Annotated in this window: 52 protein-coding genes (2 of these 52 cut by a window edge); 10 read left to right on the top strand and 42 right to left on the bottom strand. The window is 54.6% G+C overall.

Going from position 1 to position 57,671, the window contains the following annotated elements; translation table 11 throughout:
• The 3 genes in view from BUB55_RS02420 to BUB55_RS02410 are tightly spaced (at most 5 nt apart) and all read right to left on the bottom strand, a layout consistent with a single transcriptional unit that may run on beyond the window.
• Nucleotides 1-113: the 5' portion of an ABC transporter ATP-binding protein gene (locus tag BUB55_RS02420; protein WP_143152868.1), read on the bottom strand. 622 nt of this gene lie to the left of the window's left edge; 113 of the gene's 735 nt are visible here — the first part of the coding sequence; it begins with the start codon at nt 111-113; its stop codon lies off the left edge, out of view.
• Nucleotides 106-1,077: a FecCD family ABC transporter permease gene (locus BUB55_RS02415; protein ID WP_073187900.1), complete on the bottom strand. Its 972-nt coding sequence runs from the start codon at nt 1,075-1,077 to the stop codon at nt 106-108. Before BUB55_RS02415 ends, BUB55_RS02420 begins: the two co-directional genes overlap by 8 nt.
• A 5-nt stretch (nt 1,078-1,082) precedes the next feature.
• Complete coding sequence (locus tag BUB55_RS02410) at nt 1,083-1,754, bottom strand: hypothetical protein (RefSeq protein WP_143152867.1); 672 nt, start codon at nt 1,752-1,754, stop codon at nt 1,083-1,085.
• Between the two features lie 203 nt (nt 1,755-1,957).
• Between BUB55_RS02410 and nspC the strand changes: the two genes are divergently transcribed.
• Together nspC and tsaE are read left to right on the top strand one after the other, a co-directional pair.
• The gene (gene nspC / locus BUB55_RS02405; RefSeq protein WP_073187897.1) at nt 1,958-3,085 is read left to right on the top strand and encodes a carboxynorspermidine decarboxylase; all 1,128 of its coding nucleotides are present in this window, start codon (nt 1,958-1,960) and stop codon (nt 3,083-3,085) included.
• Nucleotides 3,086-3,127: 42 nt separating this feature from the next.
• Complete coding sequence (gene tsaE, locus BUB55_RS02400; RefSeq protein ID WP_073187896.1) at nt 3,128-3,526, top strand: tRNA (adenosine(37)-N6)-threonylcarbamoyltransferase complex ATPase subunit type 1 TsaE; 399 nt, start codon at nt 3,128-3,130, stop codon at nt 3,524-3,526.
• A gap of 48 nt (nt 3,527-3,574) precedes the next feature.
• Here tsaE and BUB55_RS02395 read toward each other — a convergent pair whose 3' ends face one another.
• From BUB55_RS02395 to BUB55_RS02385, 3 genes are all read right to left on the bottom strand, one after another.
• Nucleotides 3,575-4,135: a deoxycytidylate deaminase gene (locus BUB55_RS02395; RefSeq protein ID WP_073187990.1), complete on the bottom strand. Its 561-nt coding sequence runs from the start codon at nt 4,133-4,135 to the stop codon at nt 3,575-3,577.
• Between the two features lie 82 nt (nt 4,136-4,217).
• The gene (locus BUB55_RS02390) at nt 4,218-4,952 is read right to left on the bottom strand and encodes an SDR family NAD(P)-dependent oxidoreductase (RefSeq protein WP_073187894.1); all 735 of its coding nucleotides are present in this window, start codon (nt 4,950-4,952) and stop codon (nt 4,218-4,220) included.
• Between the two features lie 159 nt (nt 4,953-5,111).
• Nucleotides 5,112-5,876, bottom strand: a complete 765-nt coding sequence (locus tag BUB55_RS02385; protein ID WP_073187893.1) for an FISUMP domain-containing protein — start codon at nt 5,874-5,876, stop codon at nt 5,112-5,114.
• A 231-nt stretch (nt 5,877-6,107) separates the two neighbouring features.
• Here BUB55_RS02385 and BUB55_RS02380 point away from each other — a divergent pair, with 231 nt between their 5' ends.
• Nucleotides 6,108-8,654 (top strand): type IA DNA topoisomerase, encoded by a 2,547-nt coding sequence (locus BUB55_RS02380; protein ID WP_234971767.1) that lies wholly within the window; start codon nt 6,108-6,110, stop codon nt 8,652-8,654.
• Between the two features lie 16 nt (nt 8,655-8,670).
• Here the strand turns inward: BUB55_RS02380 and BUB55_RS02375 are convergent, their stop codons facing one another.
• Nucleotides 8,671-9,657 (bottom strand): histidine phosphatase family protein, encoded by a 987-nt coding sequence (locus tag BUB55_RS02375; RefSeq protein WP_143152866.1) that lies wholly within the window; start codon nt 9,655-9,657, stop codon nt 8,671-8,673.
• A 169-nt stretch (nt 9,658-9,826) separates the two neighbouring features.
• Here BUB55_RS02375 and sufB point away from each other — a divergent pair, with 169 nt between their 5' ends.
• Nucleotides 9,827-11,242 carry a Fe-S cluster assembly protein SufB gene (gene sufB, locus BUB55_RS02370; RefSeq protein WP_073187890.1) on the top strand — a complete coding sequence of 472 codons (1,416 nt, stop codon included), beginning with the start codon at nt 9,827-9,829 and terminating at the stop codon, nt 11,240-11,242.
• Nucleotides 11,243-11,256: 14 nt separating this feature from the next.
• The gene (locus tag BUB55_RS02365; RefSeq protein WP_073187888.1) at nt 11,257-12,693 is read left to right on the top strand and encodes an aldehyde dehydrogenase family protein; all 1,437 of its coding nucleotides are present in this window, start codon (nt 11,257-11,259) and stop codon (nt 12,691-12,693) included.
• Nucleotides 12,694-12,767: 74 nt separating this feature from the next.
• On the opposite strand, the gene BUB55_RS02360 is transcribed toward BUB55_RS02365, so the two are convergent.
• Together BUB55_RS02360 and BUB55_RS02355 are read right to left on the bottom strand one after the other, a co-directional pair.
• A complete protein-coding gene (locus BUB55_RS02360; protein ID WP_073187986.1) occupies nt 12,768-13,058 on the bottom strand; it encodes a GIY-YIG nuclease family protein in 291 nt (96 codons plus the stop codon).
• Nucleotides 13,059-13,169: 111 nt separating this feature from the next.
• Nucleotides 13,170-13,601, bottom strand: coding sequence for an acyl-CoA thioesterase (locus BUB55_RS02355; RefSeq protein WP_073187886.1), 432 nt, complete (start codon nt 13,599-13,601; stop codon nt 13,170-13,172).
• A 142-nt stretch (nt 13,602-13,743) separates the two neighbouring features.
• Here BUB55_RS02355 and glgB point away from each other — a divergent pair, with 142 nt between their 5' ends.
• Entirely contained in the window at nt 13,744-15,960 is a 2,217-nt protein-coding gene (gene glgB, locus BUB55_RS02350; protein WP_073187883.1) for a 1,4-alpha-glucan branching protein GlgB, read from the top strand.
• 133 nt (nt 15,961-16,093) lie between these two features.
• Here glgB and BUB55_RS13775 read toward each other — a convergent pair whose 3' ends face one another.
• The 6 genes from BUB55_RS13775 to BUB55_RS02320 form a co-directional block, all read right to left on the bottom strand.
• Nucleotides 16,094-17,944, bottom strand: coding sequence for an FISUMP domain-containing protein (locus BUB55_RS13775; RefSeq protein ID WP_083596828.1), 1,851 nt, complete (start codon nt 17,942-17,944; stop codon nt 16,094-16,096).
• Between the two features lie 97 nt (nt 17,945-18,041).
• The gene (locus tag BUB55_RS02340; RefSeq protein WP_073187880.1) at nt 18,042-21,230 is read right to left on the bottom strand and encodes a carbohydrate binding domain-containing protein; all 3,189 of its coding nucleotides are present in this window, start codon (nt 21,228-21,230) and stop codon (nt 18,042-18,044) included.
• A 102-nt stretch (nt 21,231-21,332) separates the two neighbouring features.
• A complete protein-coding gene (locus BUB55_RS02335; RefSeq protein WP_073187878.1) occupies nt 21,333-22,067 on the bottom strand; it encodes a DsbA family protein in 735 nt (244 codons plus the stop codon).
• Nucleotides 22,068-22,266: 199 nt separating this feature from the next.
• Entirely contained in the window at nt 22,267-23,832 is a 1,566-nt protein-coding gene (locus tag BUB55_RS02330) for a peptide chain release factor 3 (protein WP_073187876.1), read from the bottom strand.
• A gap of 20 nt (nt 23,833-23,852) precedes the next feature.
• On the bottom strand, nt 23,853-24,314 hold the full coding sequence (locus BUB55_RS02325) for a 23S rRNA (pseudouridine(1915)-N(3))-methyltransferase RlmH (protein ID WP_073187874.1): 462 nt from the start codon (nt 24,312-24,314) through the stop codon (nt 23,853-23,855).
• 32 nt (nt 24,315-24,346) lie between these two features.
• Nucleotides 24,347-25,075, bottom strand: coding sequence for a metallophosphoesterase family protein (locus BUB55_RS02320; protein WP_073187872.1), 729 nt, complete (start codon nt 25,073-25,075; stop codon nt 24,347-24,349).
• Between the two features lie 37 nt (nt 25,076-25,112).
• Here BUB55_RS02320 and BUB55_RS02315 point away from each other — a divergent pair, with 37 nt between their 5' ends.
• Together BUB55_RS02315 and rpiA are read left to right on the top strand one after the other, a co-directional pair.
• Nucleotides 25,113-25,745 carry an FKBP-type peptidyl-prolyl cis-trans isomerase gene (locus tag BUB55_RS02315; protein ID WP_073187984.1) on the top strand — a complete coding sequence of 211 codons (633 nt, stop codon included), beginning with the start codon at nt 25,113-25,115 and terminating at the stop codon, nt 25,743-25,745.
• Nucleotides 25,745-26,434: a ribose-5-phosphate isomerase RpiA gene (rpiA, locus tag BUB55_RS02310; protein ID WP_234971766.1), complete on the top strand. Its 690-nt coding sequence runs from the start codon at nt 25,745-25,747 to the stop codon at nt 26,432-26,434. Before BUB55_RS02315 ends, rpiA begins: the two co-directional genes overlap by 1 nt.
• Before the next feature lie 81 nt (nt 26,435-26,515).
• Here the strand turns inward: rpiA and BUB55_RS02305 are convergent, their stop codons facing one another.
• The 8 genes from BUB55_RS02305 to BUB55_RS02270 form a co-directional block, all read right to left on the bottom strand.
• Complete coding sequence (locus BUB55_RS02305; RefSeq protein WP_073187868.1) at nt 26,516-27,145, bottom strand: hypothetical protein; 630 nt, start codon at nt 27,143-27,145, stop codon at nt 26,516-26,518.
• Nucleotides 27,146-27,373: 228 nt separating this feature from the next.
• Nucleotides 27,374-28,477: a glycosyltransferase family 4 protein gene (locus tag BUB55_RS02300; RefSeq protein ID WP_073187866.1), complete on the bottom strand. Its 1,104-nt coding sequence runs from the start codon at nt 28,475-28,477 to the stop codon at nt 27,374-27,376.
• Nucleotides 28,478-28,524: 47 nt separating this feature from the next.
• Nucleotides 28,525-29,784: a pyridoxal phosphate-dependent aminotransferase gene (locus BUB55_RS02295; RefSeq protein WP_073187864.1), complete on the bottom strand. Its 1,260-nt coding sequence runs from the start codon at nt 29,782-29,784 to the stop codon at nt 28,525-28,527.
• Between the two features lie 6 nt (nt 29,785-29,790).
• Entirely contained in the window at nt 29,791-30,129 is a 339-nt protein-coding gene (locus tag BUB55_RS02290; RefSeq protein ID WP_073187862.1) for a hypothetical protein, read from the bottom strand.
• A 12-nt stretch (nt 30,130-30,141) separates the two neighbouring features.
• Nucleotides 30,142-31,713 carry a 2-isopropylmalate synthase LeuA2 gene (leuA2, locus tag BUB55_RS02285; protein WP_234971765.1) on the bottom strand — a complete coding sequence of 524 codons (1,572 nt, stop codon included), beginning with the start codon at nt 31,711-31,713 and terminating at the stop codon, nt 30,142-30,144.
• A 257-nt stretch (nt 31,714-31,970) separates the two neighbouring features.
• Complete coding sequence (locus BUB55_RS02280; RefSeq protein WP_073187859.1) at nt 31,971-32,177, bottom strand: type II toxin-antitoxin system Phd/YefM family antitoxin; 207 nt, start codon at nt 32,175-32,177, stop codon at nt 31,971-31,973.
• 3 nt (nt 32,178-32,180) lie between these two features.
• Nucleotides 32,181-33,359, bottom strand: coding sequence for an OmpA family protein (locus tag BUB55_RS02275; protein WP_073187857.1), 1,179 nt, complete (start codon nt 33,357-33,359; stop codon nt 32,181-32,183).
• Entirely contained in the window at nt 33,359-33,742 is a 384-nt protein-coding gene (locus tag BUB55_RS02270) for a hypothetical protein (protein ID WP_073187855.1), read from the bottom strand. Before BUB55_RS02270 ends, BUB55_RS02275 begins: the two co-directional genes overlap by 1 nt.
• A gap of 98 nt (nt 33,743-33,840) precedes the next feature.
• On the opposite strand from BUB55_RS02270, the gene xseA reads away from it, so the two are divergent.
• Complete coding sequence (gene xseA / locus BUB55_RS02265) at nt 33,841-35,139, top strand: exodeoxyribonuclease VII large subunit (RefSeq protein WP_073187982.1); 1,299 nt, start codon at nt 33,841-33,843, stop codon at nt 35,137-35,139.
• Between the two features lies 1 nt (nt 35,140).
• Here xseA and BUB55_RS02260 read toward each other — a convergent pair whose 3' ends face one another.
• On the bottom strand, nt 35,141-36,439 hold the full coding sequence (locus tag BUB55_RS02260; protein WP_073187980.1) for a bifunctional folylpolyglutamate synthase/dihydrofolate synthase: 1,299 nt from the start codon (nt 36,437-36,439) through the stop codon (nt 35,141-35,143).
• Nucleotides 36,440-36,456: 17 nt separating this feature from the next.
• Nucleotides 36,457-37,284, bottom strand: a complete 828-nt coding sequence (locus tag BUB55_RS02255; RefSeq protein WP_143152865.1) for a hypothetical protein — start codon at nt 37,282-37,284, stop codon at nt 36,457-36,459.
• A gap of 235 nt (nt 37,285-37,519) precedes the next feature.
• On the opposite strand from BUB55_RS02255, the gene BUB55_RS02250 reads away from it, so the two are divergent.
• Nucleotides 37,520-38,245 (top strand): endonuclease, encoded by a 726-nt coding sequence (locus BUB55_RS02250; protein ID WP_073187852.1) that lies wholly within the window; start codon nt 37,520-37,522, stop codon nt 38,243-38,245.
• 30 nt (nt 38,246-38,275) lie between these two features.
• Here BUB55_RS02250 and BUB55_RS02245 read toward each other — a convergent pair whose 3' ends face one another.
• The 17 genes from BUB55_RS02245 to BUB55_RS02165 all read right to left on the bottom strand — a co-directional run.
• The gene (locus BUB55_RS02245; RefSeq protein ID WP_073187850.1) at nt 38,276-39,376 is read right to left on the bottom strand and encodes a type IV pilus twitching motility protein PilT; all 1,101 of its coding nucleotides are present in this window, start codon (nt 39,374-39,376) and stop codon (nt 38,276-38,278) included.
• A complete protein-coding gene (locus BUB55_RS02240; RefSeq protein ID WP_073187848.1) occupies nt 39,369-41,762 on the bottom strand; it encodes a hypothetical protein in 2,394 nt (797 codons plus the stop codon). The genes BUB55_RS02245 and BUB55_RS02240 overlap by 8 nt, the downstream gene beginning before the upstream one ends.
• Nucleotides 41,763-42,020 (bottom strand): Trm112 family protein, encoded by a 258-nt coding sequence (locus BUB55_RS02235; RefSeq protein ID WP_073187846.1) that lies wholly within the window; start codon nt 42,018-42,020, stop codon nt 41,763-41,765. It abuts the gene before it with no gap.
• Nucleotides 42,021-42,118: 98 nt separating this feature from the next.
• On the bottom strand, nt 42,119-43,777 hold the full coding sequence (locus BUB55_RS02230; protein WP_073187844.1) for a glycosyltransferase family 2 protein: 1,659 nt from the start codon (nt 43,775-43,777) through the stop codon (nt 42,119-42,121).
• Nucleotides 43,777-44,490 carry a polyprenol monophosphomannose synthase gene (locus tag BUB55_RS02225; protein ID WP_073187978.1) on the bottom strand — a complete coding sequence of 238 codons (714 nt, stop codon included), beginning with the start codon at nt 44,488-44,490 and terminating at the stop codon, nt 43,777-43,779. Before BUB55_RS02225 ends, BUB55_RS02230 begins: the two co-directional genes overlap by 1 nt.
• A gap of 35 nt (nt 44,491-44,525) precedes the next feature.
• Nucleotides 44,526-45,449 (bottom strand): glycosyltransferase family 2 protein, encoded by a 924-nt coding sequence (locus BUB55_RS02220; RefSeq protein WP_073187842.1) that lies wholly within the window; start codon nt 45,447-45,449, stop codon nt 44,526-44,528.
• 9 nt (nt 45,450-45,458) lie between these two features.
• Nucleotides 45,459-48,569 (bottom strand): glycosyltransferase family 117 protein, encoded by a 3,111-nt coding sequence (locus tag BUB55_RS02215; protein ID WP_073187841.1) that lies wholly within the window; start codon nt 48,567-48,569, stop codon nt 45,459-45,461.
• Nucleotides 48,569-49,006 (bottom strand): transcription antitermination factor NusB, encoded by a 438-nt coding sequence (gene nusB, locus BUB55_RS02210; RefSeq protein WP_073187839.1) that lies wholly within the window; start codon nt 49,004-49,006, stop codon nt 48,569-48,571. The genes BUB55_RS02215 and nusB overlap by 1 nt, the downstream gene beginning before the upstream one ends.
• A 148-nt stretch (nt 49,007-49,154) precedes the next feature.
• Nucleotides 49,155-49,616, bottom strand: coding sequence for a 6,7-dimethyl-8-ribityllumazine synthase (gene ribH, locus BUB55_RS02205; protein ID WP_073187837.1), 462 nt, complete (start codon nt 49,614-49,616; stop codon nt 49,155-49,157).
• 1 nt (nt 49,617) lies between these two features.
• A complete protein-coding gene (locus BUB55_RS02200) occupies nt 49,618-50,865 on the bottom strand; it encodes a bifunctional 3,4-dihydroxy-2-butanone-4-phosphate synthase/GTP cyclohydrolase II (protein WP_073187835.1) in 1,248 nt (415 codons plus the stop codon).
• Complete coding sequence (locus BUB55_RS02195; protein WP_073187833.1) at nt 50,852-51,451, bottom strand: riboflavin synthase; 600 nt, start codon at nt 51,449-51,451, stop codon at nt 50,852-50,854. Before BUB55_RS02195 ends, BUB55_RS02200 begins: the two co-directional genes overlap by 14 nt.
• Before the next feature lie 58 nt (nt 51,452-51,509).
• Nucleotides 51,510-52,799, bottom strand: a complete 1,290-nt coding sequence (locus BUB55_RS02190; protein WP_143152863.1) for a fibrobacter succinogenes major paralogous domain-containing protein — start codon at nt 52,797-52,799, stop codon at nt 51,510-51,512.
• Between the two features lie 26 nt (nt 52,800-52,825).
• On the bottom strand, nt 52,826-54,082 hold the full coding sequence (locus BUB55_RS02185) for a bifunctional diaminohydroxyphosphoribosylaminopyrimidine deaminase/5-amino-6-(5-phosphoribosylamino)uracil reductase (protein WP_234971763.1): 1,257 nt from the start codon (nt 54,080-54,082) through the stop codon (nt 52,826-52,828).
• On the bottom strand, nt 54,082-54,537 hold the full coding sequence (locus BUB55_RS02180) for a rhodanese-like domain-containing protein (RefSeq protein WP_159431918.1): 456 nt from the start codon (nt 54,535-54,537) through the stop codon (nt 54,082-54,084). Before BUB55_RS02180 ends, BUB55_RS02185 begins: the two co-directional genes overlap by 1 nt.
• Before the next feature lie 21 nt (nt 54,538-54,558).
• Nucleotides 54,559-55,839 carry a PAS domain-containing protein gene (locus BUB55_RS02175; protein WP_073187828.1) on the bottom strand — a complete coding sequence of 427 codons (1,281 nt, stop codon included), beginning with the start codon at nt 55,837-55,839 and terminating at the stop codon, nt 54,559-54,561.
• 38 nt (nt 55,840-55,877) lie between these two features.
• Nucleotides 55,878-56,537: a hypothetical protein gene (locus tag BUB55_RS02170; protein ID WP_143152862.1), complete on the bottom strand. Its 660-nt coding sequence runs from the start codon at nt 56,535-56,537 to the stop codon at nt 55,878-55,880.
• A 19-nt stretch (nt 56,538-56,556) separates the two neighbouring features.
• On the bottom strand, nt 56,557-57,671 hold the 3' portion of the coding sequence (locus tag BUB55_RS02165; RefSeq protein WP_073187825.1) for a lamin tail domain-containing protein. Its footprint extends 298 nt past the window's final position; 1,115 of the gene's 1,413 nt are visible here — the last part of the coding sequence; its start codon lies off the right edge, out of view; the stop codon is at nt 56,557-56,559.

The following is a 57,671-nucleotide window of genomic DNA, read 5'->3' as shown; positions in this document are numbered from 1 at the left end:
ACCTCACCTGCGGACACTTCGAAATCGCAGGGGGTATCACAACACAGGGCGGCCCTACCACCGCGCCCCCCATAGCCAAAAAGCAATCCTGTGCACAAAAGCAACCTACTCATACTTCGCTCCGCGCACAATTACATACAAAATAACAGGAACGCCAACAAGGCTCAAGACCGCGTTCAATGGGATGCCCGCCGGGAACAGCCCAGCCACCATGGCAAGCACCGACCCGCACAAAAATGATGCAGGCAAAAGAACGCGATGGTTCGTGGTTTTAAAAAGCAAGTAAGCGAGGTGCGGCACCGCAATGCCAATAAAGGCGACCGGCCCACAAAAAGCGGTCGAAGCACCCGTCAAGACGCTCGCGCCCAAGAGGGACATGGCACGTGCCCGTTCAACGCGAACGCCCAAACCGCGGGCGAAGTCCTCGCCCATGCGGACCGTGTTCAGGTAACGCATAGAGCAAACCACCAGCACCAGTCCAACGCAAACCGCGAGTGCAAAAAGCCAAACATCGTCAAGCGTCAGGCGAGCAAAACTGCCCAAGCCCCAAGCCACGTAGACCCGCAAGCTCTCCGCCTCGGCACCCGCAATCAAAATGCTCACCAGGGCGTCAATGAAGTAGCCAATTAAAAGTCCCGCCACCAAGAGCACGGCGCTCTGCCTAAAGCGGTAGGCGATCCACATCACCACCGCCGTCACTGCGAGCGCCCCGAGCGAAGCCGCGCCAAGCACGCCAAAACGACCAAAGCTAAAACCTGCGAGCAGCGCCAACGCCACACCCAGGCTCGCACCGCTGCTAATGCCCAGCACAAACGGTCCGCACAGCGGGTTGCGGAACACCGACTGCAAGGTGAGGCCCGAAACCGCAAGCGCTCCGCCCGCAAGCAGAGCAGCGACCAAACGCGGGATTCTCAAATCCCACACAATGCGGTGAGCGACGTCCTCGCCCCAAGGTTCGGCCAACGACCGACACACGTCAGCAAAAGAAAGACCCACCGGTCCAAGCAACAACGTCAAAAAGACCAGCAGCAAAACAGCCGTCGCAAGGATGGTAAAATAAACCGCCATGCGGTTCATGTCACCTACTTCTTTTTGGATTTAGAGTTCTGGAACTCTTTGTTCATCTCTTCGGAAGCAGCCTTGTCGCGGATGTAGATTTCCGGCGGCACGTTTTCGAAGCCCTGGAGAGCGTTGAGCCAGTTATCGTTCAGGTCGCGGAATTCCAGCTTTTTCAGGTTGTGCCTAAGGGAATCGCCACGAATGCGGAAAGTCACGTAGTCCCAACGAATCACTTCGCGGTCGCGGAACACTTCGCGCGTCACGAGGGAAGAATCGTTGTCAAAGCGGTAGCGGGCCTTGTAGGTATACTCGCCGGTCATTTGGTAACGGCCGGAATCGGAGTACGTGCGGGTCACGCCGTAAAGGGTGTCGTTCATGCCAAAGCGGAGTTCCGCATCGCGGAAGGCATGGCCGTGCGAAACAATCGGGGTACGCCACACACCAAAGACCTCGCCCTTCATGGACTTCTGGAAAACAGTATCAACCTTCCAGTGGTCAAAGTTGCTCTTGTCGTACTTGGCGCGCTTAACGTACTTGCCCTCCTGGATCATGCGGCGGATGCTGTCGGCCTTCGCCTTGGCAAGGCTGTCGGAATTGACCTTCGCCTTGACGGGGCTGGCATGAGACCGGTCCATCGAGTCCAGTTTGGCCTGGATCATGTCGTCGAGAGTTGTAGAGGCTCCACGGGGAGCCACAACGTCTGACTGGGGGGCAGGCGGATTAGATTGCGCGAAACACACCCCTGCCAAAGCAAGGGATAAAATAGAAGCGAAAATACACTTAGAATAAGACAAAATCATCACTACTAAATTTAGTTAAAGCTTTTTTTAAAAGGCAAAAAAAACAATAAATTGCCCCTTTTGAGGGGGTAAAATGGGCAATAAGCTATATTTGGGGCATGCTCGATTACTCGCAAGTGAAAACTCCTTGTTACGTTCTGGACGAAAACCGCCTTCGCCGGAACATGGACATCCTCTCCGACATCCAAAAAAGGACCGGAGTCAAGATTATTTGCGCCCTCAAGGGGTACAGTTTTTGGCGAAGTTTCCCCATTATCGGCGAATACCTGCCGGGGGCGACAGCCAGCAGCCTGAACGAAGCCAGGCTCGCCAAGGAGGAAATGGGCAAAGAGGTACACGTGTTCGCCCCCGCTTACGAGGACGACGAAATCGACCAGATACTAGCCCTTGCCGACCACATCACCTTCAACAGTTTTAGCCAGTGGGCCCGCTTCAAGGACCGCGCCCTCAAGGCGGGCGTGAGCTGCGGCATCCGCGTGAACCCGCAATACTCCACCGTGGAGACCGACCTGTACAACCCCTGCGGCAAGTTCAGCCGCCTGGGCGTGACCGAGGCCGAGTTCAAACCCGAACTGCTGGACGGCATCGAGGGGCTGCACTTCCATGCCCTGTGCGAGCAGGACGCCGATGCGCTGGAAGGAGTCCTCGCGGCATTTGAACAACACTTTGGCAAATACCTCGACCGCATGAAGTGGGTCAACTTTGGCGGCGGGCACCACATTACCCGCAAAGACTACCACAGGGAACAGCTGGTGGAACTGCTGAACAACTTCAAGGCGCACCACCCGCACCTGCAGGTCATCATGGAACCGGGCGAAGCCATTGGCTGGCAAACCGGCGAACTAGTGACGAACGTCGCCGACATTGTACACAACGAAATGGACATCGCCATTTTGAACGTGAGCGTGAGCGCCCACATGCCCGACTGCCTCGAGATGCCATACCGCCCCGCCGTGACCGGGGCCGACCTCCCCGGCGTCAAGAAATTTACATACAAATTAACCGGAAATACCTGCCTTGCCGGCGACCAGCTCGGGGACTTCTCGTTTGACAAGCCGCTCCAAACAGGCGACCAGATTATCTTTGAAGACATGATTCACTACACCATGGTAAAGACGACCTTCTTTAACGGCGTGCGCCACCCGAATATCGGCATGTTCGATAAAGAGGGCAAGTTCCACCTGCTGCACGAGTTCACCTACGAGCAGTTCAAAGAGAAACTGTAATGAGGTGTGAAGTGTGAGGTGTGAAATGAAATGCGGACGAATATGATTTTTTATAGCGAAGAAGAGACATACAACTGGGCAAAGGAATTCGCCAGCACACTAAAGCCGGGTGACATGGTCGCTATGTACGGGAACCTGGGCGCAGGCAAGACCGTCATTAGCCGCGGGATTTGCGCCGGCCTCGGCTTCTCGGGAACGGTATGCTCCCCCACCTACACCATTTTGCACGAATACCCAAACGACCCGCCCATTTTCCACTTTGACCTTTACCGCCTCGAGGGCGGCGCCGACCTAGGCGAAGTCGGGATGGACCCGGACTACCTGGCGAAAGGCATCAGCCTCATCGAGTGGCCCGAACGCATGGACGACACCAGCGGGATTACGCACACCATCCGCATCCAGATTCTCTCTGAAACGGAACGCGAGATTACGGTGGAATAAAAAAGCCTTGGCGACAAGCCAAGGTTTTTTACAAATAGAATCCGGACTTTACTTCGCCGTCTTGGAGACCACCGGACGGATGCGCTTGCCGCAAAGCGTCACCACAATGCCCGCCTGCGCGAACATGTAATAGGCGGTATCGCGGCTGTTGTTCAAAGTGGACTTCGGGTCGTAATCATCCTTGGTCACAAACACTTCGGCCACGCCAGAAAGGCTCACATCCAAAGCGCAGCGTTCACACGGGAAACCGATTACATAGAGCTTGGATCCGGGAGGCACCTTGCCGCGGGCATAGTGCAGCGCATTGATTTCGGCATGCACCATGAAGGGGTACTTGTTCGCCTCGAACTCGTGGTGGCTCAAAAGCTCGCCGGAGTCAGCGTCGAGCAGGTCGTAGGCCAGCAGTTGCTTTTCGCGGGTGTACGGCACTGTTTCGTCATCAAAACCCGCCGGGGCACCATTGTAGCCCGTGCTAATGACACGGCCGTCGGCACTTACGAGCACGGCGCCCATCTGGGTATTTTGGTCTTTGCTGAGGCGTGCCTGCGCACACATCATTTGGGTATAGACTTCGTCACGAAGCTTGGAGCGAGTGGAATTGTGGTTCATAAAAAAAAATATATAAAAAACCGGCGAGAAAATCTCGCCGGCCCCGTACACCAATGTAGGTGAATTTATTGAGAATCGTCCTTTACTCGACGTTTTTGCCCTTTTCGAGGGCGGCTTCGAGAGTCATGCCCGTGAATTCCTGGGCGCTGAACCAGCGGCCGCTCTTCTTGTCGTCAAGCAGCACAGAGACCATCGACCCCGGAATCACGCTTTCGGGGGCGTTGGGGGCGTTGGGACCGCCAAGGTCCGTGCGGAGCCAACCCGGGTCCATTACGTTCATCATCACGTCGGTGCCGTTGAGCTTGCAGGCGAAATCCTTCACGAACTTGGTGAGGGCAGCCTTCGCGGCGGCATAGGCCGAGAGCTCCGGTTCGTTGGCGATGCCGCTCGTGGTGAGCTGCATGCGGCCAAAACCGCGCTTGATCATGCCCGGCAAAAAGTGGTACACAATCTTGATGGGGGCAAAAAAGTTCACCGCCATGGCCTGGTGAAAGTCTTCCATCGTGTTGGTGGTGTAATCGGCAAAGTAGTGGCTCATGAGACCTGCGTTGTTGAACACGAGGTCCACCTGGACACCCCAGCTGTCGATCTCGGCGAGGGCGGCATCGATTTCGGCCTCGTTCTCAAGGTTGCAACCCACGGCACGCACTTCAACGCCAAACGGCTTGATTTCGGCAATCACCTTTTCGGCATGGCTCTTGTCGCGGCCCTGCAAAATAATATTGGCACCGAGTTTCGCCATTTCAATAGCGGTAAGGCGGCCGACTCCGCGGCACCCACCCGTAACAAGACACCATTTGCCCTTGACATCAATCATTTTCAATCCCTTTGCGCCATGCGCTTTTTGAAATCCCCGGGCAAAGCCCTGCAGAAGTGCTTATAAAATAGACAATCGAGCCCCCAAAAAGGGAGCCCGAGGCATAAAAAGTGTATACAGGCGTAAAACCCCTGTATACGGCGAAATGAGTCAAAAAAGCTATTTTACGCAGCGGAGGGAAAGCCCGTCGGCCTTGTTGCTGTTGCCAAAGCCCATCGCATCGATCATGCCCGAAAGGGAGCGAATGAGGCTATGGCGGACGGGATCGCCAAGCTCGGGAGTGTTATCCTCTTCGGATGTCCAGAAATACGCCTTGAAGCCCAGGTCCGCAAAGTTGTTCATGTAATAACGGCCCGAACCGTAGGCAGCGAAACCGAAGTCGTCCGAGCCTGGAGTAGACATCGAACTCGTCCAGGAGTCCACGCTGCGAAGGGAGTTGTTGTCGCTCCCCGTGGCGGACGCGGCGAATTCGCCAAGAGCATCCCATTCGTCGGTGGTGGGCACATGGAATCCCTCAGGGCAAATTCCCTGGGCCGGGATGGCGGGATTTGCCTCCGTGGCATTGAAACTCGAAGAAAGCCCCATGGCGCTGCTCCAGGTGTAGAGTCGTCCATACTTGTCGCAGTTCGCCTGGTTGTTGTCGTAGCACCAGGAGCCGGACGTACAATAATCCAGGTTCTGGGCGAGCCAAATTTGGGTGCCGATGGTTACCGTCTTATAAATTTTGCCATCGCGGGCGTCGCAAATGGTGTTCGGCTCCAACACATCGGGGCACGGCACTATCGACACCTGGCAAGATGCTCCGGCAGAATCGCCACCCGCCCCCTCACCATTGGACGATGTCCCGGAATCGCTCCCGCAGGCAGTCAAGCCGAAACCCGCCATGACCGCAATAAAACCAATTCCCCACTTTAAACTCTTCATGGTAACCCCCATTTGTAAAAGACAAACTAAATGTATATAATACGGGAAAAAAAAGAAGTCCCTGCCGGGGTGACAGGGACTTATTCGCAAGCGATCGACCCATGGTCCTCCCGCTTACATGAATAAAGATAGCAGTATTTTTAGCAAAAAGATTGTAAAATCGCACTTTACAATATTTTTTGTTCTCTTGACGTTCACTTCCACGTCGCGACTCTTTTACTACCTTTGGGAATGATGATCCTCCTTGTCGCCGAAAAACCATCCGTTGCCAACCAGCATTACCGACCAATGCTGGAGCGCATTGAAGGTGAAAAATTCACTCAAGGGGATGGTTGCCTTATCGGCAAAAACCACTGCATCACCTGGTGCGTGGGCCACCTTATCACGCTCGCCCCGCTGGACGCCTACCCCGGTTACGAGGGAGGCTGGCGGCTTTCGAACCTGCCACTTTTGCCCGAAAAGTTCCGCCTCATGGAAATCGAGAGCACCAAAAAGCAGTTGAACGTGGTGCGCGCCATGATGGAAAAGGCAGACGTGCTGGTGAACGGCGCGGATGCCGGCCGAGAAGGAAACCTGATTTTCGACCTGATCCTGGACTTCACCCCGGACTTCCGCAAAAAACAGGTGAAGCGCCTGTGGGTAAACAGCTACGTGGCGAAGGATTTGGACAAGGCGTGGAAAAACCTGGAAGACGCCACGCAGCGCGTGAACCTGAGCTATGCCGCACGACTCCGCCAGCGCGCCGACTGGATGGTGGGCCTCAACGCGACACGTGCCTACACGCTCACAGCGGGCCGCGGGAAGATGATTTCGGTTGGGCGCGTGCAAACCCCGACCTTGAACCTGGTCGTAGAGCGCGATACTATCGTGGAGCAGTTCAAGGAACTGTACTACTACAGCGTCGTGGGCACGTGGAAAAACTTCCAGTCGCAGCTGTTGCGACCCGACGAAAAAGCCAAGGGAGACGAAAAAAGCGCCGCCCTCAAGGTCGCCGTGTTCGAGAAGGAGGCGGAGGCGAAAGCGGTCGTGGAGCGTTGCAAGCCCCCTGCCAAAGCGACCATCGCAAAAATAGAGATTGCCCAAAAGAAGCAGTTCCCGCAAAAGCCGTTCGACCTCACAGAACTGCAAAAAGAAGGCAACAAACGGTTCAAATTCAGCGCCCAGCAGGTTCTGGACTGCGCGCAGAACCTCTACGAAAAGAAGCTACTCACCTACCCGCGTACCGACTCGCAATACCTGCCCGACACCATGAAACAGGAGGCATACGCCCTCGCGTCGAGACTCGCTAGCGACAAGGAACGCCCCCTAATGCGCCCGCAGGGCGAGAACTTCATTTTCATCAACTCGAGCAAGGTGACGGACCATTTTGCCATCATCCCCACAGGCGAAGTCCCGCAGAACCTGCCCGAGATGGAGCAAAAGATTTACGACCTCGCCCGCGAACGCTTTGTACACGCCTGGCTCAAGCCCTACGTGTGGAGCGAGATGGACGTCATCCTGAGCGGCGAAGCCGCGATATACAAGACTAGGGGCTTTAGCCCCTTAGTCGCGTTAGGTTCGAAGGAGCAGGATCCAGACCTGTTTAGATTAAAGCTGAAGCGCAACGAGGACATGGGGTTCCGCGCGATTGTCAAGGAAGAGAAGAAGAAGAAGGCCAAGGGCAAACGCGGTGACAACGCCGATGCCACAAGCGCCGATGCAGAAGGCGGCAACACCGACGAAATCACGAACCTGGTTGAAGCCTTCCCGGAATGGAACGTGGGCGACACCTCCCCCTTCGACAGCGTGGAACTGCAGAAGAAAAAGAAGAGCAAGCCCAAGTACTACACCGAGGCCACTCTCCTTGCCGCCATGAAGACGGCGGGCAAGCAGGTGGAGAACGAGGAACTCGCCGAAGCCATGAAAGAACGTGGTCTCGGCACGCCGGCTACGCAAGCGGGCATCATCGAGACCCTCAAAAAACGCGGCTTTATCGAGATGCAAAAGAACTACATCGTGAGCACCGCCCGCGGGCGCGAAGTCATTTCGCTGGTGGACGACAAAATCAAGTCGCCCGAAATGACCGGCGAATGGGAATTCAAGCTCTCCCAGGTTGAAAAAGGCAAACTCGAGCCTGTCGAATTCCGCGACGGCATCGTGAACTACGTCAAGGATCTCTTTGAACACTTGCACCAAAAGTACGGGGCGCAGTTCGAACGCGAAACCGTGACTGAGGCCATTCTCTGCCCCAAATGCAAGTCCCCACTGGAAATCGCCCCGTGGGGCTACGTGTGCCACGGCGAGAGTTGCGGGCTCAAGTTCGGACACACCATTGCCGGACGCACGCTCACCCACGCCGAAATGAAGCAACTCCTCGAAACGCGGGCGACCCAGGTCCTCGACGGCTTTGTGAGCAAAAAGGGCACGACTTTCAGCGCCATCGTCAAACTCGACGACGAATACAAAACCGTGTTCGAGTTCCCCAAGAAGGCGTTCCCGAAGCGCGACCTCCCCTGCCCTTGCTGCGGCGACCAGCTCCGGTTCCGCAAGGGAACCGGCACCAACGGCGAGAACCTCTCGGCGTTCGTGTGCATGAACCCGCAATGCCGCTACGGGATCCCGCAGGTGTTCTACCAGCGCGAATTCAGCGACGAAGAAGTGGAAGGGCTCCTCAAGACCAAGAGCACGCCCGTGCTGGAACCATTCAAAAAGAACGGCACGGTGTTCCGTGCCGCCCTCGAAATTCGCGAAGGCGGAAAACTCGCCTTCAATAAGCTGACTGTAGAAGTCATCCCGTAGGGATCACCCCGCCTTTTTACCAGTCCATGCCCTCCACCGGCACGTACTTGCGGCTGCCATCGGCAGCAATGATGATGCCGATGCCGCTCAGGTAATGGAGCCAGGTGTTGCTGTCGTAGAAGCCCATGGTCTTGTTGGTGCAGTAGGCAATAAGCGGCACCAAGAGCTGGTCATGCGAAATGAACACGGCAAAGTTGTACGCCGCCGGCACACTCGGGATCACCTTGTCCACAAGCAGTTCCACGCTCCTCTCGGCAAGGTTGTAGACTGCATCGGCATACTTGTCTTCGTACACCCAGGCGGCAATGTACTCGTAAGAGCTGACGCCGACGCTGCTGCTTGTAAATTCCGTTTCGTAGGCGGAGTACGCCTCGCTGTCCTTCACGTACCAGCCACCGTTCAAGGCAGAGAGATTGATGCTGTTCGCCTCGCTCAAGGTTTCGCCGCGGCCCTCGGCAATGTAAGTAGCCGACTCCTTGGCACGGGTGTAGTCGGAAAATCCGTAGAAGAACGGGTCAGTTCCCGCGACCTTCGCGCCCACGCCCTTGGCCTCTTCCACACCGGCTTCGGTCAAGTGCGCTTCCAGGCCAGAATCGTCCTTGTTGCGGCGACCGTGACGCAAGATCAAAATGCGCTTTTCGCCAGCAGCAAGACCCTGATAGAACGTCTTGATGTCAATGAAAGTGTTCGTCGCCGAAGCCAGCACATACGGCTGGTCCTTGGCGACTTCGGTAGCCAGGTCAAACGGCACCGGCGTAATCTGCCCCGCATCGGCAGAGGATTCGGGAGTCGGGGGGACCGTCGCACTAGAGAGCGTGGCAGGCTCACCCGAGTCGGACGAAGCCGGGAGGGCCGCCTCCGAGGAGAGGTTCGTGTCGGGATAGACTACCGCCGAAGAAGCCGGAGCCTGCTGTTCAGGTTCCGTTCCCGTAGAACTATCGTCGCCGCAGGCCACCAACGCCATTGCTGAAAGAAACAAGGCCGATGCAAAAATTTTCTTCATTTGAAATCCTCCGTGACAAAAAAAATCACTTCAAAAAAATTACTGGATATATGATATATTTTTCAAGGTTCCATTACCACCCCCCAAGGGAAAATTTTTATTAACCAACACTGCCAATTGGACCGGGTACACCCCGAATATTTGTATATTTGACGCGTAAAAGGTCAATATGAGCGAAAACTACAAATACGGTTTTGTCACAGATATCGAGAACGAGGCTTTTGAGAAAGGCCTGAACGAAGATATCATCCGCAGGGCTTCCAAGCTCCGCGGTGAACCGCAGTTCATGCTCGATTTCCGACTGAAAGCGTATGAAAAGCTCAAAACCATGGAACAGCCGAACTGGGGCGAGCTGAGTTTTGCGCCGGTCGATTTGCAGGACATTGTCTACTACTCCGCCCCGAAGACCAAGAAGAGCCACGAAAAAATCGAAGACGTGGACCCGGAACTCCTGGCCACCTTCGAAAAATTGGGCATCCCGCTGGACGAACAGAAGCGACTCGCCAACGTGGCCGTGGACGCAGTCTTTGATTCGGTGAGCATTTACACCAGCCATAAGAGAAAGCTCATGGAGATGGGCATCCTGTTCTGCTCCATCAGCGACGCCATCAAGGAATACCCCGAGCTCATCGAGGAATACCTGGGCTCGGTCGTGCCCGCGGGCGACAACTACTTCGCGGCCTTGAACAGTGCCGTCTTTGGCGACGGGAGTTTCGTCTACATCCCGCCTGGAGTCAAGTGTCCGATGGACCTTTCCACCTACTTCCGCATCAACAACAAGGAAGCGGGCCAGTTCGAACGCACTTTGATTATCGCCGACGAAGGGGCCAGCGTGAGCTACCTGGAAGGTTGCACCGCGCCGGAATATTCCAGCAAGCAGTTGCACAGCGCCATCGTGGAACTTGTGGCGAAGGACAACGCCAGCATTAAATATTCGACCGTGCAGAACTGGTACGCGGGCGACCGCGAAACGGGCGCCGGCGGCGTGTACAATTTCGTCACGAAGCGCGGAAAGTGTGCCGGCAAGAACAGCCGCATCAGCTGGACGCAGGTCGAGACGGGTTCCGCGATTACGTGGAAGTACCCGAGCTGCGTGCTTCTGGGCGACAACTCCGTCGGTGAATTCTACAGCGTGGCCCTCACCAACGGGCACATGCAGGCAGACACCGGCACCAAGATGATCCACATCGGCAAGAACACCAAGAGCACGATTATCAGCAAGGGCATTAGCGCCGACTACTCGAGCAACGCTTACCGCGGCGAAGTGAGCATCCGCAAGTCCGCCACTGGCGCCCGGAACTACACCCAGTGCGACAGCATGCTCGTGGGCACAAAGAGTGCGGCTCACACGTTCCCCTACATCACGGTAGCAAATGCAAGTTCCACCACGGAACACGAAGCGACGACCAGCCGCATCAGCGAAGACCAGCTCTTCTACTTCGAGAGTCGCGGTATCAAGCGCGAAGACGCAATACAAGCGATGGTGGGCGGTTTCTGCAAGGACGTGTTCAAGGAACTCCCGGGCGAATTCGCGACGGAAGCAAGGCAGTTGCTGACGCTCAAGCTCGAACATTCCGTCGGGTAAGCGGCTACGCAGCAATGAACGTCGAAGAATTGAACAGCCTTTTCGAGGCACAGGGCTCACAGCGTTGGGCGGTCGCGAACACGACCGCAAAAGAACGCATCGCGAAGTTGAAGGCTCTCCGTAAGGCGATTGTAGACCGCCAACAGGAATTCTACGATGCCGTGTGGGCCGATTTTCACAAGCCGAAGACAGAAGCCTGGCTGACCGAAGTCTTCCCCGCCCTCGAAGAGATCGACTACGCCATCAAGCACCTCCGCAAATGGATGAAGGACAAGCCCGGCAAATGGAGCTGGCTTTTCCCCTTGAACAAGAGCATAAGTCATTTTGAACCGAAGGGACGCGTGCTCATCATGGCGCCGTGGAACTATCCCTTTTTGCTGTTCGTCTCGCCCATAGTCGCGGCCATTGCCGCAGGAAACGTCGTCATCGCGAAACCGAGCCACAAGACTCCGCACGTCGCCGCATTCCTCGAATCGCTTATCGCAGGCGTTTTCGAACAGGATGAAGTCGCCGTCGTGCTGGGAGCCGGAGCGGAAGTCGGCGACAAACTGCTCGCCCTCCCATTCGACCACGTGTTCTTTACGGGTAGCCCGAAGGTCGGCGCGCACGTCGCGGAATGCGCCGCGAAAGTCCATGCCGGCGTCACGCTCGAACTCGGCGGAAAATCCCCGACGATCGTCCTTGAAGATGTGAATGTTGCGGATGCCGCCAAGAAAATCGCCTGGGGCAAGAGCCTCAACGCGGGCCAGACTTGCATCGCGCCGGACTACGTGCTTTGCCCGCACAGACTCGTGCAACCGCTTGCCGAAGCCGTTGCAGACAACATAAAGAAGATGTACGGAGGCACAGAAGATACCCGCAAGGATTGCGAGAACTTCGTGCACATCGTCGAGAGCAGGGCCGTCGAACGCCACAAGGCATTGATACTCGATGCGGTTGAAAAAGGCGCAACAGCCGTCATCGGCGGAGCGGAATTCTGCGACGCGGACGCCAGATACACACCCGCGACCGTCCTCACCGGCGTCACGCCCGAAATGGATATAATGCAGAGCGAAATTTTCGGGCCCATCCTCCCGATTGTCGCCTATGATTCGCTCGATGAGGCTATCCAGTTCGTGCAGGCCCGCCCGAAACCGCTCGCACTTTACATCTTCGGGAAGTCACGACGCGACATCAAGCGCGTGCTGCGCGAAACCACCTCGGGTTCCACCTGCACGAACCACTGCATCTTGCAAATCGAGAACCTCTCCGTGCCCTTCGGGGGCGTTGGCATGAGCGGTACCGGCAATTACCACGGGTTTTACGGATTCAAGACGTTCAGCCACGAACGCAACGTGATGCACCAGGGTGCATTCGACCCCATGCAGTTCTTCTACCCGCCCTACCACAAGGCAAGCGACAAGAGCCTCCGCGCCAAAATCCAGCGGGTCGCGAAGAAGCTTCTAGGATAACAGCGCCATCCCGAATGCTGTATTGAACAGTGTCATCCTGAGTGGCGAAGCCACGAAGGATCCAGGACCGATTTCTAAACCAATTCATAAAACAAATCTTTCCACGTAGGATTAAATCCTTCTAAAAGAGCCAGCTTCCTTTTTCTTGTCCATCCCTTTAGAACTTTTTCGCGCTCTATTGCAAAGCGGATATCTGAAAATTCTTCAAAATAGCCTAACTTATCAACGCCATATTTCTGCGTAAAGCCCGGAAAACGTTTTTCTTTGTGCTCTTTTACACGCTTTATCAAATTACTTGTCACGCCAACATAGAGCGTACCATTTCTTTGACTAAATAAAATGTATGTATAGCTCTTTTGAATCATGCCATAAACATACACAAAAGCAAATGTCATATTATGACAATTCCAAAATATATTTGCAGGACTGGATCCTTCACTACGCAGAGCTTCGTTCAGGATGACGATGTTAAGGGCCTACCCTTCCGTATACAGCTTTTTCATCTCGTCGGTGATAGCCATGGGACGGCCGCGGTTCAGGTCCACGAGCACCCACTGCGTCTCGGATTCAAAAATCACCTTGCCGTCGGAGATGCGCTCGAACTGGCACTTGCGCAGGCACGCCACGCGGCCATACGCCGCCACCCAAGTTGTCCCGCGGATTTCATCGCCCAGAAAAGCCTGGTTCTTGTATTCCACGTGCTGCACGTGAATCATCCAGCCTGCGCCGAGGTTCTTCATCAAGGCCGTACCGCCGACCGATTCGGAATGCGCGATGGCGATATCCTGGATCCACTTCACCGACCAAACGTTGTTGAAGTGGTGATTGTCGTCAATCATCTCGGGCGTCACCTTAAAAACCTGAGAGAACTGCATCGGATTCACCGTTTCTTCCATCGCAATAGCCATAAAGCCTCCTGTCACGGGAAATATAGCAAACCATCTTTTTCATACGGGCAGTAAAAACACGCCTTTTTTATAGCATCAATACCACATCTTTTTACATTTTTATTTTATTTTTCTTTGCGTAAAAACATCAAGAGAGATACATATGGATTGGAACGACTTTACGAGCCTTACCGCCGAAGACATGATGGCCATTTGGGACTTCAAGACCAAGGACCCGTTCTCGATTCTGGGCATCCATCCGCTCGAAACCGACAAGGGAATCAAGACGGTCATCCGCACGTACCAGCCGCAGGCCGCCTTCGTCCGCGGGGAAAGCTGCGACGGCGAAGTGGAATTCGACTTCGTGAAACTGGGCGATACGGGTTTTTTCGAGGCCATCCTCGACATGGAATTCGAACCGTTTTTCTACAACCTGATTATCAAGCAAGGCGACGGCATTGAGTACACGCTCACCGACCCCTACGCCTTCCAGCCGGTGCTCAGCGAATTCGACCGTTACCTGATCGCGGCGGGAACGCACTACGAACTTTACCGCAAACTGGGCGCGAACCTGGTGGAACACCAGGGTTTCAAGGGAGTCCAGTTCGCCGTATGGGCTCCGAACGCCCGCTCCGTCTCTGTCGTGGGCAATTTCAACAGCTGGGACGGACGCCGCCACCAGATGCGCATGCTCGGCAGCTCCGGAATCTGGGAAATCTTCATCCCGAACCTCGGCGAAAACGAACTGTACCGCTTCGAAATCCACGGTGCCGACGGGAACCTGCACGTGAAGGTGGACCCGCTCGCCAAGCTCAGCGAAGTGCGCCCGGCGACCGCCTCCATCACCACGCATATTGACGGCTACGAATGGGGCGACGACCTTTACATGAAGACCCACTGGGCAACCAAGGTTTTTGGAAGCCCGATGAACATCTACGAGGTGCACGCGGGCTCCTGGAGGCGAGACCCCGCGAACCCCGACCGCTTCCTCAACTGGGATGAACTTTCTGAACGCCTCATCCCCTACCTCAAGGAGATGGGCTACACGCACGTGGAATTCCTGCCGCTCGCGGAACACCCGCTCGACGAATCCTGGGGCTACCAGGTGACCGGGTACTACTCCCCCACGAGCCGCTACGGCACGCCCGACCAGTTCCGCCACTTTGTGGACCTGTGCCACCAGAACGAAATCGGCGTGATTCTCGACTGGGTCCCGGCGCACTTCCCGAAGGACGCACACGCGCTCGGACGCTTTGACGGCACCGCCTGCTACGAGCACGCCGACCCGCGCCAGGGCGAACACCCGCACTGGGGCACCTACATATTTAACCTGGGCCGCAACGAAGTCAAGAACTTCCTCATCGCGAACGCGATGTACTGGCTCAAGGAATTCCACTGCGACGGCCTGCGCGTCGACGCCGTGGCATCGATGCTTTATCTCGACTACGGCAAGGGCCCCGGCCAGTGGGTCCCGAACAAGGACGGCGGCAACATCAACTACGACACCATCGAATTCCTGAAGCACCTGAACAGCATCATGGGCCGCCTCACGCCGCACGCGATTTTGATTGCCGAAGAATCCACGAGTTTCCCGAGCATCACGCGCCCGCCGGAGCAGGGCGGCCTCGGATTCCACTACAAGTGGAACATGGGCTGGATGAACGACTTCCTCAGCTACATCGAACACGAGCCCATCCACCGCAAGTACCACCACAACCAGCTGACATTCAGCATGATGTACGCCTACAGCGAGAACTTCATCCAGGTGTTCAGCCACGACGAGGTGGTTCACGGCAAGGGTTCCATGCTCCGCAAGATGCCGGGCGACAACTGGCAGCAGTTCGCAAACCTCCGCCTCACCTATGCCTTCCAGTATGCGCACCCGGGCAAAAAACTCAACTTCATGGGCAACGAGTTCGGGCAGTGGCGCGAATGGAACGAGAAGCAGTCGCTCGACTGGCACCTCGTAAGCTGGGACAGCCACGGAAAGCTGTTGCAGATGATGAAGACGCTCAACCACCTGTACAAGGAAAACGCACCCTTCTGGGAAATCGACCACTACCACACCGGTTTCGAGTGGATCTGGTGCGACGACGCGGACAATTCCATCGTGAGCTTCGTGCGCAAGGACGACCACGGGAACCAGATTCTGTGCGTGTTCAACTTCACGCCGGTCGTGCGTCACGACTACCGCCTGGGCGCCCCCGCCCGCGGAGCCTGGAAGGAAATCTTCAACACGGACGCGGCCATGTTCGGTGGCTCTAACGTGGGTAACTTCGGCGAAGTCTGGACGCAGGACATCCCGTGGCAGAACCGCCAGTGGAGCCTGAACATTCAGCTCCCGCCGCTCGCAGCTCTTTACTTCAGGCTGGAACGGTAACACAACCGTGTCATCCTGAGCTGAGCCGCAGGCGAAGTCGAAGGATCTCAAAAAAAATTTGCCGCGGGCAAATGCCTGCGGCTTTTCATATACGGATAAAAATGCGCGCCCCTTATGGTGCAAAAGAGGGAATTCAATCTTTTACGCAACGAACGGAGTATTTTCCATCAGCATACACTTCAGTCTTTGAAGGATAATCATCATCAAAAGAAAAATACCTTACATAAACAAAACCCAATGCGGCATTTTGAATTTCACTAGTCCAAAATAGAGCTCTTTCACCACTATATCTATATTTGAAAACTGTTTTATCTTCATTATCAGGCATAGCTTGTCCCACAGGCAATACCGCAAAACCATAAGTGTCTAGGCCCTGTTCTTCAACCCAACCAGCACTGCTTTTCAAGTATTTGTCTACTTTCGAGTCACCTTGCTCTTTTTTGATTGTAGAAATAAGTTTTGAAAAATCTGCTGAGTTCGGCAAATGCCAACCTTGCGGACAGACCCCCCTAACAACGCTAGTTGATGTGATTTCACAATCTTCCATACGTCCATAACGACAAAGTTGATATGACCAGCATTCGTCCGAATCTTCATCCAAAAACTTACAATCCGCATCTACGGCCGCAGCCCAATTGTAAAAGCGACCCGTCCTTTGGCAAACACCATCTTTCGATCCATCGGCACAGTAGCTTACTGCAACTCCGCGATTTGACAGAGTCTCTGTACCACTATTATAATTGTAATTCAGATTTTCGGCCATCCAGACTTGAGAACCTATAACAACAGTCCTATATATCTGGTCATCTCTTTCATCCGTTAAACTGCCGTATGTGACATTGGCCGGATAATTATACTCAAAATTTTCATCCGAAAAGGTAATCTGACTTGACGAAGATTCATCGTTAGACGAGGACACCATACTCGAAGATGATAATTTACTGGATGATGAAATATCGCTGGAGGAGGATTTCACACTGGAAGATGAAGCATCACTGGAGGAGGATTTTACACTAGAAGATGAAGCTCCGCTGGAAGACATTGATGTACTAGACGAAAGTTTTTCGCTAGAATATGTCGAAGCACTAGATGAAGTGTTTTTACTGGACGAAGAATTTCTTCCTGATTTCTCAAGCGAAACAAAAGAAATTAAGTCAACACCCTCACTGTAACTGGTATAAGTAACCTTTATTTTATACAAGTTTGATTCATGGGAAATTGTTCCTGTATAGGTGCAGCGAGTCATAGCAGCATTTGCATCTGTTGACGACTCAATATTTTCTATACCAGCCTTGCTTAAAGCTGACTTAAATGCATTTTGGCTCAAATCCGTTTTTTCAGCTTTTGAATCATCTACCATAATGGCTGACGTTGATGTAAATTTGACATTCTTTTGTATATAGTTTTCTGAAAAAACGTTCTCCAAATAAGTATAGACAATTAACTCCGTTTCCGTAGAAAACGTATTCACATCGACATTCAAATGTCCAGCAACCATGCTATCTAGCGAATTCCATAACAAAGTTGCCTTAAATCGACTATTTTCACTCAATCCTGATTTCGTGTACTCCACAGATGATTCATAAAGAACTTTTTCTTCATAACCCATATCCTTTAGTGCTTTGATAAAATCAGCCTGTTCCGATTGAGAAAACTCTTGTGCCACATCGCATCCGCCCCCAACTGTTTTTTCCCAGACAAGGGATGACTTTGGCATGTAAGTTTCCGCCAAGACACAGTTAGAAGCCTTCGCAGAACTGCTTGAATAATTTATGGTTTCTTTTTCAAAAGAGTACAAATCATTTGAATCTGTCGAGGAAGATAATATCGAGGTAGCAGAAGAAGCGGAGTCATCGCTACAACCTAAATAAATCGCACAAATTCCACCCATCAGGGCAGCAATCAGCGTTATTCTAAAAAAATGTATCATAACAGCCTCTTCTTCTAAAGATTTTGACCCTTTTAAAAATAATACAATTTTCATTTTTTTCCTACACAATAAAATGCAAAAAGAACGCCCCGGCAGAGCCGAGGCGTTTCTTCAAAGAATGATTCCGGCGGTTAAGCCGGAATGATATTCCTTATTCCACCGTGATGAGGGTGACGGTGCGCTTGCCGACCTTAACCGGCTTGCTAATGTCAACACCCTTCTTGGCCTTCTTGGACGGATCGTTTGCCCAGCCTTCCTTCAGCTTTTCAGAGCTGCGGTCGAGCGTCTGGACAGTGGCCTTGCCCTTGAAGCCAGGAATGTTCAGCTTGAGTTCGTAGTCGCTGTACGGGCTCTTGTTGATCACGAGGAGGCTCTTCTTCTTGCCGTTTTCGGTGTAGTAAGTCGTGATGAGCGATTCCTTGTCACCGGAGATTTCGGTCTTGAGGAGCTTGCCGCGGAGAGCGTCAGAAGCCATCTGGAATGCCCAGTAGCTCGGACGCGGGCAGTTCATGCATTCTTCTGCAGAACGGGTCAAGTAACCGTAGTCACCGCCTTCCGGAGTGATGTCGTTGTGGATATCCCAGTACTGTGCGTTGTCCACGTTTTCGGTGGCGAGCATAGCGAGGTAATCAGCAACGAACAGGCCGTTTTCGAGAGCGATGGTCTGCGGACCCGGGTTGAAGTCCACGGAGTTCCATTCGGTGAGCCAGAGTTCGATCTTCTTGTCCTTCTTGAAGTGGCTGGTCCACTTGTCCACAACCTTATGGAGACGGCTGTAGATAGGAACGAGGTCCTGCGGAGCAGAGAGGAGTGCGAAGTCGTTTTCTTCACCGAAGTGCTGCGGATAGTGGTGAACAATGAGACCGTCGGCAATGTCGCCGGTTTCCTTGAGCACGTTGTCGTTCCACTGGCCATCGAGCACGCCGAGCACGGCCACCTTAATGGTCGGGTCAACCTTCTTCATGGCTTCGATGAACTTACGGGCGCGCTTACCATAAATGGTACCGCCGTCCTTACCATACTTTTCGTAGTACGGGTGCCAGTTACCATAGACTTCGTTACCGATTTCCCAGTAAACGATGCCGGCCTTCTTGTCGATGTTCGTGTGCTTCACCCAAGCGGCGGCTTCCTGTTCGGTGCCGGAACCGAAGTTCACGGTGAACATGGCGTTAGAACCGGTCTTCTTCAACCAAGCGAGGAATTCGTCGGTATCGACCATCCAGTCGTGGTTGTCGAGGATTTCTTTCCAGTGGTCGTCATCGGCACGGAGACCACCCGGGTAACGGATGATACCGTGGTTGATGCGCTTGGCGAATTCAGCAGTCTGAACCTTGAACTTCGGATTGTCGAGCATGTCGCCATCCCAAAGGGCAGCGTTGATACCGAAGAGGCCACCCGAGATGTTCGGGTTGATCACGTCGCCGGTACCCTTGACTTCAACCTTCACGAGAGCCGGACGGGCAGCAGCCTTGACTTCGCGCTGGTTGGTGAGCTTGATGTTGTCGATTTCGAAGGAGCCGTTAGAACCTTCTCCACCCGGTTTGAAGTCGATAGAAACGACGTTCTTGAGGTCGAACACGCCGTTTTCCTTGGCGTTAGGCGGCTGGTAGTACGGGAACTTGCTGAAGGTGCGGAACGGCACGATCACAGTGGTACGGCCACGCGGCACACCGGTGTTGGACACGAAGAGCTCGTTGCCGGCGTCACCGACCTGGACCGTGATGGACTGCCATGCACGTTCAGAGTAGACGTCGAACATAATGCCCCAGTGGTTGGTCCAGTCGCGGAGCTTGGCGTCGTGAGCGGCAGTGTTCTTGGTGAAGTCGAGAACGAAGTCCACCCAGTCAGACATTTCGAAGTGCTTAATGAAGAGGGTGTTGCCATCGAGCTTGGAGCTCTTGTACGGCATCTCGATTTCGGCCTTAGACTTCGGGCCGAAAGACGGTTCCCACTTGTCCTTGGCAAACTTGCCTTCGAAGTCGGAGATGACCAGGTCCGGAGCCTTGGACTTCCAGTTGTCCCACTTGATATCCGGGTCAACCCAGTCGATATTTTCGGTGAAGGTAATCTGGTCAACAAAGATGGTCACAGGAGCCGGCTTGCCCGGTTCGCCCTGGTTTTCACCCTTGCCCACGGAGAAGCGGATTTCCTGAATCTTGTTCCACTGCACGTCCTTGGCGACTTCGGCCTGCTTGTTAGCATCCCAAGCCTTACCCTTGTCGACGAACTTCTTCAGAGGAATCTTGACGAGCTTCCAGTCCTTGCTGACCTTGGAGCCTTCGATCCAGTCGTTCAGGCTGACCTTGGTCTGGCTCTTGATGTCGTTACCCTGGTTGTCGAGGATACCCACGTAGACCTTTTCGCCACCGAGCTTACCCTTGATCCAGAAGTAGAGACCTCCCTTGTTACGCACCTTGGAGAGGTCAATGAACTTGCCTTCGCCAAGAGAGTAGGTCACGCCGGACCAGTCGTTGTTATCGATGTACAGGGCGAGCACGTTCGGGTTGCCCTGAGTCTTGGAGTTAGCTTCGCGCTGGGCAGAAAGACCACCGTAGCTGTAGCTGAAGCCCTTGAGCTGGTTATCGTAGAACGTACCATTCTTGACAGGCTTAGCCTTGCCGTCGAGCTTTTCGGGGTTCTTCGGGCCGTCAATGACGTCGTTGTTTTCGTCCCAGTAAACAATCTTCTTCTTCGGGGCAGCCTTCTTGTTGCCCTTCACGATTTCGATGTTGTCCACCCAGACTTCGAATTCGCTAGCAGCGCTCTTGTCGATGGAGAAACGGATTTCAGCAATCTTGTCCCAGTCGATACGGGCAGGGAATTCGGACTTGCGGGTGTTGTCCCAATAAAGACCACGGTCCGGGAAGTCCACGAGAGGAATGGAAACCTTCTTCCAGTCCTTCGTCACAGCGCCACCCTCGATATACTTGTTCATCGGGAGCACGACCTGCGTCTTCTTGCCATCGGAAACTTCTTCGTCCAGCAGGCCGATTTTCACGTTTTCGCCGCCGTTCTTGCCCTTAATCATAAACTCGACCTTGGAATCAAGCATGTACTTGTTCAAGTCGAAGAATTCATTGTAAAGGCAGATGGAAGCACCGGAGTATTCCTTCGGGTCCAGCTTGATATTCAGTGCGGCCTTGGACTTGTAACCACCATCCTTGGTGATGGTCACGCCCTTGCTCTTACCACCGTAAGAGTAGTCAAAGCCACCCTGACGATACTGTTCGTCGAAGAACTTGTACACGACAGTCTTCGGCTTTTTCGGCTGAGCCATTGCAGCAGTGACACCGATCCCGAGAAGGACGATGGTCGCCGCTTTCAATGTTTGCTTAATCATATATCGCATCCTTTTTGTGTTTATGTTTGTTCTTGAAATTTACGTTTTTTCCCACCAAAACAATGCGTACGCCAAGTTAAATGGCGTACACGCTTGAAAACATTACTTGGCTTCCTTGAGGAGCTTCTCGACCAGTTCCGGGCTGAAGCGATCTTGGCGCTTGCCGTTAATGTAGAAGTTCGGGGTGCCCTGCACGCCGACCTTCACGCCCAACTGGAAGTCCTTATCGATACGGGCGATCATAGCGGAGTCGAGGACCATGTCCTTCTTGAACTTTTCGAGGTCGAGCCCCACTTCCTTGGCGACAGCCAGGTAGACGGAGTCGGAGAGCTCACGAGAATGCGGAGCCAAGGCATAGCGGTATTCCCAGAACTTGCCCTGCTTCTGAGCAGCAATAGAAGAGGCGGCTGCGGCCTGGGCGTTGGCGTGGAAGCTCAGCGGGAAGTGCTTGTACACGAACTTGATTTCGTTCGGGTACTTCTTGTTGAGTTCCTGCATGGTCGGGGCAATGCGGCTGCAGTACGGGCACTGGAATTCGGTAAATTCAACAATCGTGAGCTTCGGGTCCTTGGCATTGCCGAACACCGGGCTGTCGTCGTCGGGAATGTCCCAGACCTTGTTGGCCATCTCCATTTCCTTCTTGGCGTCTTCCACAGAAATACCGCGCTTGTCGAGGGCGAACTTGATGGCTTCGAACTCTTCCTTCAAGGTGCTGAAATCCTTTTCAAGGGAATCGAGGCGAGCCTGCTGATTAAAGGAACCGCCAGCAGAGGCCTGGTTACAAGCGACAAGACTGATGGCAAAGATAGCCATAGCTACGATAGAGAGACGTTTCATTTTTTTTCCTTTTGAATTGAGATGTCTAGCGGGCGCGGTCCGCCCACGGGTTTCGGCTTGAAATATATAAAAGTTATCCGTTACTAGTTATTAGTTACTAGTTCATCAAGGTTATAGAAAAGCTTGCAACCAGGCAACAGAAACGGCAACTCGTTGAATATCAACGAGTTAGTGCATCCTAGACAAGTTATTCCTAAAATTATCCCTGCGAAGTTTCGGCGAACTTCAGGTTCTCGTAATTCTTCATCGCGAGATTCAGGCGGTACTCGTTCGGGAACAGGCAAACAAGGTTACGTTCCTTGTCCATCATGCAGTCCATCGCGTATTCCTCGGCGAACTTGCCCAGGTCCTTCTCGGGGCCGGTGACCCAGCGGATGCCATGAGCCGGAACGCGGTCGAGTTGCACGTCGGCGCCGTATTCGCTCTGCAGGCGGAACTTGAGCACGTCGAACTGCAGCTCGCCCACCACACCAATCACAGGTATCGCGGACTTGAGCGGTTCATAAAGCTGCGTCGCACCTTCTTCGCTAAGTTCTGCAAGGCCCTTCGCCATCTGCTTGCTCTTGAGCGGGTTCAAAAGCGTCACGCGGGCAAAGTGTTCCGGGGCGAAGTCCGGAATACCGGTGAAGTTCACCTTCTCGCCGTCAGTCAGTGTATCGCCGATGCGGAAAAGTCCCGGATCGTTAATGCCCACAATGTCACCCGCCCAGGCGTGGTCGATGACTTCCTTGTCCTTAGCGAGGAACGCCGTCGGGGCGGCGAGACGGATTTCGCGGCCCGTGCGCACGTGGTAAACTTTTTCGCCGCGGGTGAAGCTTCCCGAGCAGATGCGCAGGAAGGCGGTGCGGTCGCGGTGCTTGGGGTCCATGTTGGCCTGGATTTTGAAAACAAACGCACTGAAGGCGTCCTCGTCGGGGCTAACCGGGCGCTTGTCGGTCTCGCGCACCATCGGGGGCGGCGCAAGCTTCGCGAAAGCGTTCAACAGCTGACGCACGCCGAAGTTGTTCACCGCAGAACCGAAGAACACGGGGCACATCTCACCCTTCAGGAACTTTTCGTGGTCGAACGGGTCCATACCGCCGGTGACCATCTCGTATTCTTCCTTGAACTGGTTCACCCAGTTCTCGCCGCACATTTCAACGAGGCGCGGATCGTCCGGGCCTTCCATCTGGATGATTTCCTGATGGCCCTCTTCCTTGTTGAAGGTATGGAACGTATTCTCGGCGATGGAATACACACCCTTGAAAAGCTTGCCCACGCCAATCGGGAGCGTAAACGGGGCCGTCTTGATGTGGAGCACGTTTTCAATCTGGTCGAGCAGGTCGAGCACATGGCGGCCATCGAGGTCCATCTTGTTGATGAACGTGATAATCGGGGTGTGGCGCATGCGGCACACGTCCATGAGCTTGATGGTCTGCTTTTCCACGCCGTTCACGCTGTCGATAAGCACGAGGGCAGCATCCACGGCAGTCAGGGCGCGGTAGGTGTCTTCACAGAAGTCCTGGTGCCCCGGGGTATCGACGAGGTTGAACATGCAACCTTCGAACGGGAAATTCAAAACGGAAGAAGAAACCGAAATACCGCGCTGCTGCTCGATTTTCATCCAGTCACTCACGGTGTAGCTGCGGTTCGCCTTCGCGCGCACGTGGCCCGCCTCGCGAATCACGTTCCCGTACCACAGGAACTTCTCGGTGATGGTGGTCTTACCCGCGTCGGGGTGGCTTACGATGGCGAAAGTGCGGCGTTTTTCGATTTCGGAATTCATGGCGCCAAATATAGAAAAATCTACCGATGATGATAGGGGTGGTTTTGCATCACCATCTGCACACGGTACAGCTGTTCCGCTGTAATCACGCGGGCATGGTCGTGGGTGAACGTCAAGGGTGACAGCGAAAGCAGCAGGTCGGCGGATTTTTTGAGTTTTTCGTCAATCCCGTATGCCGAACCGATCAAAAACACCACGTTCCCCGGAAAACGATCGCGCAAGGTGTCGGAGAGCTTCACGGTATCCATGAGCTTGCCTTCTTCCGACAAAATAACTCGTTTGTATTCACTCTTAGGGAATTTCTTTTCGAAAAGGGTTGCCTCTTGAGCGAGGGACTGATTGCGGTCATCCAACTTGGATTCCTTGAGCTCCACCACCTCAAGCGGAATGGCCCCCCCACGCAAGCGCTTCACGTAGCGGTCCACCTCGTCCGCAATGAACGGCGAGCCAGCCTTACCAAAAACAGCCAAAACCCACTTCATAATAAAAAGTGTGTAGTGTGAGATGTGGAATGTTATCTGCCTACGCTCAGGCGTTCGATGAGGAATTCGGGCATGCCCGCCTTGCGCATGCGTTCCTGCGTCTGGAACACGTCGTATTCCACGCGGATTAAGCGCACGCACTTGGTCTCGGTATCGAGCAGGCACCAGCAGGCGCGCGGATCCCGGTCACGCGGTTGCCCCACGCTGCCCACGTTCACCAGCAGGCGTTCGGTGTCGGCAATCACGTACTCGTACTCGTCCAGAATCTTGGGAATGGCCATGGGGCGGCTCGCCACGATCACCGGGCTGTGCGTGTGGCCCACAAAGCAATATGTCCCGCCAAAGTGGTCAAAGGCATCGAGAGCATCCTCCAGGTCGGTCACGTAAACCCAATCGGCGGGCGACATCGGAGAGGCATGTACAAAGGTAATGTCGTTCTCTTCAAAAATGTACGGCAAGGACTTCATGTAGCTCACGGACTCGGCACTCAGGTGCTGCTGGGTCCATTCGATGGCCTGCTTAGCATAGGGGTTGAATCCCACGCTGGACTCGTACTTGATTCCCACGCTGTCGTGGTTGCCAATAAGGCACACGTCCATGTTGTCTTTCGCCAGCTTGACGCATTCGTCGGCATCGACGCCATAACCCACTAAATCACCTAAACAAATCCTTCTTTCAACGCCGTTATCCTTCATGGACTGCAATACAGCCTCAAAGGCAACCGCGTTGGAATGAATATCAGAGCAAATACCGTAAAGCATATCGTAAATGTATATAATTTTCTATCTTTACGTGCGTATGGATTTCATTGAAGACAAGACAAAGGTGAGCATCGCCTACACGCTCAAGGAGTTGAACGGGCGTATTCTGGAAGAAGTCCCCGCCAAATTTCCCTTTGTCTACATTCACGGCTACAACAACATCATCCCAGGCCTGGAAACAGCGCTTTTGGGACGCAAGCTGGGCGAAAAATTTTCCGTCGAAATCCCTGCCAACCTAGGATACGGCCTCTACCGCAAGGATCTGCTGATCCAAGTGCCCAAGGAGGAACTCCAGGAGGTGGGCGAACTCTGGCTTGGCATGGAACTCGAGATGTTCATGGACAACGACATCCGTGAATTCCAGCTCCCCGACACCGCCGACGAGTTCTGCGACGACCTGAACCTGGACGGCGAAGACGAAAGCGACGGCATCTACATTGTCAAGGAAATTTACAAGGACACGGTGCTGGTGGACGGGAACCACCCCTTCGCCGGCAAGGACCTGATTTTTGACGTGGAGGTTGTCGGCATCGAGACCCCCTCCTACACCGAACTCGAGAACGGATTCCCCGACAAGGACGAGTTTGATGAAGGCTACGACGACAATTACGACGACCGCTACGACAACGAAGGCGGTTATAGTGACAACGAAAACAGGAGATGGCGCTAATGGCGAACATGGATGAACTCAAGAAGGCTGCCGGCGTAAAAGCCGCCGACATGATTAAAGACGGCATGACCGTAGGTCTCGGTACAGGCAGCACCGCCGCCCACATGGTGAACCGCCTCGCCGAACGCATCAAGACCGAGGGCATCCACGTGACGGGAGTCTCCACCAGCTGGAGCACCACGTTGCAGTGTCGCAGCCTCGGCATCCCGCTCAAAGAGATGGGCGAAGTCTCCCACCTCGATATGGTGATTGACGGCGCTGACGAAATCGACCCGAAGCGCAACCTCATCAAGGGCCGCGGTGCGGCTCACCTCCTCGAAAAGATTGTCGCCTCCATGACCGACGAATACATCATCATCGCCGACTCAGGCAAGAAGGTGCAAAAGCTCGGCGAAAAGTTCGCCGTGCCCCTCGAAATCATCCCGGGCGCCATCGCCGTGGTCACAGAGCGCGTCAAAAAACTCGGCGGCGAAGTCAAGGTCCGCATGGGCGCCCCCGGCAAGGACGGCCCCGTGATTAGCGATTCCGGCAACCTCATCGCCGATGCGAAGTTCGGCATCATCGAAGATGCAGACAAACTCGCACGCGACCTCGAGCACATTGTGGGCATCGTGGGCCACGGTCTTTTTATTGGCATGGCAACCAAGGTGATTTTGGCCGATGCCGAAAAGGGTCTGGAAATCTTCTAATCCAAAAGACGATTCTACATTTAAAAAAGAAAGCCCCGGTCCAAGGACCGGGGTTTTCTTTTAAGCTTTTGGCTTTGTGACTTAGGCTTCGTCGTCGGAAAGTTCCGGAGCCTTCTTGATCACGTTGCGGCGGCCATAACGGACCTTGGACGGATCAAAAGTGACTTCGGCAGCCGGGGCGGCTTCAGCGGCCGGGGCGGCTGCAACAGGGGCAACCGGAGCAGTTTCCACAGCAGGAGCTGCCGGGGTTTCAACCGGGATACGCGGAGCCAGCGGGCGGCGGGCTTCGGCGGCCGGGGCTTCGGCAGAAGCGGCTGCAGGGGCAGCGGCTTCGGCGACAGGAGCTTCGGCATTGTTGAATTCACGACGCTGACGGTCAGGACGACCTTCACGGCGGTCACGGCGCGGGCCACGGCCTTCGCGCTGTTCGTTGCGGTCACGACCCTGACCCTGCTGGGACTGGCCGTTCTTTTCACCGCGGTTTTCTTTATTCTGACGATCTTTGTTGCGATCCTTATTGTTGCGTTCACCACGCTGGGCCATTTCCTGTGCACTGACAGGACGGCGAGAACCCGGCTTCAGGTTCATGTCGGGGGTGAGCTTTTTAACAATCGGAGTGTGAAGATTGTCGAGAATCTTGCTAACCTTCGTGAGGATAACAATGCACAAAATCACTGCAATGAGTGAAAGTGCGGGAGCAATGTATTCCATCTGGGCACCTCATAAGTAAGGGTTAATCCGCAACTGCAAGCTGGAAAAGACCTGCAGAAGGGGTGATTGCAAGTGTGTGTTAATTAAGGGCCATCTTAATAGCGCCTCCATGGAGACTTGACGGCCGAGGGGGCTCCTGGCGGCGAGGCCGATCCACGGAGCAAGGTTGGTTGTCGCCAAGGCGACAAACCGGGGGCAATCACGGGTGCAAATTTATAAAAATTTCGTTTAAACGAGCGCTTTTTCAACGACTTTTTGCATTTTATCGGTCATTGCGTCCCAACTCATGCCCAAAGCGCGTTTTTTGGCGTTGTTTTCGAGTTCGGAGAGGCGGTCCTTGTCGTGCAGAACGGCGGCAGCCTTCTGGCAGAACCCTTCCGGGTCGTCGTTTTCGTACAGGAGGCCAGTCACGCCGTCCACCACGGAATCCTTGAGGCCCGCGACATTGTTGCTCATCGAAATCGTGCCGCAGAGGTTCGCCTCAATGTTGTTGATGCCCCAGCCTTCCTTGAAGGATGGGTTAATAAAGAGCGACGAGCGGCTCAAGAGGTCGCGCTTTTCGTCTTCGGAGACGCGACCGAGGAACTTCACGGAATCACGCACGCCGAGCTTATCAACCAACTTTTCGAGTTCGCCACGGTAGTCTCCCCCGCCAGCGACTTCGAGCACGATACCCGGGACGAGTTCGCGAAGGCGCGGCATGGCATTGATGACAAACTGAGCGTTCTTGTACTTCATGAGGCGGCCCACGTAAGAAATCACCGGAGGGTCGGCCTTTTTCTCGGTCGGATGGAAATACTCGGTATCGATGCCCGGCTCCACCACCTCGGTCCACTTGGACTTAATGCCCATGTCGGCAATCTCGTCGGCGGTGCTCTGCGAAATGCCGAGGAATTTTTCGCCCTTGTAGAACAGCGCCACGGCGCGTTCCATGAGGTACACGTAGAGGGCGAACGGGAAAAACGCTTCGCGGAAGATGGACTTGCGGAAAAAATGCATCACCATGTGCAGGCGCTTGGTCTTGGTCCCGAGTTTGGTGAAAAACGGGATCTTATTCAAGTCCTCCACAATGAGGTCGTACTCGCCCTGGTGTTTGCGGGCATAAAAAAAGGCGGAATAGTTGAACAGGAACTTGTTGCCAATACGAATGGTACGCATGCCGTCCACCACTTCTTCGTCGGGCAAGCCATTTACTTTGTGTGCAAGGACAGTCACGTCGTAGCCGCGGGTGTTGAGGCGCTTGAAAATTTCGTGAAAATAAAGTTCGGCGCCGCCCGCTTCGGGGTTCTTGATGTCACGCCAGTTGATAAGCAAAATCTTTTTGTTTTCCACGTTACGACCTGTTCAATTTCCGCAAGTAATATACAAATTTTCAGGCACTAGGAATCCGCAAGCGAGCGCATTCTTGCAACCGCTTCCTTAAACAGTGCGGGTTCCTGCAGGAGCGAGACCACCACCCAGCCGTCTTCATCGAAGTCGAAGAAGAAACCCGGCTGCACCAGCACATGCTTTTCTTTAAGCAGGCGGAGCGTAAGTTCCTCATCGTCCTCCCCCAGGCGGATAACCGCATACCAGCCGCCGAGAACTTCGGGGCAGTACTTGGAGGGGAACGCTTCGCGGAGTGTCTGCCAGTTTTGCAAGAGGCGTTCCTTGACGCGCGATTCGTAGGCGGCGGACTGCTTGAGGAGCGCGGTACCGAGAGCCTGCGCCGGGGCAGACACGCTCAGGTAGGCGTCTTCCACGAACTCGAGGGCCGCTCGTATTGGTTCGAACTGTTCGCGCGGGGCATAGAACGCCATCCAGCCTAATTTGAGCTGCGGGGAACCCACGGCCTTGCTGAGTCCGTTCAACCAGAAAATGGGGCACCTGGGGCCGTTTTCGGGAAGGTTGATTAAGTCATTACTGCCCGCATCAAAGAAGTTCGCAGGCTCCGGCTTGCCGCCCATCAGGTATTCCCAACTGCGGCGGACCTCCGGAGAAAAACTGTAATCGCCAAAAACTTCGTCCACCACGAGAATCAAATTGTTCTCTTCGCAGAAACGGACCGCCTCGTTCCATTCCTCGCGCGAGATGCAGTGGCCCGTCGGATTATGCGGTGAGACAAGCAACAGGATTTTCGCCTTTTCCGGTGCCGCCAGCAGGCTGTCAGAATCCAAAACAAAGCGGAAACCGGTCTTTTCCCGCTTCAGCTTCAAAAAATACGGTGCGCATTCCAGATGCTCCAACTGCGCGAGCGTATCGAGCAGCGGGTAGCCCGGCATCGGCGTCAGAATCACGTCGCCCGGATCGCAGAACGTCTTGAACAGAACAGAATATGCTTCGCTCGTACTAGCAGTCAGAATAATCTGGCCTGCGGTAAAGTTACCGCCGCGTTCGCGGTAATATTCTACCACCGCCTCGCGCGCAGACTTCCAGCCCGCCGCATCCGGATTCCAGCAACCGAATTCCTTGCGCGACTCCTCCACCGCTGCATCCAAGTCAATCGGCAAGCCCGCCTTTACTGGCGAACTTACCGTCATGTCGATAAACGGGAGTGAATTCGCGCCGGCACATTCCGCGAGCACATCGGCCTTCGCGCGCTCCAGTTCGGCAAAGAACGGCGACGGCGAAAGGTCTTTAGGCAAGCGGGAAGAAAGCATAAAAACTTACTTCTTCCGACGCAGAAATTTTGCCAGCACGACCGCGATGAGAATCCCCGCAGGGAGCACGACCGCGATTGTCAACAGGATGAGTTTCTGGAAGTCGGAAAGGCCCTTGATAGACTTCTTGAAATCCTTGATCTTGGCAAGCAGCCCGGGCTTGCCTCCCGAGGTGGAGCCGTCGGCTTCCTGCCCCAAGTCCTCGGAACCGGCAAACGCCTCCCCCTTCGGAATCATGGCCATCAACTTGGCCACCGATTCCTTGACAGGCGCAACAAATCCATTCAGCTTACCACGGTACTTGTCGTAGTGGCGCTTGAAAGGGCGTGTCAGCGGTTCGAGCATGGGGCCTCCGGATTATTTCTTGTACAAGAGGTTCACGCCGCCGAAGATGGCGCGCATGTTGGCCTTGAGCGTATCGCTAGAGACGCCGCGGCCTTCGACCTCGGCTCCGTTCGCCTTCAGCTGCACGCGGCTAAGCCCGCGGCCCGCCCACAGCTTGTCCTTCTCGGGAACGACGAGCTGGCGGTATTTGACGAGTTCGACCGGCATGCCGATTTCGCGCATGAGCATGAGGGCGGCCTCGATCGGGCCTTCCGCCGTAATGGACCTCACCAGCGGTTCGCCGTCCTTCTTGAAGTGGAAAATGAAGCGGTTCTCGTCGGGAATGACCTCGATGTTGTTGAACACCAGGCGGCCGTTCACGTTCACGCGCTGCTCGCGGAACACGTCCAGCACGCGCTCGGCGCTGAGTTCGCCTTCCTTTTCGCTGCAGGCCTTCAACACCGGCTGCAGTTCGGCAGCTTCGGCGAGCGTCATCTTGTAACCGAACTTCGTGATAATCTCGTACACGGCGGTGCGGCCGCTCTGGCTCGTGAAGCTCAGGGCGTCGTTCTGGTGGCGACCGATGATGGAGTAGTCGATGGGGCGGTAGGCACCCTTCTTCATGTCCTTCGTCTTGGAGGCGCCATCCTGGTGGATGCCGCTACGGTGCACAATTGCCTCGGCGCCGATCAGCGGGGCGCGGCTGTAGATGTTGATACCGGACCACTGCGAGATGAGAATTGCCGTCTCGTAGATGCGTTCCATGTGCAGGCCGGTCTCGACGCCGGAGTTGTGCAGCGCGACCGCGACTTCGTAGAAATTCGTGTTGCCGCAGCGTTCGCCCAGGCCGTTCAGCGCGACTTCCAGCTGGGTTGCCCCCACGAAGAAGCTTTCGACCGTTGCGGCCGTCGCCATGCCCAGGTCGTTGTGGCAGTGTACCGAAATCGTGATATCCTTCGGGAGCGCCTCGTACACCTGCTTGATCTGGTTCACGTACAGCAGCGGACGGTAGCGTTCCACCGTATTCGGCAGGTTGATGGTCGTCGCACCGGCTTCAACCACAGCCTTCAGCACGTCAATCACGAAATCCATGTTCTCGAGGCAGTCACCGAAGTGCTCGGCGCTGAATTCCACGTCGCCCTTGTCGCCCACGAGCGACTTGGCAAACTTCACGCAATGAACCGCCTTCTCCTTGACCTGTTCGGGGGTCAGGTGCAGCACATGCTCCATGGAGAGCGGGCTTGTCGCGAGGAAGGTATGGATACGCGGGTGCGGTGCAAACTGCACTGCCTCCCAGCAGCGCTGGATATCGCTTTCCACACAGCGGGCCAGGCCCGAGACAACCACGCGCTTTGCCACCTCGTCGCCTTCCTCGGCCATCTTCGCGGTGAGTTGCGCCAGTTCCTTGCACGATTCAAAATCCATCTCGGACGAAGCCGGGAAGCCGACTTCGGCACCCTGCACGCCGAGCTTCAAGAGCTGCAGGTAAACGTCCTTTTTCTGGGCGTTGTTCCAGGGCTTCGGGAGCGCCTGGTTGCCGTCACGCAGGGTGACATCGTAAAAGAAAGGTTGTCTGTTCGCCATATCGGCACTTACATTGCTCATTTTTCATCTCCTTGCCGGCTTCCATGCGCCGCAAAGTTCCTTTTCCTGTTCAAAAATAGCATTTTGCCATAAAAAAGAACCCGCTTCGTCACGGAAGCGGGCCCTTTAAGTTAATTCCTATTCAAAACGAAATAGCCTAAAACCTCGCTCCGTGCGCGATGCTAAGTAGAAGTCGAAGGTTAAGGTTCTTTCTCATGCTATAGAATATACAAAGTTTCATGTGGAATGGCAAGGTCCCGGTTTCGGGATGCCCGCGACTAGCGATTCTCCCAGATACCGTTCGGGAGCTTGCCGATATCGCGAAAGTCGAGCCGAGAGCCACCCGTTGGCGAAGAAACGTCCACCAAACGCGCAAGCGGCTTGCCCGAGCGTTCAATGACGATTTCTTCGTGCTGGAGGGCCACCTGGTTCAGCAGATTGCCGAAATTCTGGCGGGCCTCCATGGCAGTGACGGTCTTTGCCATAGGTTACTTTTTGGCCGGAGCGGGAGCAGGTTCAGCCTTCGGGGCTTCGGCAGCAGGAACTGCGGCAGGGGCTGCTTCGGGAGCGGCAGCAGGAACTGCGGCGGGGGCAGCTTCAGCCGGCTGCTGCAACGCCTTGTCCTGGATTACGAGGTCCACGCGGCGGTTCTTTTGACGGCCTTCCTTGGTGCTGTTGTCGGCAATCGGCATGGTCATGCCGAGACCCGTGGCGGTCAAGCGGTTTCCGTCAATGCCCTGCTCCACCAGGAACGCCTTCACATTGTCGGCGCGCTGCTGAGAGAGCTTCATGTTGTGGTCCGCAGAACCCGTGTTGTCGGTGTTGCCTTCAATGGACACGTTAAACTGCTGGTACACCGAGAGGATGCCAGCCACCTTGGCAAGACTCGTCTTCAAGTCCTGCTTGAGGGAAGCCTTGTTCACGTCAAAGAGGATGTCGCTCATGGAGAGAATAATGCCGCGGGCGTCCTTGGTCACCTGGATCATCTTAGACTGGAGCTCGTTCAGCTTGTTCATGGCCTCGGCCTGGCGGGCTTCGGCCTTGGCGCGTTCCTCGGCGAGGGCGGCCTTTTCGGCTTCGAGCTTCTTTTGGAGGTCGGCTTCGCGTTCGCCGGCTGCCTTGAGGGCGGCTTCCTGGGCGGCTGCTTCGGCCAGGAACTTCTCCTGGTTCTGCTGCATTTCGGCCTGGAGGCGGGCTTCCTGGTCCTTCATCTTGGCCTTCTCGGCTTCAAGGTCGTTCACCTTGCCGCTGCGAGCCTGGTTGATCTGTTCCTGGATGGCCTCGATGGAACGGGCCGTGGCGGCACGCTTTTGCCAGTTTTCGGCAATGCGGTTGCGGAGGGTCTGGGATTCCGCTTGAATTTTAATCATCTGCACATAGAGGGAGCAGTTGGAAGCGAGTCCCATGGACTTTGCAGAAACCGGGTCGTCCTCGACGGCAGCCTTCAAACTAGCTGCAGTATTTTCTGCCTCGACAACGGTCATCTTGGCGTCAAGACCGTTGGCAGGAATCTTCGACTTGGCGGCATCCAGGGATTCCTTGCACATGTCGTAGAGAGACGGGATAGAAGCCGGGTCATTGGCAGGAGCGGCTTCGGGAGCAGCCTCCTGGGCAAAGGCGAAACCGGTGGCGATGGCGCCGAGAGTCAAGAAATTGACGAGTTTCATTACTTGCCCCCCTTGGTTTCCTGGTCCAAAATATTCTGGTAGAGGAGTTTGCGTTCCACGTCAGAGCGAAGTTCCTTCTCGACTTGGGCATCTTCCTTTTTAAGTTCATCACGTTCTGCAGAGAGAAGAGCAATCTTGTATTCCAGCGTACTCTTGTCGGCAGCGGCAATGGCCTTTTCTTCATCTCCATTTTCCTGGAAAGCCTTGGCGCTGTCCAAATCGGCAGCGGCGGTAGCCGTCACAGATGCATCCAGTTTGGATTCTTCGGCAAGCGTTTTGGAACCTTCCGCCTGGCCAATGGAACGTTCCACGGCCTGCTGGTTGCCGGCACAAGCCACAAGGGCAAAGGCCGTCAACCCAAAAAGCAATTTTGTAAGTTTCATTTTTACTCCTTAAATGACTACACATTTGCGCATAATCTACATCTAAACTTAAAAAAATTTATTTTTTTAGTTGTAATGAATTGTGCAAAATAATGTTTATGGAACCTGAAATCCGCTCATATACGGTTAAAAACTTTTTAACCGCCATTAAAAAGAAGCTCGAAGACACTCCGACCGTGTGGGTGCATGGAGTCATCACCCAACTCACCGAGAAGGGCAACATGGTCTATATGAGCATCGCCGATTTTAGGGAGGGAGATGTGAAACCCGAGGCGACCATCGCGCTCAGCTGCTACGCCGGACGGTTCGCCGACATTCGTCTCAAGGCTCTAGCCTGCCCCACCCCCTTTGAAATCAAGGAGCAACTCAAAGTTTGCTTTTTGCTCAAGGCCGACGTATACGTTCCGTTCGGCAAACTCCAGGGGACCATCCTCGACATTGACCCCGTCTATACGCTCGGTGAACTCGCCCTCACCAGGAGCGCCATTTTAAAACGGCTCGCCCTCGAAGGCTTGCTCGAAAAAAACAAGAAACTCCCCCTCGCCGCCATCCCCTTGCGCATAGGCCTCGTCACCGGCGAAAAGACTGCCGCCTACAAGGACTTTACCACAAAACTCGACGCGAGCCCGTTCCGCTTCAAGGTCTCTACCGCCTACGCCCGCATGCAAGGCAACGAGACCGAGGCAAGCGTAATCGCCGCCATTGAAAAACTCCTCGCCGACCCCGAAATCGACGTGATATGCATTGTGCGCGGAGGCGGCTCCAAGACCGACCTCAACTATTTTGACAGCGAAGCGCTTTGCCGCGCCGTAGCCAACTGTCCAATCCCCGTCTTTACCGGGATTGGGCACGAGATAGACAAGAGCCTGCTTGACGAAGTCGCCTACCTCTCGTGCATTACGCCCACCGACTGCGCCAAGCGACTGGTGGAACGCGTGACCGAGAGCTGGACACACACAATGGATGTCGCCAAGAGTATCGCCGACCAGACCAAGAACCTGCTGGTCGAAAGTAACCGGTACCTGACCGCTTCCGCGAACCAATTGCAGCAGGTCGTCTCGACCCGTTTGCAGCAAGAAAGAACAAAGCACACCGTCATTGCCAACACGCTCCAAAAAGACGTCCAGTTCATTGTGAAAAACGAGAACAACCGCCTGCAACGCAACCACGAGGGTCTCAAGCAAGGATCCCGAAAAATTCTGGACTTGGCAAAATCCAGGTTCGAGCTATTGGAGACTCGAGTGAAGGGCGCCGATCCACAGACCGCCCTCGCCAAGGGCTACACGTTGACCTTGGGTGCCGACGGCAAGTTCGTTCGCAACGCAGCCCAGTTAAAACCCGGGGATGTGCTCAAGACCCGGTTCCGCGATGGCGCCGTAGAATCGGTCGTGCAATAGTCTAACGGTGTTCGTTCGTAGTAGGAACCAAGTCGCGGAAAAAGGCTAGTTCCGCAAAATCATCCTTCAGCATCTCGACGCAGGCGCCAATCATGTAGAGGCTGCCCGTAATCAGGAGCGGCGAGTTGCCATCAGCATGCAACCCCGAGAGAATCTTGTCGATATACCCGCGAGAAAGTTCTTCCGCGCTCTCCACGACGCCCCCGGCTTTCGAGAGCTCGGCGCATACGTCGTCAAGTTCGCGGAACCTGGGGTACGAAGTCTTTGTGACATGCCAGTGCGAAACATGCGGGGCCATTAAGGCAAGCATCTCGCCCACGTCCTTGTCCTTGAGCGCACCGAAAAGGCAATGGAATCTTTGACCGGGATAATATTCGTCCAGGGTCTCGACAAGGCGGCGTACCGCATGGGAATTGTGAGCCCCGTCCAATATGATGCGGACACCGCCATCCAGACCGCGGAGCGTCTGCATGCGGCCCGCCCAGGAGCGCGTCTTGAGCGCCGAAAGCGCAAGCGCATCATCGTATGCGCATCGGCCGTCGCGGGCGATGAACCGCTCCGCCGCCGCAAGCGAAAGGCTCGCGTTCTCCACATAGTGGCGCCCGAGATTCGGGAGTTCGACACCGCGACGTACCTGCGGGAACTCGCAAGCGGCACCGCGGGCGTCGGTAAAAGCCTGCGCCTCGACCTTTAGCTTGTCCGAAACGCCCCCGACAATGAAAATCTTGTGAGCAACATCGCCGCCGGCATCGGCAACCGCCATTTTTTCCTTGAGAATCGCCTCTTCGGTAGGGCCCAGCACCTCGGTATGTTCAAGCCCCACGCTCGTCAACACCACAATGCCACCGCAAGCAATCGCAGTACTGTCCAGGCGCCCGCCCATGCCCGCTTCCATCGACACCACGTCCACGCCCTGCTCCGCGTAGTAGAGGAAAGCGACTAGCGTCAGCACCTCGAAAAACGTAGGTTCGATGCGTTCACGCTCCGCGGCATTTTTGACCGCGAGCAGGAGGCGTTCCAAATCGGCTTCGGGAATCGGCTTGTCGTTTACGCGGATGCGTTCGCGAAGGCTCACCAAGTGAGGACTCGTGTAAAGTCCCGTCTTGAAGCCGTGCGCCTGCAGAATGCCCGCGAGGTAGTAACTCGTGGAGCCCTTGCCGTTAGTGCCAACCACATGAATCGTCTTGAATTTTTCTTGCGGGTTTCCAAGCGCCTCGCAAAGCCTGCGCGTCGATTCGAGTCCGGGGACCATCCCGAACATCAGGCGCGACTCAAGGTATTCCATACCGGCAGTTTGCATGGGCACAAATATAGAAATCACTTCAAGTAGACGTCACCGTAATCTTTTACACGTAAGATTGCAGGCTCACGAGGCAAAGCCATATTGTTATGAAGGAAACCTCCGCGCAGGACACGCCCGTTCAAGTCGTACAGCATATACGCACTGGATTCAAGTCCCTCCGGAACAAGCAATCGACCATTTTCAACAGTAATGCGTGCTGCAAAAGCTACATGATACGGAATAGAAGTCTGCGCATTACGCTTTTTCAAGATTTCATTAAGGCTTGTCTCTTCCGACAGCCAAAAACAAGGACCAGTTTTGTAGCAATCACTTAAACAACCGGAGCCATCACCGCAATCAGTCACATACGCTTCATAGTTATGATTTTCTTCCTGCTTTGGTACAAGAGAATCCATATCAGACAGGATTGATTTCAACCTTTCACTTGAAATATCGAATAATCCGCATTCTTGAAACCGTTTGAATTCATCACTGATCACATCCATTAGCGAATGCGTTGCATCGGAAAGAATATAAAAATAGAAGTCCAAGCAATCCGATCCCTTAGAATAGTAATCAAATCCGTAACGACACCCGTCCCCGGCCTCAACTTCCTCATGCATAAAAAAAACACTGGAATCAAGAATAGAACTACATACATCATTAACACACCCACCATAATCATTCATATAAAGCCGCGCAGGCTTTCCATTAGGCAACTGTCCAAAAAAACATTTTTCATCATCAGCACCTAAGTAATTGGCAATATTTTGAGGGAAAACTATATGAATTGAGTCCTTGACAAAGACTTCTCCCCACACGCAGGCGACAAGAGCAAGCATCAACAGCATTAGCTTTTTCATAATCCAATCCTCCTTAAGGCTGCTCGTCTAACGTTTCAACAGAGAACCTATCCGATGCAAATAGGTTTATAGAAAGGACTGCCAGTATTAGAAACGAAGTTAGGCGCATTTAGTATAAATATACATACATCTTTGCAAGGACGTCAAAAAGATCATTTTCATTTTAAATCCTACATTTCCCGCAACGATTAAATAAATAATCTATATTCCCTACATACACACTACGGTTTTTATTATGAGATTATCGGCACTTCCACTGCTCCTGGCTGCGTGCTTTTCTATTGCTTTTGCGAAAGTCGACCCCGAGGCCGCCCCACAGCACTACAACTACCGCGACGCGAGCAAGCAAATGAAACGAATTTACTACGGCGACCTGCAAGAGACACTCTATTGCGGGTGCAAGTACATGGACAAAAAGCATATAGACTTCAGCAGCTGCGATTTCAAGCCGCGATACAACCCCAAGCGCAAAAGCAACAAGCGCGCCGAGAGCATTGAGTGGGAGCACATCGTGACTGCCCACAACATGGGGCACTTTTTACCCTGCTGGCAAGAGGGCGGGCGCAAGAACTGCAGCGCGAACGATACCACCTTCAAAATCATGGAAGGCGACCTGCACAACCTCTACCCCGCCATTGGCGAAGTCAACGGGGACCGCAGCAACTTTATGTACAGCCAATGGACAAACGATCCCGAGCCCATGTACGGCGGATGCAAAACGATTGTGGACTTCAAGCTCAAAAAGGCGCAGCCCCGCGAAGAAGCCCGCGGCATTATCGCCCGCGCGAGCTTTTACATGGAAAAAACGTACGGCGTAAAGCTGTCGAATCAAGACCGCAAACTCTTTGAAGCCTGGGACAAGATGTACCCCGTCACCGAAAAGGAATGCGAACGTGACCGCCGCATTTTCAAGGTGCAAGGCGACCACAACCCGTTCGTCTACGAGAAATGCCCGCATTGACGCGGGCATCTCGAAAAGCGGTAAGAATGATTACATCCAGCCGCGGTCGGACGTACCGGAAATACCGCGAATCTTAAGATCGAAGTCATCCTTGTTCGTCGCCGCATTCATGGCGGTTTCCAAGGAAATCTGACCACTCTGGTACAAGTTCAGCAAGGCCTGGTCAAAGGTCTGGCTGCGGTACTGCATGTGGCCTTCGGCAATGGCGTGTTCCACCATCTCGAGTTTATCCTTGTCGCGAATATACTCTTTGATGGCGGCGGTGTTCACGAGCACTTCGGCTGCAGGGACTCGGCCCTGGCCATCGGCGGTCGGCAACAAGCGTAGCGAAATGATGCCCGCCAAGACTTCGGCCAAAAGCAAACGGATTTCGTCGTGCTGGTGCGGCGGGTACATGGAAAGCACACGCTGGATAGTTTCGGTAGCGTTCGTCGTATGGATAGTCGCGAACACCATGTGGCCCGTATCGGCAGCGGTAAGCGCAATCTGCATCGTCTCAAGGTCACGGATTTCGCCCACGAGGAGCACGTCCGGGTCCTGACGGAGAGCGGCACGCAGGGCGTTCGCATACGAAAGCGTATCCACGCCGATTTCGCGCTGCGAAATGATGGCTTTCTCGTCCCTGTAAAGGTATTCGATAGGGTCTTCAACGGTAATGATGTTGACGGCTTCCTTGTGATTGATATAGTCAAGCATCGAAGCCAGCGTTGTTGACTTGCCGGAGCCCGTCGTTCCCGTCACCAACACTAGACCACGACGTGAAAGCGCCATGTCGCGAATGACTTCGGGCAAATGAAGTTCTTCAAAGGCGGGGATTCGCGCCTTGATGTGACGAATCACCACAGCGATGGTGCCGCGCTGACGGAACACGTTCACACGGAAACGGCCCATATCGCGGGCGCCCACAGCAAAGTCGCATTCCTTATTTTGTTCAAAACGATTCTTTTGGTCGCGATTCATAATGTCGTCCAAAAAGGAGTCCATCATGTTCGCGTCCACACGCGTGTCAAAGAGCTTTACCAGGGAGCCGTTAATACGGTAAATGGGCGGCACGCCGGTACGAATGTGCAAGTCGGAAGCCTTGTTCTCGACCATGGCGCGGAGGAGTTGTTCAATTCTCAAATCAGCCATTGGCGTTGTCTCCGAACTTTTCGCGGTAAGCCTTTTCAATTTCTTGGAGTCGGCTTGCTATTTCGGCATTGTCGGGTTCCTTACGGGCAAGGTCCTCGTAAATGTCCAAAGCCTTGCCGTACAAGCCCTGTTCAAAGTAGATCTCGGCAAGAGTCTTGGTGTTCAGGCTCTCGTCCAAATCGGTGGCACCGCGTTCGAGCGGAGCCGACGGATCCTTGATGAGTCCACTGGAGACTTCGTCGTCGGAGTCACCGGACATCAAAAAATCGACGCCCTTGTTGTTCTCGGTCTTTTCTTCGGGGAGCGAATCGTCGTCCGTCTGGAACAAACCCTTGAACGCACCGTCAATTTCATTTTCAAGCGATTCGGTTTCTACTGCGGCCGGGACTTCGGCAACAGGCGCTGCAGGAGCTTCGGCAACGTTCTCTGCCGGAGTTTCATCGGCAGCCGAATCTTCGCCAAACAAGCTGTTGAACGACTTGTCGAGGTCCGCTTCAAGCGAAGCGTCCGTCGCGGGAGCCTCCTCTAGAGCGGCACCCGTGTCTTCTTGGGATGGAGCAGGAACTTCGTTCGCGGATTCCTTTTTTGCCTCAGGCAAATCCAGGTCATCGTCATCTTCGCCAAAGATGCTGGCAAAGGCGCCACCCATTTCCTTCTCAAATTCTTTGGCTTCATCCTTGGCCGTTTCTGCAGTGGGCATTTCCAGCTCGTCCTCGGCAGAGGTCACCTGTTCCACAAGGGATTCCTTGGGTTCTTCCTCAACGGGGGTTGCGCTTTCAGCAGGCTTTTCTTCGGGCAGGTCGTCGTCATCGGAGCCAAACAAAGCATCCAGTGCGCTATCTACACTAATTGCACGGTCTTCGTCAGCCGGAGCAGGTTCTTCCGCAACCGGTTCAGCGGGAGCCGTCTCCGCGGCGGAGTCGTCAAAGAAATCGTTCCCCGTAACCTGCAGGGATTCTTCGGGAAGCGAATCTTCAGCAGAAGGTTCTTCGACAGTTTCTTCCTGTACGGCAGCGTCTTCGGCAGGAGTCTCGGCAGACAATTCCATGTCACGGTCCGCGGACTTTTCAAACAGGCCATCGGCATCGGCACTCTTGTCGAACATCGAGGAGGAATCTTCAATCGAAAGGTCGGCATCAGCGCTCTTGTCAAAGAGGGAATCCTCGGTAGCGGACTTCTCGAACATCGAGGACGATTCCTCGGGTGCAGGTTCTTCCGCAAGCTTCTGTTCAACTTCGCCCTGCGGTTTCTCTTCGGGGAGTTCGTCCTCGCCAAAGATGGAATCAAAGGCGCTGTCCACACTCTGCGGTTTCTCTTCGGGCAATTCATCTTCGCCAAAGATGGAATCGAAGGCGCTGTCCACGCTCTGCGGTTTTTCTTCGGGGAGTTCGTCCTCGCCAAAGATGGAATCGAAAGCGTTATCCACGCTCTGCGGTTTATCCTCTTCAATCGATTCAGAAACTTGTTCATCCTGCACCGGGGCGGCCTCGGCAGGAGCCGGTTCATCGTCCAACGACACCGGCAAGTCCAACTTGGCAAACGGGGATGCCGGGGCTTCCGGTTCCACATCGTCTTCGACACCGAACATGTTGGAAAGAGCCGAGCCCACATCGCTGCCAGAGACTTCGTCGTCGGCAGGGAACACTTCGGGGGCGGACGGTTCGTCCTTAGCCATTTCGGCCATGGCGGTATCCAAGGAAGCCTGCAGAGAATCCATAGCTGCTTCTTCACCCGAATCTACATTCGGAAGCAAGGCGGAGAGGGCGGCAAACGGGTCGTCCTCTGCAGGAGCGTTGTCCGTCGGAGTCAAATTCAGTTCGCCCTCGGCAGCCGGTTCGGCATTTTCGCCCACTCCTGCCGGTGCAGATTCCGCACCTTCCACAGCCGGACTGGCTTCGGCGGAAGTACCCACATCGGGCATGGAGAAGTCCACATCGTTCATCTCGAGACCGGCGGCGGCAGCAACGCCCGCGGCGGCAGCGGCTTCTTCGACCACGTTCTCGTATTCTTCCTTCCAGAAGGGGTCAAGCGGGTCCATATCGTGTACACGGCGATAGCACTTGTTGCGTTCGTTCTCGTTGCCCAGCTGTTCATAGGCATCACCCATGCGCTTTTGTGCCGAAAGGCAGAACGGGTCGAACTTCAAAACTTTTTCACATTCGGCAATGCAGCCCTCGAAGTCACCCTTCTGGAACAGAATCATGGAGCGGACGAGCATCGCCGGAACGTCGCTCGGGTACATGGTAAGACCACCGTCCACACGCTGGAGCGAGGTGTCCAGGTCACCGGACTCGCGTTCCAAGTCGGCAAGCCAAGCGAACGCCTGGGACTTGGCCTTCTTTTTACCAATGCTCTTTTTCAAGGATTCCAACTGTGTAGCAGCCATTTACGCCCCCACGGGAAGAGAGATTGCTTCGTCAGACAAAAGTACAGGGATGCCCTCGCGAATTGGGTAGACTCGGCTACCGTCTTCGGAGACAAGGGCTTCTTCCAAAGTTTCAGAAATCTTTTCGCCAGCCACGTTCTTGAGCGTACCAGCGGAGATGGCCTTGTTGAGGGATGCCAGGCAGGCATCGTCAGCCAATTTCAACGCCCCACGAGTCTCGGGGCAGCAGAGGATATCCAAAAGATTAGTATCGAACATAAGACCTTTATAATCAACCACTTAGGACGGTAGAGACCGCCCTATTTACATGGTAAAAATAACTCTATTTCAAAGAAAGGGAAAAGGAATTATCCCAATTAATGCAGATATTTAAGGTCAACAAGGGCAAAATTGCCGTTTTTACCATTTCCAATGAGCAAAAACACCTTCAATTGCAGCTTTTGGAGCCAATCCAAGTCAAAAGGTTCGCGGTAACCCGAGAAATTGGACACGACCAGGAGTTCGCGGCAACCCGTACGATTGCAGATGCTTTCCATGTCCGAAAGGGGCCCGAGCAGGTGCTTGCGGTTCTCTTCGGAGAGTTTTTCGGGCTCGCCGCTCACACAGCCGAGAATCTCGATGCCGGGAATCACGTTGTAGCTGTCAAACCAGTTGTTGAGCGAATCCTCGCGGCCGCCAAGCAAGATGGAGCGGTGACGCTTTTTCGCGAAGATGCGATAAAAATAGTTTATCCAAAATGCAATACGGCGCCAGGCCAAAAGCGCTAGCGGGATAAAGAGGCTAGAGCAAACGACATAGACGCACCACCCAATACTGGTATAGATCCTAGACCAGTCTCCTGGGTCATAAGAAACCTGAGCAAAATAACGGAACGCCTCATACCCTCCCACCGCAACAAGGTTTAGTGGCACAAGGTACCGCAAGAACTTTTCGCCCTTGAGACTAGAACGAGCATATTCACCAAGGAACGTCAAGAGCACGACATTCACCAAGGCGACAATTCCCACAAGCCACCAGTCTTCAAACGTCGTTGTTACCCCTATGGATTCCTTAATGGGGGTAAAAAGGTGTCCATCGTTGCCTAAGCCGGGCAACAATACGAGAGCCCATACAGCAATCACGCCCAAGTCGAGGAATATTTTCCAAAACTGAGGAATTACGCGGGAAAACACGCCAAGACATGCGGCAAGGACAATGCCGAAGGAAACTAAAAAATTAGGGACAAAGTAAAGGTCCTTGTGCTTTTTCACAAAAATGAGCATCGCCTGGTAAAAGTCGACATACGACTTCCAACGGCGGGTGCGGCAACTTTGCCCTTTAAAGTGCAAAATGTTCGTCACCGGCGTATAGTAGTTCTTGAGACCCATCAACTTGGTGCGGAAACACAGGTCCAAGTCCTCGCCGTACATAAAGAAGTCTTCGTCAAAGCCGTTCAACTGCTCGTACACATCGCGGCGTATGCAAAAGAACGAACCACTGATGGCATCGACCTCGATCATCTCGTCCGGGTCAGCAAACGTCATGTTGTACGAAGCAAGAGTCTTGTTCTTGGGGAATAGAGCCGCCAAACCGATAGTTTTGGACACTGCCGAAATGATGGTCGGGAACGAACGACGGCACGCCCACTGGATGGAGCCGTCCTCGTTTAAAATGCGACATCCCACCGTTCCCGCCTCCGGGTGCTCGTGCATGAACTTGAGCATTTCGCGGAAGGAATCACGAGAAATCACGGTGTCGGGATTGATGAAGAACAAGTAAGGCTTGGTCGCCTCTTTTTCGGCAAGGTTACAGCCCTTGCCAAATCCGAGATTCACTTCGGAATCGAGCCAAAGGACCTCGGGGAAAAACTTCTTGATTTCGGGGAGAATCGGTTCCGTGGAACCGTTGTCCAAAACAATAATCTGGGAATCGATGCCCTCGCAAGCGTCGCGAACCGACTTGAGGCAAGCCGGAATAAAGTCGCACGAATTGTAGGCGACAATGACAATGGAACAAGAATATTCCGGGGAAGTCATTAGGCGAGACCCAGGCGGAGTTTGAGAACCAGGAAGAACGCTTCCGAAATAATGCCCCCGCTCATCTTGGATGTGCCACGGGTGCGGTCGGTAAACACGATGGGGATTTCCTTTACATTAAAGCCCTTCTTCCAAATCTTGAAAGTCGTCTCGATCTGGAAGCAATAGCCGTCACTCTTCATCTTGTCCAAGTTCAATGCCTGCAGCGCCTCACGACGGAAACACTTGAAACCACCCGTAGCATCGCTAATCGGGAGGCGTGTGACCATACGGGTATACACGTTGGCGCCATAGCTCAAAATAAGGCGGCGCAAATCCCAGTTCACTACACTAATACGGTTGTTCAGGTAACGACTGCCCAAGACCAAGTCGGCCTCCTCGGCAGCTTCCAAAAAGCGGGTCAAATCGGTCGGAGCATGGCTAAAGTCGGCGTCCATTTCAAAAACGCGTTCGTAGTCCCTTTCGAGAGCCCACTTGAAACCCGTCACGTAGGCGGAGCCCAGCCCCATCTTGCCCTTACGACGGAGCAAGTGGATTCGGGGATTCTTGTCGACCTCAGCCTGGACCATATCGCCAGTACCATCCGGGGATCCGTCATCGACAACAAGAATCTCCAGGCACTCATTCTGTTCCAAAATAGCGGACATGATGAGCAAGATATTCTCTTTCTCGTTGTAGGTCGGGATAATCACCAAGCTCTTAGGAAACGACATAACATTCTCCAGCATTTATTCCATTAATCTACAAATCATTCTTCGCCAAAAGTATCGGCAATTGGGTAAGTTCGCCTTTTATTGCCGTTCATCATCTCGGCAAGCAGGCCAAGCGAAAAGAACTGGACACTCATCACCAGGGAGAATCCGCCGGCAAGCAAAAGCGGACGCACATGCATGGCTCCCGTTTGGAACCACTCGTAGCCAAAGTAACCACAAATGCCAAGGCCGGCCAGCATGAACACCAGGCCGATGAGGCCAAAGAAATGGAGCGGTTTGGTCGAAAAGCTGCGCATGAACAAGAGCGAGACCAAGTCCAGGAACCCAGAGACAAGGCGGGAGATGCCGTACTTGGAGACGCCGTGAACGCGGGCACGATGCGCCACAGGCATCTCGGTGATGCGGAAGCCCTGCCACTTGGCCATCACCGGGATAAAGCGGTGGTAATCGCCGTAAAGCTCAATGTAACGGACCACAGAATGGCGATACGCTTTGATGCCGCAGTTAAAGTCGTGCAGGCGCTTGCCGCAGACCATGGACACCGTCAAGTTGAAGAGCTTGGAAGGCATGGTTTTGTGCCACGGATCCAGGCGGTGCTTTTTCCAGCCCGAGACCAGGTCGTAGCCCTCTTCCAAAATCGCGACCATCTTGGGGATTTCAAGCGGGTCATCTTGCAAGTCGCCGTCGAGCGTCGCCACGTACTTGCCCTTGGCCTTCGAAAAACCAAGTGCGAGGGCGTCGGCCTTGCCGCAGTTGAACTGGAACCGGTAACCATGCATAAAGGGATATTCCTTGGAAAGGTTCTCAAGAACTTCCCAAGTGTTGTCGCGGCTGCCGTCATCGACCACAATGACCTCGTACTCCCAGCCCGTGGGAGCCATGGCAGCCACAATCTCTTTTAGCAGGTCAGGAAGATTTTCGCTTTCTTCCTTGACCGGGATGACCATACTTAAATCCATCAGAACCTCTTAATTTGCAGAAGCGACAACGGGAGTAGAATCGACCTTCGAAGAATCGGCTGCGGAGTCGGACTTAGCAGAATCCGTTTCGGCAGGAGCGTCCTCGACCTGGAGCGGTTCATCGGACATCTGGGAAATCTGCTTCACGCTTACAGCCAGGCGTTCACGGCCGCCTTCGTCAAAAGCGGGGATATTCTTGAGACCGCGAGCGAGCACTTCAAGGGCTTCCTTCTTCATGCCGGCGACTTCGTAAACATAGGCGGCAGCCCAATAGTTACGCCATTCACGCGGGAACTGCTTCATGCCGAGTTCCAGGTATTTGCCCGCCATGGCGGCGAGGCTATCGACCTGGGCCTTCTTCTCGGCGGTGAACGGACGTTCCTGACGGAGTTTCGCCATCTGTTCACGGGCATCAAACGAAATCTGCAAGTACAGCGAAACGTAGCTTGACAGCAGGCGTTCCGTTTCGGAGTTGATGTAGGCGGTGCCGTCACCAAGACCGCGATACTTGAAGGTATTGTCGATGAGGTTTGCCGTGTAGGCGGCATCGAATTCGTTGCGTTTCGGAGTGAGGTCGCCCTTCACCAAGTTGTACACCAGGCCTTCCTGGACCATGTACTTTTCGAGGCCCATGAAGTTGGAAGTACCGACCGTCGTCGAAATTTCAATCGGCTTGTCCATGTTCTGCAGGGCAAGGTCAATCACCAGTTTGTGCTGCGTGAGCATCATGCTGCTGCGGGTGCGTGCCGCCCAATCGTGGAAGGCGTCCCAAACCTGGTAGTGGACCTTGAACTGGAGCAGCTTCGCAGAATCAGCGGCGCTCAGTTCCTGGCCTTCCATCTGGTCGATACGGGCCTTGAGCTGCGGCATCAGGCGTTCGGCCTGACGCACCCAGGTAGAAACCTGGTGGTTCGGGTTGTTGGCACTGCTGTTATCGAGCACCATGTCGCGGTCAATGGCGGCCTTGTCGTAACTCAACTTGAGGATGGGCTCGTTGTCGAGCATCTGCTTAATGTACCAGTCGGTATTGCCGAGCGAGAGGTTCACCACGCGCACGTCCTTACGAATGCCTGCGACTTCTTGCGCAAACCACAGCGGGAAGGTGTCATTGTCGCCATTCGTAAAGAGGATGGCGTTCGGGCGGCAGCTGTTCAGCAGGTTGTAGGCGTAATCCCAGGGAACCCAAAGACCGGAGCGGTCGTGTTCCTCGTAGTTCGAAATGCACGGGACCGCAAAAGACACAACGGCAAGCAATGCGGCAAGCGGGGCGGCAAACGAAGCCGTGGCGGCCGTGGTGGCGCAGGTCAGTACCAGGATTCCGGCGCCCACGCCAAAGATAAGGCTCATAAAGATGAACGCCGGCGTGTAGAAGTAGTCACGTTCGCGGACTTCCATGTGAACGGCGTCGGGGAACGGAGCGCGGCTACCCACCTGGGCAAAGCCAGCCTCGATCTTTTTCCAGTTCTGCCAAGCGGCGGTATTCTCGTAATCCGAAATCTTCTTTTCGACTTCGGCGATTTTGCCAGCATCGGCTCCATGACGGCGGAGGGCCTCGACGCGGATTTTGCCGCGTTCAATGTTCTGGCGCAGGTCAATGAGGTCGTTCGGGTCCGGGAGAGCCGTAATATTGGCGCCATTGCGGTTCAGGTCGCCCACATTGCGGGTCATGATGGAGACCCAGTAGTCGTGTTCACGCTGTTCCATGCGTGTGCCGTCAGCGAAGTTGATGTAGAACAACAGGCCAAGCGAGCAGAGGGCATAAAGAACAGAGGTGAAAATACCCAAGTGGCGGTTGCGCTTCCAAATAAAGACGCAAACCATAACGAGGAGACCATTGAAAATGAGGAAGATGAGGAACTGCGGAAGGAGCGCATCACCCATGAAGGTCATCTGCGTGGGGAACTTGATGCCAAAGCGTTCCAGCGGTTCGTTCTCGGACGCGTCAAAGGTGTAGACGCCATTGGCGTAGTTCACCCCGCCCACTTTGTAAGGCAGGTACTGAGCCATCTGGTAGCCACCGTAGCTCATGCTCGGGAAGCTGAACACCTGGTGGACAATTTGAGAACGGCGGTAGAACGCACGACTGAGCATGCTCTCGGAACCGTACTGCTTGCGTTCCACAAAGTCGTTGAACGCCTTCCAGTTCTCTGCCTTGAAAAGATTGCCCAACTGGAGGTTGCCCTGGTCGTCACGGATGTTGATTTCGGGATTGTTCTCGTCGACAGTCGGGTTGAGTTCGGAACGGATGGGAATATAGAGGTGCGTGCTGTAACCGACAAGGGCAAAGAACGCAAAGGCGAGCGAAAGCTTGACCGCTTTTTGCACACCCGGTTTGAACGGCTTGACAAACGTCAGGACGGCGAGCACCACTAGGCAGACAATCGAAATCTCGATAAAGGCGGACACCATGTAGATCACAGAGCAGAGGAGCGTACCCGTAATCCAAATGGGTATGCGTTCCAAAATCTTCTTGGGTTCGGCAACGAGCAACAAGACGAACACGGCCGGCACCGTAAGCATGGTATAGAGGTGGGCGCCCACGCCCAAGAAGGCGATGTAGCAAATGAAAATCAAAATACGATTGGCGCCATCTTCGTCTTCGTCCTTCTTGTTGTACCACACGAGGCCGAGATACGAGATGAGCATGAGGATGAACATGGCGATGCCATAGACTTCGGCTTCAACGGCGTTGAACCAGAAGGTGTCCGAGAACGTGAGGAGGAAGCCGGAGACGAGAGCCGCCGTGGCGAGCACAATGTTGCGGACCTTGTCAGAGATGACCTCCGTGAACTTCGGGGACTTGAGGACCGTGGCGAGCAATTCCCAAGCGAAGAGAGCCGTCACGTAGACTGTCGCGGCGGAGGAGACCACCGAGATGTAGTTCACGCGCTTCGCGATTTCTTCCACAAAGGGGAGCAACACGATCGCGGCACGGGCGAAGAACACGAAAAACGGCGTTCCAGGAGGATGCGGAATGCCGAGCGTGTTCGCGCAGGCGACAAATTCACCGCAGTCCCAAAACGAGACCGTCGGAGCCATGGTCATGGCGTACACGACCAAAGCCACAAGGCAGGAAATACCTGCAAAGATATGCTTCATCCACTTTTCTTTAATCACGATTAGTTTTCCTTCTTCGAGGGTTGAGCCATAATTCCACGTTTTTGCATAAAGCCGGCCAAAATGCCATTGACGAACGAGCCCGAGTTATCGGTGCTGTACTTGTTCGCCACCTGGATCGCTTCAGCAAGAGCCACCTTAGTCGGGATGTCGGGAACATAGAGCAGTTCCACCATGGCGATGCGAACCAGGATGCGGTCGAGTTTTGCCATGCGTTCGATTTCCCAATGGACTGCCGCCGACGTGATTTCCTGATCCAGTTCCTCGCGATGCGCCTGCACCAGGTCCACGAGCTTCATGCCATACTTCTTTTGATCGTCGTGCAGAGGCTGCGCCGAGAGCACTCCCGGGAGAGCCTCCCCTACCGTAGAGCCGGAAACCTCCATAGCGTACAGCAACTGCATTGCAAACACTCGCGCTGGTCTATAACTACGTTTCATTGTCATTCTTTTTTAAAGTTCCTCAAAGTTCATTGTAATGCCCCTATAGGGCAAGTTACTCGTTACTCGTTATTAGTTACTAGAAATTCGTACAGAAAAAGTCTAGTAGCTAGCCCCTTAGGGCGTAACTTAGAACTAATAACTCATCTTAAATTTCCTTATACAAATTCACCATCTCGACAGCGGTCGTGGCCCAGTTGCAGCCGAGGTTCCCCGCCTTGAGGCCGGCGCGGTTCATGGCCTGGTCCACCGTGTCGGTCGTGAGGATCCCGAGGATCACCGGGACCTTGCCTTCGGCGGCGAGGGCGGCAATGCCTCCGGTAGAGGCGTTCACCACCACGTCATAATGGCTGGTCTCGCCGCGAATGATCGCCCCGAGGGCAATCACGGCGTCAAACTTTTTGGAATTGACGAACTTGCGGCAAATACCCGGCAGTTCAAAGGCGCCCGGGACATGGGCCACGGTTATGTCCTTTTCGGAAACACCCAGGGATTCGAGCTGGCGCACGGCGCCACTCAACAGCTTGTCGGTGACCACTTCGTTGAAGCGGGCCACGGCAATCGCAATCTTCATGCCTTCACCATTGAGGGAATTCTTCAGTTCTTTCATGTTACTTTCCTTCGTTTAAAACTTCTGCGGCGCCGTGATCGGCTTCGTCCAACGCCAAGGCGTGACCCATCTTCTCTTTTTTGGTCTGGAGGTAGTAGCGGTTCACCTTGTTCGGCTTGATCTCTATAGGCACGCGCTCCACAATCTTGAGCCCGTAGGCCGAGATACCCGATATCTTGCTCGGGTTGTTGGTCAAGAGGCGCATTTCGCGAACACCCAGGTCGGCAAGGATCTGCGCGCCCGTGCCGTACTGGCGCAAATCGGACTTGAACCCGAGGTGCAGGTTCGCCTCGACCGTGTCGAGGCCTTTCTCCTGCAATTCATAGGCACGGAGCTTGTTGCAAAGCCCGATGCCGCGGCCTTCCTGACCACGCAGGTACAAGAACACGCCTCCGTGCTCGCCAATAAACTTCATGGCTGCCTGCAACTGCTCGCCGCAATCACAGCGCATACTCCCGAAAATATCGCCCGTAAGGCATTCACTATGCACGCGCACGTAAACCGGCTTGCTGAAGTCGGGGTCACCTGCGACCCAAGCCACATGTTCCACGCCGTCAGTCTTGCTCTTGTAGGCGTAGGCGGTAAAGTCGCCGTACTTGGTCTGCACATGCGGGGATGCCACGCGCTGCACCAGTTTCTCGTTCTTGAGGCGGTAGTCGATGAGGTCGCGGATCGAGATAATCTTGAGATCGAACTTCTTCGCGACTTCCTCGAGTTGCGGCATGCGGGCCATGGTGCCGTCGTCGTTCATGATTTCGATCAGGGCGGCCGCCGGGCGCAGGCCCGCCAGTTTAGCCAAGTCCACCGCCGCCTCGGTATGGCCTGCGCGGCGGAGCACGCCTTCTTCCTGCGCGTAGAGGGGCGAAATATGCCCCGGACGGCCGAAGTCACTCGGCTTGGAAGCAGGGTCCGAAAGGGCAAGAATCGTCGCCGCGCGGTCGTGGGCGGAAACGCCCGTGGTGCAGCCTTCGATCTTGTCGACCATGATGGTGAACGGCGTTCCCAAAATCGAGGTGTTCTCGGCAGTCTGGCGCGTGAGGTTGAGTTCATGGCAGCGCTGGATGGGCAGCGGGCAGCAGAGCACGCCACGGCCCTCGTGGAGCATGAAGTTCACCTTTTCGGGCGTAATCTTCTCGGCGGCGATTACGAAATCGCCTTCGTTCTCGCGGTCTTCGTCATCGACCACGATCAAGAACTTGCCGTTCTTAAAATCTTCTATGGCCTCTTCAATCGTATTAAGCAAGGTCACGTTCCTTCAGATAATTTTCAATATACTTGCCGAGCATGTCCACTTCCACGTTCACGATAGTCCCGGCAACCCAGTTGCGCAGGTTCGTACGGGCAAGCGTCTCGGGGATGATGCACACGCGGATGGAATCCTCGAACTTCTCTGCGACCGTAAGGCTGATGCCGTTCAGAGAGATGGAACCGCGGCGGATGATGTAGCGCTTGAGGTCCGCAGGCATCTTCAGGTCGACTTCCACGCCCGTTTCGCGCGGGGTCACCTTGATGACTTCGGTAATGCAGTCCACATGGCCCATCACAAAATGCCCGCCCATAAAGCTATCGGCACGGCATGGAAGTTCCAGATTGACCAATTTCCCGACGGCGGCCTGCTTGAAGGCGGTATTCTCGACCGTCTGGTGCATCAGGCAAAAAGTGGCTTCATCTTCGGTACAAGATTCAACAGAAAGGCACACGCCGTCGTTTGCGACGCTGTCACCCAGTTTGCAATTCTTGAAAAATCCTGGCGACTTGAGACGCATCGAGAGGGCATCACCACGAGCCTCTATCGAAACGATTTCGCCGGTAGATTGAATAATTCCCGTAAACATACGGGGACAAATTTAGAAATTTTCCCGGTGGCAATCCGCGATTTTACGCCTAAATCGATTAAAAATCGTCTTTCACGCACCGTGCAGAATGCGGATACGTTTTGGTAGTCGTGTTCACGCCAAAGGTTTCAAATCTCTGCGCCGCCTCGTAACTCATCGGATGGTAATTGACGTATGCCACCTGGACACTGTCAGCGCCGCTCTCGGAAGAAGTCCACCAAACCGAAGAGCCTATGGCACCACCTTGCAGCCTCATAACGGACGCATTGGAAGCCCTATAATTCATCGCCTTGAACAAGGACATCCATTCTACAGACGTGGGGAGCCTCCAGCCACTCGGGCAAAAGTCCTCCACAGAGACTTCATCCCAAGAAAAGCGTGCCGTATCCGCCTGCATGTTATCCCTCATCCAATACAAGCCGGCCACCTTCGTCGCCCTGTATTCCTTGTCGTCGCTGGAATTCTTCACAATGAGCTCATTCAATTTCCATTGGCTTGAATCACAGACATACTCAAAAATAGACCCCGCCTTGACGAGTCCGTCATTATCGGTTCCGCAAAGTCCGCATTCCTCTTCGACTTCCATGGGGTAGCGCCATTTTCCATGGTCGCACACATACATCTTACCCGTTGTTGAATTCTTGATTTCACGGTAATCGCTACTGTCGCAATCCTGCTTGTAAGTATTCACCTGGAGGTCGCTTGCCCTTATCCAATTGATTTCGCTATTGAAGCCTTCACGCTTATCGGTACAGATAAAGTATCGACCTGCAGAACTCAGCGAATCCTTGTTTTGCGTAACGACGTTAAGGGAATCCCAGTTGCAAGGCCCTACGCCAAAATCATCTTGCCAGAACTTGTAGAAAGCCGTCTTGAAATCCTGATAATTCAAATCAAGATCTCTTTGAACGCGATATAAACCAGATGGGATAATCACATCACCTTGCAACTGTTCAAAACTCATTGAATATGCGCAATCCGCGAGCCTGGTCGTCGCCTCGCCAAAGTTCCCCTCTTTTTCGTACACGCCCAAAAGCGAATCCGCCATCGAAGAATCGCGCGAACAGGAGCGGGCAATTGCATTAATCGCCGCAATCTCTTCGGGCGTCTTCGCGGAAGTTTCGGAAGACGACGATATTTCGGAGGACGACGAAACACTAGAAGATGACACCTCAGAGGATGACAATTTTTCAGAAGATGACGACGTCCCGGAAGAAGATTCTTCAGAAGATGAAGAAATTTCTTCATCCGAGCTGTTTGAAACGGAATCCGAAGAACAAGCTAAAAACGCCCCACAAAACAGAATGTGGAGGATAACAATCCAAAAGACTGGATTTCGCTTGTTCATAATTTAAATATATACAATTTTTTCGCTTACGGACAATAAACCGTCAGCACATCGGGCCCGATTATCGCAGATTCCTTGGCAACTGCAGAAGAAGGGAGCCCCGGGAACTCAAGGCCACATTTCGCCATACCAGAATCAATCAAGCGTTCGAGAGACGCTTCGACGGACGGATCCGTGGAACGCCAAAGGTCCAGGCGGTTCCAAAGGGGCATTTTTGAATCCAAACTGGAGGAGAAAAGTTCGCGCGCAAGGCCGGCGCCCGGCTCCACCATCAAACGGTGCATCCCGCGGGCAGAGAGGTCGTCAACCATCATGCGCCAGTTTTCAGTAAACGATTCGCGACGGAGTTCAAGGATTTCTGCGCGCCCATCCAGATGCGGCTGCGCCACACAGCTGAATACAATTGGTAAAAAGGCCCCTTCGGCACACGGAGCAAAGACGCGGAGCGATTCGACTTCCTGTGCAGTAAACTCGTGATGGCCCGCCCACACAGCTTTCACGGGGCTGTTTCCCTGCGCGTAACGTACATTTAGGCTCGGGTTGTCGGCAAGGAGCGTGCCCGCGCCGACCAATACGGCATCGCTCATGGCGCGCAGCTCATGGTTCCAGCAGTTTGCGCCCTGGCCCGTGATTTTAAGCGGCAGGTGGCGGCCATCCGCAGTAACACACCCCATAAAGCCGTCTTCAGAGACGGCGGCCTTCACTTCGACAAAAGTTCTTTTATTACAAACAAAATAATCGTACGCTTCAAAGTAGCGTTCCACCTCGGCATATACGCTGCGGCCTTCCTGCTTGGCGTCAGCAGTCGATTCCGCGAATCCGAGCACACGGCATTCCCCACCCTCGGAACATTCACCCGAAAGTTCCTCGAGATTCTCGGAAACCGCGTTGGCGGAAGCGCGGATACAAGCATTTTCGCCTTCGTAGACAGCGAGGCCCGCCTCTTCGAGAATCTTACGGGACTTGCCGCGCACCAGCGGATTCGGGTCGGCATGCGCAAAGTAGACTTCGGCGATACCGGCGTCGATGATGGCCTTTGTGCAGGGGGGCGTGCGGCCATAATGGCAGCACGGTTCGAGCGTCACGTAGATGGCCGCCCCGCGGGCGAGCTCGCCCGCGTCACGCAGCGCCATGACCTCGGCATGGGCACTGCCGGGGCGCTGTGTACGCCCCCTGCCCACGATAATCCCGTCCTTCACCACGACGGCACCCACCGCCGGGTTCGGGCGGCTGATTCCTATCGAGAAGAAAGATTCTTCTAATGCGAGCTGAAGGTAGTTCACTAATTCTTCGGGAACGCCATGAATCCGCCGACCACGTTGAACACGCGTTCATAGCCGTTCTGGATCAAGAAATTCGAGACCGCCATGCTGCGCTTGCCGCTGCGGCAGAAAATCAGCAGGTCCTTGTCCTTCGGGAATTCAGCCAGGCGCTGTTCGGCTTCCTGAAGCGGGATGTTGATGGAACCCGGGGCCGTACCTTCGGCAACCTCGCCCGGGGTACGTACATCAATGAGCACGGCGCCCGCATTTTGCATCTCGAGAGCCTTCGCCCAGTCGATGTCGGTAATGGAAGCCTTCGAGGCCTCGACCGCAGGCGCAGCCGGAGCGGGAGCGGCAGGCTGTACCGCCGGCGCTGCGGCAGCAGGCGTAGCCTCCACCTTCTTCCCGGCCTTGGCTTCGTTGCAGCCAGCAAGCATAAACGTAACGCCAATTAAAAAAACAAATATTTTTTTCATTTTTTCCTCTTTTTTTGAAAATTACACTTCATCCGTAAAGTCACCGCGATCAAGCAACAGGTACACACCCATCACCCCGCTCACGGAGCCGTCTTCAGCCTTGAGCGGCATCGCGTTGAACATCAGAAGTCGGTCTTCGCGTTCAAAGCCGCCTTTCCAAGAAACGCTACGCCCCATGTTGAGCACTTCGGAAAGGACCCTGCTAAAAGTCGGCAGCATGCGGTGACTCACCACCTGGTCCAGCTGCTTCCCGTAAGTTTCATGCACGTCAATAATCTGGAAATCCGTAGCAAAAGCCTGGTTACAACCGTGGATTTTGTAATCGCGATCGACCCAAAACACGCGAATGTCCGGGAACGTCAAGGCCGCATTGAAGAGGGCAACAACTTCCTCGCCCTCGCCCATGTTCAAGTTGTCTAGAACCACGTCCATGCGGCGAGCCGTACCTTGCAAAACCAGTCGATTATTCTCGTCCATCGTGAGTTTCCCGCGCAGGCCGTACCACACGAGCGTTTTTTCGGAACCGTAAAAACGGACCTTCAACGTTTCAAACGGGTCCCCGCGGAACCCGTAATTGCGGTAATCTTTCACGCGTTCGTTCAAGACCTTGTCGAGCAAGGCGTAATCGCCTTCGGGCATCATCTTGTGGATGTCCACCAGGCCGACCGACTGCGGGATGACCCGATGTTCCTCGTCCATCATGGGCGTGAGGAGCCTCATGCTACGGTCTTCGACATCGAAACTCCAGAGGAAGTCCCCCGTATTTTGCAAAAGCGAATCAAAGCGATCCTGAAGCATCTCCTTCTCGACGCGGGTCTCGTTCTCCTTGGAGATGTTCTTGATAAAGCAAATGTAGTACGACTCGTCAATGCTGATCTTTTGGATCGCCAAGCGCATTTCGTACCACAGGTTCCTCGACGATTCCCTTTCGCCAAAGTCCGGTCCCAACTGCAGGGAGAACAAGAAAGGCATTTCCAAGTGTTTCTCGATTTCGTCCATGTAGGTGCGCATGCGGTTCCAGTTGCTGCTTCCCAGGATTTCGGCAAAACTACGCCCGCTGCTCAACCGGTCAAAAAGAGGGTCCGACAAAAAAAGGGGCAATCCATACAGGAACTCCAGCTTTTGCGAGAGCACCACAATGAACTCGTTCAAGTTCCCGTTAAAATTCTTGTACAGCTTTTGCTTGTTGCGGTTGTCGCGAAGAAGCATCACCGACACCACGGTCGACACAAACAGGATTACACAGACAAACGCCCAAATAATGTTGGGTGTAAAGCTGTGAACGCCGGCAATTGGATCCATGTAAGCCTCTGGGTGCGAAGTACGTTACCCTAAGATAATCATTTTTTTAACCTTCTGCGAACCCAAAACGCATTCCAGTCCAAATCTTCACCGCCAAACCAGTGATTCCCGCCCATATTCCACTCCCCCAGGACGACACTCGCCCCAAGTGCAAAGGCAAAGCCGGGTGCACGGAACGCCGACTCCACGCACAGATGCGCAAAGCAGAGCTCGTAGCCGGTCACGGCTTCGTGGCGGAACCCCTGCACAAAGAACCGAAGCCCGGGCGATGGATGCCAGTAGAACGCCGCCACCGCACGGGGAGGTTCCTCGGAAAAACCCGATAGCGAAAGACCGAGAGTCAACGAGCGGAAATGGCCCAGAGCGCCCACGTCGTAACGGTGTCGCGCCCAAAAGGCGTCCCCGGGAATCCACTCCATGGCAAGCCCGTAACCGCCTCCCACGCCAAAATGTTTCCAAACAAGACCGGCCTCCAAAGTACCGAAACTTTCGCGATAGATGGAGTCGAGTTCCCCGTAGCTGTAATAGAAGGCGCCGCGGTAGGCGCGGTATTCCCAGTTGGCGAAGGCAGCATAATGGCATTCGTCAACACCGTTGCCGCTCACCCAGTAGGCAGCCCCAAAGCCGGCATCCTCGTATGCCGCCACGGCAGGCGAAAAGAGGAGCGACGGGACCTGCGCCAAGGCAAGCGAATTCATGCATAAAAAAGCGAACCATTTAAGGACGTACAACAACACCCACCACCTTTTTGAAAGTCCCCACCGAGAGCGAAACGTAGCACACCCCCACCCCGCAGCGTTCCACGGCCGGAAGATTTTGCCAGGCATTTGCCCCCGGGGGCACCAAGGTCTTCCACACACTATGGCCCGCAGAGTCCAAAAGCTGGACCTGGACAGCGAATTCGCTTACAACCGAGACCCGGAGCGGGCTCCCCCGCTTGCATATGACCCGCGACGAAAGGCGGAAAGTGAACGGTTCCTCGGACGCAGGGCCGGGGCTGTGCCGTTGGAAGCCCGGCGTATTCTCGGCTCGGCCGACGCGCGGGTCAAAGCCCGAGGGGCAGGCGACCGTATTCTTGGTCCACGAGACGCTATCGACGGCGGAGCCGTCAAAGCAGAGCAGCAAGCTCCCCGCCGTGTTGTTCAAGAAGCCCATGGCGGCATAGGCGATCCGCACGTCCCTGAAGCCGAGCTGTTCGCGGAGCCCCGCCGTATCCTTGGTGACGATCATGCTCTCGTAAGGCTGCAGGGAATCCTGGGTCCCGCCCCAGGCACCGCCCCGGCCGCAAAAACGGAGCCTCGAAAGCGGCAGCGGGTAGCGGGACGCGTTGTAGACCTCGACCCACTCGGGCATGGGCTCCTCGGGGCAGTGGTGCACTTCCGTGATGACCACCGGCGGGTGCCCCGGGTATACCAGCAGGGTATCGAGCGTGTCGTTCGTCGGGGCGGCGTCGGCGGGCAAGAACAGCCGTACCCACGCCGACCCCCGGGCAGGGGCCGTGAGCGAGAACTGCCCCGAAAAGACCTCCTCGTCCCTGCCCCATCCGACACCCGAGCCAAAATCCAGGACCTCGAGGGTGCCGGACGACGAATCGCACCCACTCAAAAAACCGCGAAGCGTCCAACCGACCTCAGGGAGCCAGGCCGTCCCCGACCACGAGATGCCACAGTCCTCAAGCCCCAGTTCGTAGTCGGGATCGGCCACCCCGGGCGTCCCCACGGTAAAAGCCCAGTCGTCGCTCTCCGCCACCCGCTGTAAAGCCCTGCCCGGCTTGGGTGCAGGGAGAAAGACCGAATCCCGGCAACTCCCTGCCCAGAGCCGCCAATAGCTGT

It is taken from the genome of Fibrobacter sp. UWP2 (assembly GCF_900141705.1).
GTDB lineage: Bacteria > Fibrobacterota > Fibrobacteria > Fibrobacterales > Fibrobacteraceae > Fibrobacter.
Note: the sequence above shows the minus strand (reverse complement) of the source record. Positions and strands in the feature narration are given on the sequence as shown.

What these genes read in the sequence shown, in the direction of transcription:
- BUB55_RS02325 (WP_073187874.1), bottom strand. Translation starts at nt 24,314, where the DNA reads ATGAAGTGGGTTTTGGCTGTTTTTGGTAAGGCTGGCTCGCCGTTCATT.
- BUB55_RS02270 (WP_073187855.1), bottom strand. Translation starts at nt 33,742, where the DNA reads ATGAAACTTACAAAATTGCTTTTTGGGTTGACGGCCTTTGCCCTTGTG.
- glgB (WP_073187883.1), top strand. Translation starts at nt 13,744, where the DNA reads ATGGATTGGAACGACTTTACGAGCCTTACCGCCGAAGACATGATGGCC.
- BUB55_RS02365 (WP_073187888.1), top strand. Translation starts at nt 11,257, where the DNA reads ATGAACGTCGAAGAATTGAACAGCCTTTTCGAGGCACAGGGCTCACAG.
- ribH (WP_073187837.1), bottom strand. Translation starts at nt 49,616, where the DNA reads ATGAAAGAACTGAAGAATTCCCTCAATGGTGAAGGCATGAAGATTGCG.
- BUB55_RS02415 (WP_073187900.1), bottom strand. Translation starts at nt 1,077, where the DNA reads ATGAACCGCATGGCGGTTTATTTTACCATCCTTGCGACGGCTGTTTTG.
- BUB55_RS02260 (WP_073187980.1), bottom strand. Translation starts at nt 36,439, where the DNA reads ATGCAAACTGCCGGTATGGAATACCTTGAGTCGCGCCTGATGTTCGGG.
- BUB55_RS02305 (WP_073187868.1), bottom strand. Translation starts at nt 27,145, where the DNA reads ATGGAATACATTGCTCCCGCACTTTCACTCATTGCAGTGATTTTGTGC.
- BUB55_RS02340 (WP_073187880.1), bottom strand. Translation starts at nt 21,230, where the DNA reads ATGATTAAGCAAACATTGAAAGCGGCGACCATCGTCCTTCTCGGGATC.
- BUB55_RS02175 (WP_073187828.1), bottom strand. Translation starts at nt 55,839, where the DNA reads ATGGATCCAATTGCCGGCGTTCACAGCTTTACACCCAACATTATTTGG.
- BUB55_RS02390 (WP_073187894.1), bottom strand. Translation starts at nt 4,952, where the DNA reads ATGATTGATGTCAAGGGCAAATGGTGTCTTGTTACGGGTGGGTGCCGC.
- sufB (WP_073187890.1), top strand. Translation starts at nt 9,827, where the DNA reads ATGAGCGAAAACTACAAATACGGTTTTGTCACAGATATCGAGAACGAG.
- BUB55_RS02250 (WP_073187852.1), top strand. Translation starts at nt 37,520, where the DNA reads ATGAGATTATCGGCACTTCCACTGCTCCTGGCTGCGTGCTTTTCTATT.
- BUB55_RS02220 (WP_073187842.1), bottom strand. Translation starts at nt 45,449, where the DNA reads ATGGATTTAAGTATGGTCATCCCGGTCAAGGAAGAAAGCGAAAATCTT.
- nusB (WP_073187839.1), bottom strand. Translation starts at nt 49,006, where the DNA reads ATGAAACGTAGTTATAGACCAGCGCGAGTGTTTGCAATGCAGTTGCTG.
- BUB55_RS02240 (WP_073187848.1), bottom strand. Translation starts at nt 41,762, where the DNA reads ATGGCTGCTACACAGTTGGAATCCTTGAAAAAGAGCATTGGTAAAAAG.
- BUB55_RS02195 (WP_073187833.1), bottom strand. Translation starts at nt 51,451, where the DNA reads ATGTTTACGGGAATTATTCAATCTACCGGCGAAATCGTTTCGATAGAG.
- BUB55_RS13775 (WP_083596828.1), bottom strand. Translation starts at nt 17,944, where the DNA reads ATGAAAATTGTATTATTTTTAAAAGGGTCAAAATCTTTAGAAGAAGAG.
- BUB55_RS02275 (WP_073187857.1), bottom strand. Translation starts at nt 33,359, where the DNA reads ATGAAACTCGTCAATTTCTTGACTCTCGGCGCCATCGCCACCGGTTTC.
- BUB55_RS02280 (WP_073187859.1), bottom strand. Translation starts at nt 32,177, where the DNA reads ATGGCAAAGACCGTCACTGCCATGGAGGCCCGCCAGAATTTCGGCAAT.
- BUB55_RS02320 (WP_073187872.1), bottom strand. Translation starts at nt 25,075, where the DNA reads ATGCTTTACGGTATTTGCTCTGATATTCATTCCAACGCGGTTGCCTTT.
- BUB55_RS02170 (WP_143152862.1), bottom strand. Translation starts at nt 56,537, where the DNA reads ATGAATTCGCTTGCCTTGGCGCAGGTCCCGTCGCTCCTCTTTTCGCCT.
- BUB55_RS02180 (WP_159431918.1), bottom strand. Translation starts at nt 54,537, where the DNA reads ATGAAAAAAATATTTGTTTTTTTAATTGGCGTTACGTTTATGCTTGCT.
- BUB55_RS02245 (WP_073187850.1), bottom strand. Translation starts at nt 39,376, where the DNA reads ATGGCTGATTTGAGAATTGAACAACTCCTCCGCGCCATGGTCGAGAAC.
- nspC (WP_073187897.1), top strand. Translation starts at nt 1,958, where the DNA reads ATGCTCGATTACTCGCAAGTGAAAACTCCTTGTTACGTTCTGGACGAA.
- BUB55_RS02375 (WP_143152866.1), bottom strand. Translation starts at nt 9,657, where the DNA reads ATGAAGAAAATTTTTGCATCGGCCTTGTTTCTTTCAGCAATGGCGTTG.
- BUB55_RS02190 (WP_143152863.1), bottom strand. Translation starts at nt 52,799, where the DNA reads ATGAACAAGCGAAATCCAGTCTTTTGGATTGTTATCCTCCACATTCTG.
- xseA (WP_073187982.1), top strand. Translation starts at nt 33,841, where the DNA reads ATGGAACCTGAAATCCGCTCATATACGGTTAAAAACTTTTTAACCGCC.
- BUB55_RS02230 (WP_073187844.1), bottom strand. Translation starts at nt 43,777, where the DNA reads ATGACTTCCCCGGAATATTCTTGTTCCATTGTCATTGTCGCCTACAAT.
- BUB55_RS02255 (WP_143152865.1), bottom strand. Translation starts at nt 37,284, where the DNA reads ATGAAAAAGCTAATGCTGTTGATGCTTGCTCTTGTCGCCTGCGTGTGG.
- BUB55_RS02295 (WP_073187864.1), bottom strand. Translation starts at nt 29,784, where the DNA reads ATGCTTTCTTCCCGCTTGCCTAAAGACCTTTCGCCGTCGCCGTTCTTT.
- tsaE (WP_073187896.1), top strand. Translation starts at nt 3,128, where the DNA reads ATGATTTTTTATAGCGAAGAAGAGACATACAACTGGGCAAAGGAATTC.
- BUB55_RS02290 (WP_073187862.1), bottom strand. Translation starts at nt 30,129, where the DNA reads ATGCTCGAACCGCTGACACGCCCTTTCAAGCGCCACTACGACAAGTAC.
- BUB55_RS02330 (WP_073187876.1), bottom strand. Translation starts at nt 23,832, where the DNA reads ATGAATTCCGAAATCGAAAAACGCCGCACTTTCGCCATCGTAAGCCAC.
- BUB55_RS02395 (WP_073187990.1), bottom strand. Translation starts at nt 4,135, where the DNA reads ATGAACCACAATTCCACTCGCTCCAAGCTTCGTGACGAAGTCTATACC.
- leuA2 (WP_234971765.1), bottom strand. Translation starts at nt 31,713, where the DNA reads ATGAGCAATGTAAGTGCCGATATGGCGAACAGACAACCTTTCTTTTAC.
- BUB55_RS02235 (WP_073187846.1), bottom strand. Translation starts at nt 42,020, where the DNA reads ATGTTCGATACTAATCTTTTGGATATCCTCTGCTGCCCCGAGACTCGT.
- BUB55_RS02380 (WP_234971767.1), top strand. Translation starts at nt 6,108, where the DNA reads ATGATGATCCTCCTTGTCGCCGAAAAACCATCCGTTGCCAACCAGCAT.
- BUB55_RS02315 (WP_073187984.1), top strand. Translation starts at nt 25,113, where the DNA reads ATGGATTTCATTGAAGACAAGACAAAGGTGAGCATCGCCTACACGCTC.
- BUB55_RS02360 (WP_073187986.1), bottom strand. Translation starts at nt 13,058, where the DNA reads ATGATTCAAAAGAGCTATACATACATTTTATTTAGTCAAAGAAATGGT.
- BUB55_RS02335 (WP_073187878.1), bottom strand. Translation starts at nt 22,067, where the DNA reads ATGAAACGTCTCTCTATCGTAGCTATGGCTATCTTTGCCATCAGTCTT.
- BUB55_RS02385 (WP_073187893.1), bottom strand. Translation starts at nt 5,876, where the DNA reads ATGAAGAGTTTAAAGTGGGGAATTGGTTTTATTGCGGTCATGGCGGGT.
- BUB55_RS02355 (WP_073187886.1), bottom strand. Translation starts at nt 13,601, where the DNA reads ATGGCTATTGCGATGGAAGAAACGGTGAATCCGATGCAGTTCTCTCAG.
- BUB55_RS02225 (WP_073187978.1), bottom strand. Translation starts at nt 44,490, where the DNA reads ATGTCGTTTCCTAAGAGCTTGGTGATTATCCCGACCTACAACGAGAAA.
- rpiA (WP_234971766.1), top strand. Translation starts at nt 25,745, where the DNA reads ATGGCGAACATGGATGAACTCAAGAAGGCTGCCGGCGTAAAAGCCGCC.